At 45.4% G+C, this 42,899-nt stretch carries 39 protein-coding genes; 37 read left to right on the top strand and 2 right to left on the bottom strand.

The window, feature by feature from the left end; genetic code table 11:
* From KKI13_00855 to KKI13_00865, 3 genes are all read left to right on the top strand, one after another.
* The coding region (locus KKI13_00855; GenBank protein MBU4487604.1) for a hypothetical protein at positions 1-703 on the top strand (703 nt) is incomplete at its 5' end.
* A gap of 13 nt (positions 704-716) precedes the next feature.
* Positions 717-1,271, top strand: a complete 555-nt coding sequence (locus tag KKI13_00860; GenBank protein MBU4487605.1) for a hypothetical protein — start codon at positions 717-719, stop codon at positions 1,269-1,271.
* A gap of 214 nt (positions 1,272-1,485) precedes the next feature.
* Positions 1,486-2,775: a hypothetical protein gene (locus KKI13_00865; protein ID MBU4487606.1), complete on the top strand. Its 1,290-nt coding sequence runs from the start codon at positions 1,486-1,488 to the stop codon at positions 2,773-2,775.
* A gap of 74 nt (positions 2,776-2,849) precedes the next feature.
* On the opposite strand, the gene thpR is transcribed toward KKI13_00865, so the two are convergent.
* Positions 2,850-3,416 (bottom strand): RNA 2',3'-cyclic phosphodiesterase, encoded by a 567-nt coding sequence (gene thpR, locus KKI13_00870; GenBank protein MBU4487607.1) that lies wholly within the window; start codon positions 3,414-3,416, stop codon positions 2,850-2,852.
* A 23-nt stretch (positions 3,417-3,439) separates the two neighbouring features.
* On the bottom strand, positions 3,440-4,711 hold the full coding sequence (locus tag KKI13_00875; GenBank protein ID MBU4487608.1) for a competence/damage-inducible protein A: 1,272 nt from the start codon (positions 4,709-4,711) through the stop codon (positions 3,440-3,442).
* A gap of 319 nt (positions 4,712-5,030) precedes the next feature.
* On the opposite strand from KKI13_00875, the gene recA reads away from it, so the two are divergent.
* From recA to KKI13_01045, 34 genes are all read left to right on the top strand, one after another.
* Positions 5,031-6,062: a recombinase RecA gene (gene recA / locus KKI13_00880; GenBank protein ID MBU4487609.1), complete on the top strand. Its 1,032-nt coding sequence runs from the start codon at positions 5,031-5,033 to the stop codon at positions 6,060-6,062.
* Between the two features lie 15 nt (positions 6,063-6,077).
* Positions 6,078-7,634, top strand: coding sequence for a Do family serine endopeptidase (locus KKI13_00885; protein MBU4487610.1), 1,557 nt, complete (start codon positions 6,078-6,080; stop codon positions 7,632-7,634).
* Positions 7,635-7,651: 17 nt separating this feature from the next.
* On the top strand, positions 7,652-8,098 hold the full coding sequence (locus tag KKI13_00890; GenBank protein ID MBU4487611.1) for a hypothetical protein: 447 nt from the start codon (positions 7,652-7,654) through the stop codon (positions 8,096-8,098).
* Positions 8,095-8,577, top strand: coding sequence for a recombination regulator RecX (locus KKI13_00895; protein ID MBU4487612.1), 483 nt, complete (start codon positions 8,095-8,097; stop codon positions 8,575-8,577). The genes KKI13_00890 and KKI13_00895 overlap by 4 nt, the downstream gene beginning before the upstream one ends.
* On the top strand, positions 8,567-11,185 hold the full coding sequence (gene alaS, locus KKI13_00900) for an alanine--tRNA ligase (protein MBU4487613.1): 2,619 nt from the start codon (positions 8,567-8,569) through the stop codon (positions 11,183-11,185). Before KKI13_00895 ends, alaS begins: the two co-directional genes overlap by 11 nt.
* Positions 11,182-12,402 carry a histidinol dehydrogenase gene (hisD, locus tag KKI13_00905; protein MBU4487614.1) on the top strand — a complete coding sequence of 407 codons (1,221 nt, stop codon included), beginning with the start codon at positions 11,182-11,184 and terminating at the stop codon, positions 12,400-12,402. Before alaS ends, hisD begins: the two co-directional genes overlap by 4 nt.
* Positions 12,403-12,552: 150 nt before the next feature.
* On the top strand, positions 12,553-13,164 hold the full coding sequence (locus KKI13_00910; GenBank protein ID MBU4487615.1) for an imidazoleglycerol-phosphate dehydratase: 612 nt from the start codon (positions 12,553-12,555) through the stop codon (positions 13,162-13,164).
* Positions 13,164-13,769: an imidazole glycerol phosphate synthase subunit HisH gene (gene hisH / locus KKI13_00915; protein MBU4487616.1), complete on the top strand. Its 606-nt coding sequence runs from the start codon at positions 13,164-13,166 to the stop codon at positions 13,767-13,769. The genes KKI13_00910 and hisH overlap by 1 nt, the downstream gene beginning before the upstream one ends.
* Before the next feature lies 1 nt (position 13,770).
* On the top strand, positions 13,771-14,502 hold the full coding sequence (gene hisA, locus KKI13_00920; protein ID MBU4487617.1) for a 1-(5-phosphoribosyl)-5-[(5-phosphoribosylamino)methylideneamino]imidazole-4-carboxamide isomerase: 732 nt from the start codon (positions 13,771-13,773) through the stop codon (positions 14,500-14,502).
* Entirely contained in the window at positions 14,484-15,248 is a 765-nt protein-coding gene (gene hisF / locus KKI13_00925; protein MBU4487618.1) for an imidazole glycerol phosphate synthase subunit HisF, read from the top strand. Before hisA ends, hisF begins: the two co-directional genes overlap by 19 nt.
* Positions 15,249-15,257: 9 nt before the next feature.
* Entirely contained in the window at positions 15,258-15,635 is a 378-nt protein-coding gene (gene hisI / locus KKI13_00930; protein ID MBU4487619.1) for a phosphoribosyl-AMP cyclohydrolase, read from the top strand.
* A 1-nt stretch (position 15,636) separates the two neighbouring features.
* Positions 15,637-17,100 (top strand): anthranilate synthase component I, encoded by a 1,464-nt coding sequence (gene trpE / locus KKI13_00935; protein MBU4487620.1) that lies wholly within the window; start codon positions 15,637-15,639, stop codon positions 17,098-17,100.
* Position 17,101: 1 nt separating this feature from the next.
* On the top strand, positions 17,102-17,665 hold the full coding sequence (locus tag KKI13_00940) for an aminodeoxychorismate/anthranilate synthase component II (protein ID MBU4487621.1): 564 nt from the start codon (positions 17,102-17,104) through the stop codon (positions 17,663-17,665).
* On the top strand, positions 17,662-18,672 hold the full coding sequence (gene trpD / locus KKI13_00945) for an anthranilate phosphoribosyltransferase (GenBank protein ID MBU4487622.1): 1,011 nt from the start codon (positions 17,662-17,664) through the stop codon (positions 18,670-18,672). The genes KKI13_00940 and trpD overlap by 4 nt, the downstream gene beginning before the upstream one ends.
* Positions 18,669-19,451 carry an indole-3-glycerol phosphate synthase TrpC gene (gene trpC / locus KKI13_00950; protein MBU4487623.1) on the top strand — a complete coding sequence of 261 codons (783 nt, stop codon included), beginning with the start codon at positions 18,669-18,671 and terminating at the stop codon, positions 19,449-19,451. Before trpD ends, trpC begins: the two co-directional genes overlap by 4 nt.
* Position 19,452: 1 nt before the next feature.
* Positions 19,453-20,070 (top strand): phosphoribosylanthranilate isomerase, encoded by a 618-nt coding sequence (locus tag KKI13_00955; GenBank protein MBU4487624.1) that lies wholly within the window; start codon positions 19,453-19,455, stop codon positions 20,068-20,070.
* Positions 20,071-20,181: 111 nt separating this feature from the next.
* Entirely contained in the window at positions 20,182-21,483 is a 1,302-nt protein-coding gene (locus KKI13_00960; protein MBU4487625.1) for a sugar ABC transporter substrate-binding protein, read from the top strand.
* Positions 21,484-21,628: 145 nt separating this feature from the next.
* Positions 21,629-24,052, top strand: coding sequence for a hypothetical protein (locus KKI13_00965; GenBank protein ID MBU4487626.1), 2,424 nt, complete (start codon positions 21,629-21,631; stop codon positions 24,050-24,052).
* Between the two features lie 5 nt (positions 24,053-24,057).
* Entirely contained in the window at positions 24,058-25,146 is a 1,089-nt protein-coding gene (locus KKI13_00970) for a hypothetical protein (protein ID MBU4487627.1), read from the top strand.
* 135 nt (positions 25,147-25,281) lie between these two features.
* Complete coding sequence (locus KKI13_00975; GenBank protein MBU4487628.1) at positions 25,282-25,974, top strand: hypothetical protein; 693 nt, start codon at positions 25,282-25,284, stop codon at positions 25,972-25,974.
* A 131-nt stretch (positions 25,975-26,105) separates the two neighbouring features.
* Positions 26,106-26,948: a hypothetical protein gene (locus KKI13_00980; protein MBU4487629.1), complete on the top strand. Its 843-nt coding sequence runs from the start codon at positions 26,106-26,108 to the stop codon at positions 26,946-26,948.
* A gap of 9 nt (positions 26,949-26,957) precedes the next feature.
* The gene (locus tag KKI13_00985) at positions 26,958-29,267 is read left to right on the top strand and encodes a tetratricopeptide repeat protein (GenBank protein ID MBU4487630.1); all 2,310 of its coding nucleotides are present in this window, start codon (positions 26,958-26,960) and stop codon (positions 29,265-29,267) included.
* 22 nt (positions 29,268-29,289) lie between these two features.
* The gene (locus KKI13_00990; GenBank protein MBU4487631.1) at positions 29,290-31,092 is read left to right on the top strand and encodes a hypothetical protein; all 1,803 of its coding nucleotides are present in this window, start codon (positions 29,290-29,292) and stop codon (positions 31,090-31,092) included.
* Entirely contained in the window at positions 31,079-33,466 is a 2,388-nt protein-coding gene (locus KKI13_00995; protein ID MBU4487632.1) for a beta-galactosidase, read from the top strand. Before KKI13_00990 ends, KKI13_00995 begins: the two co-directional genes overlap by 14 nt.
* Before the next feature lie 8 nt (positions 33,467-33,474).
* On the top strand, positions 33,475-34,653 hold the full coding sequence (gene trpB, locus KKI13_01000; GenBank protein MBU4487633.1) for a tryptophan synthase subunit beta: 1,179 nt from the start codon (positions 33,475-33,477) through the stop codon (positions 34,651-34,653).
* Positions 34,650-35,450 carry a tryptophan synthase subunit alpha gene (gene trpA / locus KKI13_01005; GenBank protein MBU4487634.1) on the top strand — a complete coding sequence of 267 codons (801 nt, stop codon included), beginning with the start codon at positions 34,650-34,652 and terminating at the stop codon, positions 35,448-35,450. The genes trpB and trpA overlap by 4 nt, the downstream gene beginning before the upstream one ends.
* Before the next feature lie 4 nt (positions 35,451-35,454).
* Positions 35,455-35,889, top strand: coding sequence for a Holliday junction resolvase RuvX (gene ruvX, locus KKI13_01010; GenBank protein ID MBU4487635.1), 435 nt, complete (start codon positions 35,455-35,457; stop codon positions 35,887-35,889).
* On the top strand, positions 35,882-37,159 hold the full coding sequence (locus KKI13_01015) for an insulinase family protein (protein MBU4487636.1): 1,278 nt from the start codon (positions 35,882-35,884) through the stop codon (positions 37,157-37,159). Before ruvX ends, KKI13_01015 begins: the two co-directional genes overlap by 8 nt.
* Positions 37,160-37,162: 3 nt before the next feature.
* A complete protein-coding gene (locus tag KKI13_01020; protein ID MBU4487637.1) occupies positions 37,163-38,218 on the top strand; it encodes a site-2 protease family protein in 1,056 nt (351 codons plus the stop codon).
* Positions 38,219-38,256: 38 nt separating this feature from the next.
* On the top strand, positions 38,257-38,901 hold the full coding sequence (locus tag KKI13_01025; protein MBU4487638.1) for a ribulose-phosphate 3-epimerase: 645 nt from the start codon (positions 38,257-38,259) through the stop codon (positions 38,899-38,901).
* Between the two features lies 1 nt (position 38,902).
* Positions 38,903-40,324, top strand: coding sequence for a phosphoglucomutase/phosphomannomutase family protein (locus KKI13_01030; GenBank protein MBU4487639.1), 1,422 nt, complete (start codon positions 38,903-38,905; stop codon positions 40,322-40,324).
* A gap of 8 nt (positions 40,325-40,332) precedes the next feature.
* Entirely contained in the window at positions 40,333-42,135 is a 1,803-nt protein-coding gene (lepA, locus tag KKI13_01035; protein MBU4487640.1) for a translation elongation factor 4, read from the top strand.
* Entirely contained in the window at positions 42,132-42,710 is a 579-nt protein-coding gene (lepB, locus tag KKI13_01040; GenBank protein ID MBU4487641.1) for a signal peptidase I, read from the top strand. Before lepA ends, lepB begins: the two co-directional genes overlap by 4 nt.
* Positions 42,707-42,899: hypothetical protein (locus KKI13_01045; protein MBU4487642.1), on the top strand; the 193-nt coding region annotated here is incomplete at its 3' end. The genes lepB and KKI13_01045, both read left to right, overlap by 4 nt.

Genomic DNA, 42,899 nt, shown 5'->3' on the forward strand with positions numbered 1-42,899 from the left:
AAAATTCGATAATCCCTATGAGATAATACGAACATTTGATAGGTTTATCAGGCCGGATGAGGGATTCTTCCTTCTCTGTGAACAAAATGGGCTATATATTCCTTTTTTGAATTGGAATGAAAAACCGCCCGTTCCGCCGTTTCCCCCAAAGCCGCCGTTTGAGGAAAGAGTAAGCTACACTGGGAAACTTGATATGGTTTGCGGCATACCGGAAAATATGCCGCCATATGAGTTTGCTATTTTTCCGTATAACGAAAAAAAAGCTATATCGTTGATGACAACAACAGACGATGTTAAGGCGCAGTTGTCCGCGATTTACCAGGCTGAAGACCTGTGTACGGTAGAAGGGGTAATGAAGCACATACGTTGGGGCGGATACTGGCCAGGAGAGTCATCGCATGAAGAGGATGTTTTGATGGTTAACACGGTTAAAAAAGTATATTCCATGGATCCGGTGATGGCTGAGCTGAAGGCAAGAGAATACCTGGCCGGGCTATTAGGCGTAGATCAGGGCGAGATAACGATAGTCGGCTCTTACGATGCTACAATACAAAAGGACGGAGAAATAGAGCGCAGAATAGTAGGAGTTGCAATCAGAGTAGTAACATTAAAATATAATGAGCGCGAATATCTTGTCAAGACAACGTGTGCTATATATCCCGGCGCTGAATGGGGCAGCTTCCAGGTTCTGCTGTTCCTTTAAGGAGATGATTAACATGAAAAAGAACTGGATCAAGATTATTTTGATCGCCATATTTGTCGTGACTAACGTCGCTACCTTCATCTTCGCGCAGGGCAAGATCAAAATTGTAGAGAAGATTGTGACGATATACAAGGAAATCGGAACGAAGAACGCGGCATTGCCGGTAGATGCGGGTCAGAAAAAGACGGAAGTTGCATTTGCGGGCTCGGGTGCACTGAAAAAAACCACGCTTAATTTTAACGATGCCGATTATCTCATTGATAGCAAAGAATCAGAAGAAACCGGACGAACGCAAAATAAAGAAGGCGGAATGGTGAAAGATTCTGCCAGCCAGGATGAGCCGGATAAGAAAGTAACGGCAACATTAAGTCCTTCCGATACACAGGAGTTTTATGATTTCAGCAGTGATTATGAAGTTTATAGTGAACCCTCAGCGGAAGCGGTGAGGGTTGCCGGCGAAAGTATCCCTATACCGCAATTGCCGCTTTTTGATACGGATTTTGAGTCAAGCGTTGATGTAGGCGGATATGAGGATATTGCGTTGCCACAACTACCTGATCTTAGTTGAGTTATAACAAATGTGTGCGAATTAAGTTAGTATTAAAAAAAGTTTGATATTTGCCCTTGTTTTTATTGGAGTTTAATGGTATACTTGTACGTAGTAGGCTAACATATTATGGTAGTAGCAATTATGAGGTATTAAAGGCGGTTTTTTTTATTCATCTTTCTTCAGCGATTTAAAAAGTTTTACAACAGGTGAGATTATGTATTACGCTTGGAAAATGAAAAAGATATATTTAAGGGTAATCTTAGTCATCCTCATTTCGGGATTACTATGCCCTCAGGCCCTATTGGCCGAGGAGCAGCCTTATGAAGTCAGAGAGGGAGATGAAAAGCCGTTGGTCTCTTTCGACGAGTATGAAAACTTGAAATTACGGGAAGAAGAGCTTCTTACGGAGAAGCAAAATGTGGAAGTTGCAGAGGAAACTTTGATAAGCGAAAAAATCCAGAATATCATAACGGCTATTGAAACTGATAAGTATTTTATAACAAGAGAAGAATATTCAGATAAAATAATGAAAATTGTCGTACACTCCAAAGAAGATGATGAAAAAAACATAAATATTGAATTTAACGAAAATAAGGTGAACACACTCAGCGAGACAAGAATAGAATATAAAGGAATTGTGTTTTTAGTATATTTAAAGTTAGGCAATAAAGAAGCAGAACAACTTCCCGCTACGTTGGATGAAAATATCGATGACCTGTTCCATTTCCTCGATAAAGCTATAAATGCATCTAGCGCAACTACGTTATCCGAGTCAAGTGGCAGCACAACAATGTCGCAACAAGTTGAATCAGCCACTCACCCAAGCAAAACGTATGAATCTAAGCTAGACAGCAGTCCAAACGTACCGGGTGAATTTGGATCTCTTACTTTTCCCGACCTGTCGCCATTACTTAATAACTTATTTGCCGCTTTAGATCAATCTTTTAACGACGCTCCTGTTGCGGAAACGGAATCTACCGATAATAATAGCGATTCCATATTTAAAGCGCCGGAAATTAAGGATAGTAAAAGCGAAACAGCCGCGTTTGTAAGAAAAGAGATCGGCAAGCTGGCGGAAGCGCACAATTTGGCCAAAAGCGCATTTTATAAGAAGACAGCAAAATATTACAGTAAGCTTGCGTCAGCTCTCGAAAAGGCGCATTGGCTTTGGATGGCGCAAGGGTTAGATATACGTTTATACATTAACGCTGAAGGCGAATTCATAGATTCTGAGGAGGCAAGGAAAATAATCGAAGGGGCCGTAGATTATCTATACGGGAATGTTCCGACTGCGGAAAGGGAGCTGGCTTTAAGGGGCGAAATATTTGAACTTGAAAAAACGCTTAGAGCTGAATATATAGACCCGGCGCTGGAATCTTACAAGGACAAAATCCAGAAAGCATCCATGGAATGTTACGATTCCATTAATGAAGAAATAAAAGTTCTTATAAATCCCTCCATTAACTACGTAGATGGCGCAGTGGAAGTAATAATCATCCTCCCCGAAGAGTCTGCAAAATAATTCCCTGCATAATATTGGGGTCAGACCCTCGTTATGTTAACTACAAGTTATTGGGGTCTGACCCCAAATGCTTCCTATCTAAGCGCTACTTCATGCAAGATAGTATATATCGCACCTTCTCGCACAAGGATGCTTTGAAATAGAGTGATTTTCGAAGCGGCCATCGCAAGAGGCGGAACTTTTAAAGAAGCAAAAGCATTCTTTAGCGCATTCTTATCCTTCAAAAAATCTATCCTGCCCAGCGTGAGATGCGGATGAAAAGCCCGGCCTTCTTTTTCTATACCAAATTCTGAAACCTTATCATCAATAGCGTTAGCAAGCGCCGTACTTTCCCCGCTGCCTTTATTTATCCCTATCCATATTACCCTTGGCCGCTCAAGGGTCGGGAATGCGCCGAGAGAGGAGAGGCCTAGGATAAAAGGTTTCGCGCTTTGCGTGATCGCCGCTAAAACGGTTCTTACCGATTCCACCGCGTGGGTGTCTATATGGCCGAGAAATTTAAGGGTAAGGTGGATGTTGTCGGGCTTTACCCACTTTACTCCGAAGATTTTGGGTTTGAGTTCGTCCTCGATTTGTTGGAGGGCAGCCTTTATTTCCGGCGAAAGTTCTATTGCTATGAAACTTCGTATCGTCTCGCTCATGTTGACATAATTGGGGTCAGACCCTAACCATTGTAGTTAACATAACGAGGGTCTGACCCCAAAGCCTTTCTCAAGATATCCAGTGCCGCAATTGAAACCTGTAACTTGACGTCAAACCGGTTTCCAATAAAACGGCGTTCTAAGCAGACAACCTTGCGACGATTTGCAAGGGCTATATAAACAAGTCCGACAGGTTTTTTCTTCGTACCTCCGGTAGGCCCTGCTATACCGGTGACTGCAAGCGCGAAATCCGTGCCTGCCTTGGCACGTATACCTTTTGCCATGGCGACGGCGACAGGACGGCTTACGGCCCCGTATTTTCTTATTAAATCAACAGGCACGCCTAATTCAACCATCTTTGACGCGTTGCTATATGTTATCACGCCCATCTTAAAATAACGCGAACTTCCCGGGACATTGGTGATGCGGTTTGCGATGAGCCCGCCGGTGCATGATTCGGCAGTCGCTAAGGTAAGGTGTCTTTTGGTAAGGATTTTACCTATTACTGATTCCAGAGTATCGTTGTCAAAACCATATACTATATCGCCTAACACGCTGACTATGCGTACTTCGGCCTTTCTTATCTTTTTAAGCGCTGTGCTCTCATTCTTTGCCTTTGTAGTAATCTTTATATCGACCTCACCGAGCGAAGCGTATATGCCGACTGTGACATTGCCTTTCATCTCAAGAAAGCGCCTCACTTTTTTGTTTACCGCAGATTCCGGCGCGCCTGCAGTTCTTACGGTCCTTGTAAATATTACCGCGCGCCTTTTATATTTTTTCCTTAGATACGGGATCACCGAGTTTTCAAAAATAGGTATCAGTTCCCGAGGCGGGCCGGGAAGGGCGATTATGCTCTTTTTACCGTATTCGATTATTGAAGCTGGAGCTGTTCCGACGAGGTTCAGTATAGCGGTAGCGCCTTTAGGGATATGGGCCTGCCGTTTATTGTCCGGAGGCATCTTTATGCGCCTTTTTTTAAAATGGCTTTCTATGCTGCGGAGCACCTTTTCGTCAAATACGAGAGGCACCGAAAGCGCAGAAGCTATCGCGTTGATTGTTACGTCGTCAACAGTGGGGCCTAGGCCGCCGGTCGTTATGATTATATCAGATCGCCCAAACGCCGTATGCACCGCCTCGGAAAGGCGGCCGGGATTGTCGCCAACCACCGATTGATAAAATATATCTATACCTTCGGCTGCGAGCTTACGCGCCAGATAGGAGGCGTTAGTATTGACAATATGACCCAGCAACAGTTCGCTGCCCACACATATTATTTCGGCGGAAATTGCCATTTTTACTCTTTCGGTTCCATTGGTATGATTATATACTAACCCCGTGTATTGCACAAGAATTTTGTCATTCGGCACATTTTATAAGATTTTTTGAAAGAAAAGTGCCGTCCCATTCGTATATATAGGTGGGAGGTGTAAAAATGGCCTGTTCGAGTGTCAAGTCTGAGCGTAGTCGAAGGGTTGACAAAGCAGGCCGCAAAAGGTATAATGAAACTCTAACTATGCAGTCCCTCGCGTTGCTTCCCTAGATGACCTCGGGACTCCCGTTGGTCGCGGGACGAATTACAGGTAAGCGATAGAGGGAAAATTCGGAGGCAATATGACGAAGGCAATTAAGGAAGAAGAGACGAAAAAGACGGAAAAGAGCGAAAAGAGCGATAAGGCTAAGGCGCTCGATTTAGCTATAGAACAAATCGAAAAACACTTCGGAAAGGGTTCCATCATGAAACTTGGCGCGGATTATCACGTTAATATTCCCGCTATTCCGACGGGCTCCATCGGAATAGATGCCGCGTTAGGGGTAGGCGGCGTACCGAGAGGCAGAGTCATAGAAATATTCGGGCCGGAGGCGAGCGGTAAGACGACTTTGACGCTTTCCATAATCGCGCAGTCGCAGAAACAAGGCGGCCAGGCAGCTTTTATAGATGCCGAACACGCGTTTGATTCCACTTACGCAAAGAAGATAGGCGTCAATCTGGACGACCTTCTGATCTCTCAACCGGATACGGGAGAACAGGCGCTGGACATAACAGAGACGCTGGTGCGCAGTAATGCCGTTGACGTAGTAGTGATAGATTCTGTTGCGGCACTTACGCCGCGCGCCGAAATAGAAGGCGAAATGGGCCAATCGCATATGGGACTTCAAGCGCGCCTTATGAGCCAGGCACTTCGAAAGCTTACGGCTGCTATAAGCAAATCTAAGACATGCGTGATTTTCATAAACCAGATAAGAGAAAAGATAGGCGTCATGTTTGGTAACCCCGAGACGACGACCGGCGGCCGGGCCCTTAAGTTTTATGCATCAATAAGAATAGATTTAAGGAGGATAGCATCGCTCAAAAAGGGCGAAGAGGTGGTGGGAAACCGAGTCCGGGCCAGCATAGTGAAGAACAAAGTCGCCCCGCCTTTCAGAAAAGCAGAATTCGATATTATGTACGACGAGGGCATATCGCGCGCGGGTGGAGTGCTTGACGTGGCAGAGGCGATGGAGATCATCAAAAAGACCGGCACATGGCTATCCTATGGCGACGACAAGATAGGCCAGGGGAAAGAGAATGCGCGTATTTATTTAAAAGAAAATCCGAAAGTGCTTGAGAAGATAGAAAAGGAAATTAGAGAAAAAATCAAATAAGCGAGGTGGAATAATATGTTCAGCTGGATAAAAAGACATAAGATCGGTTCGCTGGCGCTGGTACTAGTCCTTGGTATTATAGTAGGCCTGGTTATTGCCGCTAAATTCAATTTACCTTCAAGGTCAGATGCAGCCTCGCCTGAAAAGGCAGCGCTTAAAGCCGTTACTGTAACGGGGGAGATCGACATACAGAACGCGTTCATAAATGTTGCGGAGACTGTGGGGCCGGCGGTGGTGAGCATTGTAACAGAAACGACGCAGAAAGTCCCGGCGCAGCGCTTTCAATTTGGTACGCCGAAACAATTTGCGGGCCCTCACGCCGAAGAGTTTAATAAGTTTTTCAAGGACTTTTTCGGCGATGTCCCGGAACGCGAATTTAAACAGCAGGGGCTTGGTTCCGGTGTAATAATAGATGAAGAAGGCTATATAATTACCAATGACCATGTGGTAAGCGGCGCGAGTAAAATAAGTGCGATTCTGCCTGACGGAAGGCGCTTTGATGCCGAGCTGAAAGGAACCGACCCCAGGAGCGACTTAGCCATTATAAAGATAAAAGCGAAGGACCTGCCCGTGGCATTATTCGGAGATTCCGATTCGCTTAAAACGGGCCAGTGGGTAGTTGCGATAGGAAATCCGTTTGGTATTGCGGTAAATAACCCAAAACCGACAGTTACAGTAGGTGTTATCAGCGCTTTGCACAGGTCTCTTCCGCTGGGCGGCGTTCAACAAAGCAGGAATTATATAGACCTTATTCAGACGGATGCTGCCATAAACCCCGGCAATAGCGGCGGACCGCTTTGCGACCTGAATGGCCGCGTAATAGGGCTGAATGTAGCCATATATTCCACAACAGGCGGATATCAGGGCATCGGTTTTGCTGTGCCGGTCAATGCGCTTAAAAATATTTTGGATGACCTTATTGAGGGAAGAAAGGTCTTATACGGCTGGCTCGGAGTCACCGTCCAGGAGATATCTCAGGAGATGGCCGAATATTTTAAGATCGGAGATAGAAAGGGCGTGATAGTTGCGGAGGCCATAAAAGACGGCCCTGCCGATAAGGGCGGCGTAAAATCGGGCGACATAATAATGAAATTCAACGGAAAAGTCATAGACAGCGTTCAGATGCTTTTGAAATTTGTCGGCGAGGCAAAAGTGGATCAAAGGGCCCAGCTCGTTATTATGCGGGACGGCAAAGAGCTGGCCGTAGATATAGTATTGGGAGAAAGGCCGGCAGAAGAAGTCCTCGCAAAAGGCAAGGGCGCCGAAGAAGAGGCCGGCGAAGCCCTCACTAGCACAGAATGGCGCGGCATGCAGGTAACTGACATCACTGACGAAATCGCCGCGCAGCTTAACGTTGCGAAGGGAGACGGCGTTGTGATAATAAAGATGGATGATGATAGTCCGGCATATGAGGCGGGCCTCAGAACCGGGCTTGTGATAAAAGAGATAAATAAGGCCGCTGTAAAAAATGTGGCCGATTATAATAAAGCCGTCCAAGGCGCGAAGGGCAATGTCCTTGTGAGGACTAATAAGGGCTTTGTTATATTAAAAGAACCCGAGAAAAAAGATTAAATAAGGGAGGCCTGAACATGACAAAGACAAAAGAAAGACGCAGGCAGTATCTGGTAAATAAGAAACTGCAGCTTGAATTTGTCAGATTACTTATCATGCAGGCGGCCGTACCTATAATAGTGCTCGGCGCGTCGCTGTACATAGTAAATAATATGTATCTTTTGCGTATGCAGGCCATAGTAGGCAGTTCAATCATATCGGATGCCGAGATACGGGGCATATTGAACTTTTCTATATTTGCGATGCTCGCGCTTTTGGTAATAACAGCCATTTTGCTATGGTATCTTGGTATAAGGTTTTCTCATCAAGTAGCGGGGCCCCTCCACAAACTTGAAAAGAGCATGGATAAGCTGGCGAGCGGGGAAAAGGTAGAGCTGATACATTTCCGAAAGACCGATATCATAAACGGCCTCGGCGATAAATTTAATGCCATTGCCAAAAGGTACAATCTGATCAAACAATGAAAACGGATGCCGGCGAGCTCAGAAGAGCAAGACAATCCGCATATGGACTGTTAAAATATAGAGAGAGAAGCCTAAAAGAGATCGCCGACAGGTTGAAAGAGAAAGGGTTTTCTCCCGATATTTGCGCTAATGTGATAGCCGAGCTTCAAAAGCTCGGCTATCTAGATGATGTGCGCTTTGCGAACGCGCTGGCGCAGGATATCCTGAAGTTTAATCCGGCAGGTGTAAGTTTTATACGTTCAAAGCTTTATTCGAAGGGTGTCCCGGCCGGGGTAGCCGATGCAGTAATCTCCGCCATTAAAGAAGATTATAACGAAAACGAAACCGCGCGCAGATTAGCGGTAATGAAAGCTAAAAGGCTAGAAGACATAGAGCCGCGTAAGGCGAAGCAGAGGATTTATGGCTTCCTCACGCGCCGTCGTTTCAACCATGATATAATATTAGATGCGCTAAGTGAGATCTTTAAAGATGACAGGTAATGAGATAAGAAATAAATACTTAAAGTTTTTTGAATCCAAAAAGCACAGGATAATCCAAAGCGATTCGCTTGTCCCCGCAAATGATTTCTCCGTCCTATTCACTTCCGCAGGCATGAGTCAATTCAAAGAACAGTTTATGGGGCTGAACATAACTTTCAAAAGGGCCGCGAGCTCGCAGAAGTGCCTTCGGACAGGAGACATTGAAAAGGTCGGCAAGACCGCAGGGCACCATACTTTTTTTGAGATGCTGGGCAATTTTTCTTTCGGAGATTATTTTAAGAAAGAAGCCATTGCCTGGGCGTGGGAATTTATGACTTCCGAGCTTAAGCTTCTGCCTGAGAAACTCTGGGTGTCGGTATATAAAGACGACGATGAGGCTTGCAATATATGGAAGAACGACATAAAGATCCCGGTAGAGAGGATTAAAAGATACGGCGCGGACGATAATTTCTGGCCGCAAAATGCTATTAGTGACGGCCCTGACGGGCCTTGCGGCCCTTCGAGCGAAATATTTTATGACAGAGGCGAGGATGTGGGGTGTAAGACCAGGCATTGCGAGCCGTCCTGCAGCTGCGGCAGGTTTGTAGAGGTGTGGAATCTTGTATTTACGCAATTTAATCGGGCCGGAAAGAATAAAGTTACTCCCCTCAAAAACAAGAATATAGATACAGGGATGGGGCTCGAGAGGATAGCAAGCGTTATGCAGGGTGTTCGGACCAATTTTGAAACGGACCTTTTTATCCCCATAACAGATGCTATATGCGGATTATCGGATAGCGGAAATAGGGAAAAAGTTAATGCGATTGCCGACCATATGAGGGCGGCAGTCTTTATGATATCGGACGGTGTACTGCCATCCAATGAGGAGAGAGGCTACGTTTGCCGGATGTTGATAAGAAGGGCGTTCACTTTTGGAAAAGAACTGGGCATAGAAACACCTTTTCTTTATAAATTGGCGCAGCCCGTAGCAAGGGTCATGAAAGAACCTTATCCTGAAATCGAAACCATGAGAGAAAATATCGCCGATGTCATTTTAAATGAAGAGAAGAAGTTTGAAAAGACGTTGGCGGAAGGCGAAAGGATTATTCAGGGAAAAAAGATCATCACGGCCGAGGACCTTTTCAATTTATATGATACTTGCGGCGTCCCTTTTGGGATAGCCAAGCGAAGCGCGGAAAAAAAAGGAATCCCCGTAGAAAAGGGCGCGCTGGAGGGGGCAAAAGAGTTTATGGAGCGACAGAGAGAGCTTGCCAGGTCTAAAAGCAAGATGAGCAAATCAATATTTGATGATTCCAAAAGCGAAGATACAATTAAGAAACTTTCGGAGTCATTGAAAAAGACCGTTTTTCTGGGATATTCCGGCCTTGAGACTGGCGCAAAGGTCCTGGCGATCGTTAAGGGGGGAAGTAAGATCAAATCCGCGAAAAGCGGCGATAAGGCGGAGATCATACTGGATGAAACGCCATTTTACGGCGAATCGGGCGGACAGATAGGCGATTCCGGAGAGATTGCCGGCCGTTCAGGTAAGGCGCGTGTTCTGGGTACTAAAAAAGTCGGGAACGTGACTGTTCACATCGCTGAAGTTACAAAAGGTGAAATAAAAGAAGGCAGCAGTATTAAGGCGCTTGTTGATAAGGACACACGGCTGGATATTGCGCGAAACCACACCGCGACGCACCTGCTTCATTATGCCCTCAGGGAAGTTTTGGGAAAACATGTCAAGCAGTCGGGATCGCTCGTGGCTAAAGAGAGGCTGCGGTTCGACTTTACCCATTTTAAAGCGGTGGATAGAAGAGAGCTTGACCGCATAGAAGAGATAGTCAATGAATTGATAAGAGAGAATATTAAAGTTAAATCAGAGAATCTTTCGCAAGGCGAGGCAAAGAAGAAGGGCGCCATAGCGCTCTTTGGAGAAAAATACGGAAAGAAAGTCAGGATGATTTCCGTTGGAGAATGCTCTAGAGAGCTTTGCGGCGGGACACACCTTGACTATACAGGCCAGATAGGACTTTTCAGGATAGTAAGCGAGGGTTCGGTAGCAAGCGGCATGCGGCGCATAGAAGCGATTACAGGAAGGCGCGCATACAAGAGCGTTCGGGACGATGAAGAACTCATATCGGATACAGCGTCCCTTTTAAAGACGACAAAAGCAAATCTTAAAAAGGCGGCGGAAGAGGCAATACTTAAAGCTAAGAGCCTTACAAAAGAAGGGGTCAAAGAAAATAAGGTAGCTGCTCTTGATATTGAAGGTTTAATCGCAAAATCAGAAGATATGGATGGCATAAAAGTCGTATCGGCCGATATTGCGAATGCCGACATAACGGTGCTTAGGGATATAGCCGATGACATAAAGAGAAAGGCCGGATCATCCCTAGTAGTACTCGGTTCGTCAGTCGAAGGAAAAGTATCGCTTGTCTGCTCTGTCAGTGACAAAGCGGTAGCCAGAGGCCTTGACGCGGGAAATATAATCAAAAAGGTCGCCTTTATAGTAGGCGGTTCGGGCGGAGGTAGGCCGACATTTGCCCATGCGGGCGGCAGGGACGTCAATAAGCTGAAAGAGGCGCTTAGAGAGGCCTTAAATATAGTTCGGAGGGAGATCAAAAAGTGAAAGTACTCAAGCTTACCGGAAAGCAATTTGAGAAATTAAGCCGGAGAAATCTCGCAAGAAATAAAAGGGTAATCAGCAGTGTCGAGAAGATACTGGAGGACGTGAGGCAGGCAGGCGACGAGGCGGTCCTTAAGTATACACGAAAATTCGATAAGGTCAAGCTTTCGGCAAAAGAGTTGAAGGTATCGGAACGCGAAACGAACGGCGCGTATCAGGATATAAGCCCCGATTTTGTGAATAATCTTAAACTTATAATCGACAACATAAGCAAATTCTACAAGAGGCAATTTAAGAAATCGTGGAAGATTTTGGATGAGGACGGCGTAATGCTCGGAGAGAAGCATGAGCCGCTTGATACGGTGGGCGTATATGTCCCGAGCGGAACAGTGCCTTTGATATCAAGCGTATATATGACGGTACTTCCGGCGCGGCTTGCGGGAGTGAAACGCATAATACTCGCAACCCCGCCCAATAAATATAAAAGCGTCGACCCCCATATTTTGGTCGTAGCAAATTTGCTTAAAGTGGATGAAGTCTATAAAGTCGGCGGCGCTCAGGCCATAGCGGCACTTGCGTTTGGGACGAAGACGATACCCAGGGTTGACAAGATAATAGGCCCGGGCAATCAATATGTAACGGAAGCAAAGAGGCAGGTATTCGGATATTGCGATATAGATATGATAGCGGGGCCGAGTGAGGTAGTAGTTTTGGCAAACCAGAACTCAAACCCGGAATATGTAAAAGCGGATCTTCTCGCGCAGGGTGAACACCACATGGGCCTGGCTATTTTAGTTACGAATTCAAAGAAGCTTGCGCGTATGATGCGTCGCGAAGTCGAAAAAGGATATATAATCCTCGTAAGGAATATGGAAGAGGCGGTTTCGGTAATAAACGATATTGCGCCTGAACATCTGGAGATACAAATAAAAAATGCCCAGAAGGTCATAAAAAAAATAAAGAATGCCGGCGCTATATTTATAGGGCCTTATTCGCCTACAGCCGTAGGAGATTATGTTGCGGGGCCTTCGCATGTTCTCCCGACCGGCGGGACTGCCCGTTTCTTTTCAGGGCTAGGCCTTTCGGATTTTGTAAAGAGCATCCATGTGATAAGTTATACGAAAAAAGGGCTTGAAAAAGCGCGTGCCAGCTTGGAAAAATTAGCGGAAATGGAAGGCCTGCCGAAGCACTTGGAATCGGTTAGGGCGCGTTTTAAGTAAGCCATAGAAGCCGTAACCAGAAGCGATAAGTCTGGTTGTAATGCCATACGGCGGGACATGTTCCGTGGTACTAATCTGGCAATTCTAACCAGGTTAGATTTGTCAGGTTGCGAGGAACGTGTCCCGCGTCAACGCAAGACGGAGAAAAATATGAAAAAGAGAGAAGCGCCTATAGACAGGAAGACCAAAGAAACAGCGATAACCGGTAAATTGATCATAGACGGCGGGGGAAAGACAGATATAAAAATCAAGGTAGGCTTTTTAAAACATATGCTTGATTTATTTGTCTTTTGGGGTCATTTTGATTTAAATCTAAATGTAGAAGGCGACTTAGAGGTTGATCAGCATCACACGAATGAAGATGTAGGAATATGTTTAGGTAAAGCGTTTAAAAAGGCGTTGGGCGATTGCACGGGTATTAACCGTATGGGTTCCGCCGAGGTTCCAATGGATGAAGCACAGGCTAAAGTTGTGATTGATATTAGCGGGCGGTACGCGTTTAGCAAAAAAATTTTCACAGAAGTTCAATCAGCATCAACCGCTTGGTTAAAAGAAGAAGGATATTCATTTAATGATGGTATGGATTTTATAGATAGTTTTGCAAAAAATCTTAATGCAAATATACATGTAGACATATCTTCTGGTGATGATTTGCACCATATATTAGAGGCCGTTTTCAAAGCATTTGGAAAAGCGCTGGATCAAGCAACACAAATTGATCCGCGGCGCAAAGAAGTTCCCTCAACAAAAGGGATAATTTAGTGATAGCAGTAATCGACTACGGAATGGGAAACCTGGGCAGCGTATCCAAGGCCCTTAAAAGTTTAGGCGCTGAAGTCAAAGTAACTGCGGCGTGTGCCGATCTGAAAAAAGCGGATAAAATAGTTTTGCCGGGCGTAGGCGCTTTTAAGGACACTATGGACGCCCTTGCAAGGCTTGGGCTTTCGGAGGCGCTTAAAGACGTGATTCTTTCAAAAAAACCGTATCTCGGTATATGCCTTGGGCTCGAGATTCTTTTTGAAGAAAGCACAGAAGGCGGAAAAAACGACGGGCTTGGTATTTTAAAGGGCGATGTGGCCAGGTTTGAAGACAGCATTCTTAAGGTGCCGCATATAGGATGGAATCAGATAAGGCAGAAGAAGGCCGCTTGCCCCTTATTGAAAGGGATATTGGACGATGCCTTTTTCTATTTTGTTCACTCCTATTATGTGCGGCCTAAAGATAAAGACGTGGTGGCTTCTGTGACTGATTACGGCGTCGAATTTGCGTCTTTTGTATGGCAGGACAATATATACGCGGTTCAATTCCATCCCGAAAAAAGCCAGGAAAACGGCATAAGATTTTTGGAGAACTTTATAAGGTTATAGCATGAAAGTAATTCCGGCAATAGACATTAAAAACGGCAATGTCGTACGCCTTGTAAGGGGCGACTACGAGCAGATAACAGTATATTCTGCCGATCCGTCGGACATGGCAAGACGATGGCATTCGCAGGGCGCGAGTTTATTACATGTGGTCGATCTTGACGGCGCCCTTTTGGGCGAGCCGAAGAATATGGATTTTGTATCCATGATAGTAAAATCCGTAAGTATACCGGTTGAGCTGGGGGGAGGTATCCGGAGCCTGGAGTCCATAAAGTGGGCATTTAATATAGGAGTCGCAAAGGTTATTTTAGGCACAAAAATAGTTGAAGATATGGAGTTTATATCGACTGCCATTAAGCGGTACGGCGAAAAAGTGGTAGTTTCTATAGATGCCAAAAGCGGCTTTGTGATGATGCAGGGATGGACCAAGACATCGACCATAAACGCCATAGATATGGCCAGGCGCATGGAGCACCTGGGCGCGTCTTCCGTGATTTATACCGATGTGACCGCAGACGGGACCCTGTCGGGGCCCAATCTTACGAGGATAGATAATTTTATGAATAACGTCAATATTCCTGTTATTGTAGCCGGCGGCATATCCTCGGTGGACGACCTTAGAAAATTGTGCGCGCTTAACAGAAAAAACCTAGTGGGCGCCATAGTAGGTAAGGCACTTTATGAAGGCGATGTAAACCTCAGGGAGGCGATATCCGCATGCTTGCGAAGAGAATAATACCCTGTCTGGACGTTAAAGAAGGAAGAGTCGTCAAGGGCGTAAATTTTGTAAAATTGCGCGATGCGGGCGATCCCGTTGAGCACGCAAAGCTCTATGATAAAGAAGGCGCGGATGAACTCGTATTTCTGGATATAACTGCTTCGCACGAGAAAAGAAAGACGATGGTGGATGTAGTAAGCCGCATAGCGGAATGCGTCTTTATGCCGTTCACCGTCGGAGGCGGGATAAGCGAGCTCGAAGATGTAAGAAAACTTTTAAATGCCGGATGCGACAAAGTATCCATAAATACCGCAGCCGTAAAAAAACCTGATTTTATAAAAGAATCATCCGCTAAATTCGGAAGCCAGTGTATAGTTTTGGCGATAGATGCAAAACTGAAGCAGGGGGCGAAGGATAAATGGGAAGTATATATAAACGGCGGCAGGGATAATACCGGTATAGACGCGCTGGATTGGGCGAAGAAGGGTACTCGCTTAGGCGCCGGCGAGATACTTTTGACAAGCATGGATTATGACGGTACCAAAAACGGTTATGACATAGATCTGACGCGCACCATATGCGAAGCGGTCAGCGTGCCGGTCATAGCGTCCGGCGGCTGCGGCAATTTGGAGCATATGTATGAGGTGCTGACAATGGGATTGGCGGCTGCGGCGCTTGCGGCTTCCATATTTCATTTTCGCGAATATTCAGTACGCCAGGCGAAGGAGTATTTGCGCGACAAGGGCGTACCTGTTCGGACTTGAAAGGATATTATGAAATTTATAAACGATTTAAAATTTAACGACAAAGGATTGATGCCCGCTATAATACAGGACTATAAATCGGGCAAGGTGCTGACGCTTTGCTATATGAACCGGCAGGCGCTAGAAAAGACGCTGGAAGAAGGGAAGGTCTACCTTTTTCGAAGGTCAAAGAACACGCTCATGATGAAGGGCGAAACGTCCGGCCACATCCAGATAGTGAAAGAAATCTTTATCGACTGCGAGGGCAATTCCATCCTCCTTAAGATAGAGCAGAAAGTCGCTGCCTGCCATGCAGGGTATTTTACATGCTACTACAGAAAAGCATCCTCTGACGGCGCGCTTTTGGTTACGGAAAAGAAGATATTCGATCCAGAGAAAGTCTATTAAGATGTATTACCCGTCAAAGAAAGATTTCATAAAACTCGCCAAGCGCGGCAATCTGATACCTGTCTATAAAGAGATAGAAGCCGACCTTGAAACCCCTGTTTCGTCTTTTCTAAAAATAGACGAAGGGGATTATTCCTATCTTCTCGAGTCAATAGAAGGCGAGGAGAACATAGCGCGGTTCTCGTTTCTCGGCGCCAACCCTTCGCTTGTATTCAAAAGCAAGGGCCGCCGCATAGAGATTACGGAAAATAAACGTACGAAGCGTTTTGTCACATCCCGAGATCCTCTTTCGGAAATAAAGAAAATAATGAAACAGTTTAAATTCGTAAAGGTAGACGGCCTTCCGCGTTTTTCCGGGGGATTGGTGGGCTATCTTGGATACGATATGATCCGGTTCTTCGAAGAGATCCCCGATGAGAATCCGGACGACCTTAAGGTCCCGGATTCCGTATTTATGCTTACGGATACGCTTCTCATCTTTGACCATCTTATGCATAAGATAAAGATAGTCTCAAATGCCCATATTTCCGACAATGCCCGGCTTGCATATGATACAGCGGTCCGGAAGATAGAGAAGATATCAAAGATGCTTTCCAAAAAGGCGCTAAAATCAGAAAAGAGAACAAAGGCCAAAAAGAACGCGAAAATAAAATCCAATTTTACAAAAAAGGGATTTGGGCGTATAGTAGAAAAAGCAAAAAAATACATAAAAAACGGCGATATCATACAGGTGGTACTTTCGCAGAGGCTTTCCACCGAGCTTGGCGGAAAAGATCCATTCAATATATACAGGAGCCTGCGCTCCATAAATCCGTCACCTTATATGTATTACCTTAAGTTTAAAAATATGCGGCTTATCGGCTCTTCTCCAGAGATAATGGTGCGGTGCGAAGATAAGAAGATAGAGTTAAGGCCCATAGCAGGCACAAGGCCCAGGGGGAAAAATGAAGCGGAAGACATTAAATTTCAAAAAGAACTTTTGGCCGACCCGAAGGAGAGGGCAGAGCATATAATGCTTGTGGATTTGGGCAGGAACGATATAGGCCGGGTAGCCGATTTTACGAGCGTAAACGTACTGGAGCTTATGAGGATAGAAAAGTATTCGCATGTCATGCACATAGTGAGCGACATCATAGGCAAGTTATCAAAATCAAAAGACGAGTTCGATCTTATAAGGGCATCTTTTCCGGCGGGGACTGTTACAGGCGCGCCCAAGATACGCGCGATGGAGATTATAGACGAGCTGGAGCCTGTAAGGCGCAGTACTTACGCGGGCTGTGTAGGCTATTTCAGTTTTTCCGGAAATATCGATACGTGTATTACGATACGGACGATCCTCGTCAAAGATAATAAGGCCTATGTGCAAGCGGGCGCCGGCATAGTAGCTGATTCAAAGCCCGATAAGGAATACCAGGAGACATTAAACAAAGCCAGGGCTCTTATCAAAGCCATTGAAGAGGCATGAAATGATACTCGTTATAGACAATTACGATTCTTTCACTTATAACCTCGTCCAGTATCTCGGCGAACTGGGCGCGGAACTTAAGGTCTTCCGCAATGACAAAATAACATTGCAAGAGATAGAAGGCCTTAAGCCGGAAAGAATAATCATCTCTCCGGGGCCGGGATATCCTTTGGATGCGGGCATTTCAGAAGAATTGATAGAGAATTTTGCCGGGCGTCTGCCAATTTTGGGTGTTTGTCTTGGGCATCAGGCAATAGGAGAGGTCTTTGGGGGCAGGATAGTAAAAGCGCTCAGGCTTATGCACGGTAAGACATCACTTGTTTACCATAATGGCGAGGGTATATTTAAAGGCATTAAAGACCCATTTGAGGCGACACGCTACCATTCACTTTTAGTAGATAGAAAATCGCTGCCGGATTGCCTGGCAATAACAGCCGAGACAAAAGAGAAAGAGATCATGGCCCTTAAGCATAAGAAATATGATGTCTACGGCGTCCAATTCCATCCGGAATCGATTCTCACAAAAGAGGGCATGAAGCTTCTCAATAATTTTCTAAAAATATGATAAAAGAAGCCACAGAAAAGATCTTAAAAAAACACGACCTATCGCCGTCAGAGATGGAAAACGTCTTTGAAGAGATAATGAATGGCGATGCGGCGAAGGAAGACGTTAAACGTTTTTTGGTATCCCTTGCCGCAAAACCCGAGAGCCCCGAAGAGATAGCGAGCGCGGCAGCGGTTATGCGGAGGAAAGCAGTCAAGGTCGCTGTCTCTCCGGAGAAGCTGATAGATACATGCGGCACAGGCGGCGCCCGGGTAAACGATGTAAATGTGTCGACTATTTCAGCTATCGTCTTGGCCGGCTGCGGCCTACGGGTAGCAAAGCACGGCAATCGTTCCTTTACAGGTAAATGCGGCAGCGCAGATCTTCTGGAAGCCCTCGGCGTTAATATAGATCAAAAACCGGAAAGAGTAGCCGAATTGATCGAGAAAATAGGCATAGGGTTTATGTTCGCGCCTAATTTTCATCCGGCCATGAAAAATGTCATGGAGGCGAGAAGGGAATTGAAGGCGAGAACTATCTTTAATATACTTGGCCCTTTGTCTAATCCCGCCGGAGTCAAGATGCAGATAATAGGCGTCTATAAACCGGAGCTTACAGAGATTATGGCGGAGGCATTGAATAGGCTGGGTTCGGAGAAAGCATATATTGTGCACGGCTTGGAGGGCCTTGACGAGATATCGATTAAGGGCGAGACAAAAATTTCCGAGCTGAAACATGGTAAAATAACGACATACCGCCTTATGCCGGGTGATTTTGGAATAGAAGAGGGCTCCCTTCGGGAAATAGCGGGAGGCCTGCCCGCGCATAATGCGGATATCGCATTAGCCGTTTTAAACGGCCAAAAGAATGCAGTTCGCAATACAGTTCTCCTAAATGCCGCCGCCGCTTTAAAAATGGCCGGCGAAGTTTCCGACTTTCAAAACGGAGTCAAGGCAGCTCGCGAATCCATCGATTCGGGGCGCGCGCTTCGGAAATTGAACGCACTAAAGGACATGAGCAGCAAATGATTTTGAATAGCATATTAGAAGAGAAGAAAAAAGCGATAGATTTAGCCAAGAAGAATGTCCCACAGAATAATCTGCTTGAGGAGATCGATAAGAAGGTAAGCCATTCCAAGCCCCATTTTTTTAGACATTCCATCGACAAACATAATCACATGCACCTTATAGCAGAAGTCAAAAAGGCCTCGCCATCGGCCGGAGTCATACGGGAAGACTTCGATCCTTTAAAAATAGCCCTCACCTATGAAGCGTCGGGCGCCGCCGCTATTTCCGTCGTGACAGACGAAAAATTTTTTAAAGGAAACATGTCTTATCTTGTGAAGATCAAAAAGAACGCGCGCATACCGGTACTCCGGAAAGATTTCATAATAGACGAATACCAGATATACGAGTCAATAGCAAGGGGCGCGGACGCGGCACTTCTCATAGCCGATCTCTTATCCGAAAAAGAATTGAAGAATTTCCTCGCAATAGGCAGGGAGCATAATTTAGATTTTCTGGTGGAGGTTCACTCCGAAGAGGACGTCCAAAAGGCCATAGCGGCAGATTGCGATATAATAGGCATAAACAATAGGGACCTCCATACTTTTAAAGTTGATATCCATACCACTACACGCCTCGTCAAACTAATACCCCGCGATAAGCTGATAGTTTCCGAGAGCGGGATAAGAACGCGGGAAAATATATTATATTTTAAATCGTTAGGCGTGAATGCTGTTCTGATAGGCGAGTTTCTTATGCGAAGTGATAATATCGGCGCTACTATTAAGGAATTAATGGCTTAGCATGCTCATAAAGATCTGCGGCATAACCAATCTGGAAGATGCCCAAAATGCGGCTTTATTCGGCGCAAATGCCATAGGTTTTGTGTTTGCCAAGAGTCCAAGGCAAGTTAGCCCCGAAAAAGCGAAAGAAATAATAGAGCGAGTAGAAAAGAATGTCATGAAAGTCGGTGTCTTTGTTGATGAAGGGCTTGAAAAATTGGAAGAGACCTCGCTCTTCTGCGGCCTGGATCTAGTTCAGCTGCATGGCAATGAAAACCCCGATTATTGCTCAAAGATTAAAAGAGGCAAAGTCATAAAAGCGTTTCGGGTTAAAGATAAGGCGGTCCTGCCTTCCATGAACGGCTATGATACCGTTTTTGCTTATCTTCTTGACACGTTTTCCAGTGAGGGATATGGCGGAACCGGCAAATATTTTGATTGGCGGGTCGCAGTGAAGGTGAAGGCCCTGGGTAAGCCTGTAATACTTTCAGGAGGTATAGGTTTGGGCAATGTCGCGGATGCCATAAGAGCTGTAAAGCCTTATGGCGTAGATATATCCAGCTCTATAGAGGTAAAGCCGGGCAAAAAAGACCCTGTTCTCATGAGGCGCCTGATCGAGTCTATAAAAGCCCTTGACTAATAAGCAAAGATATGCTATATTACATTTTCGTTGTATCTGTATCAATATGATACTGTTATACAAGTCATAAGAGGGTAAAAGGAACTAAATCTGAAAAAAAGAGGGGCAAAAATGAAAAATTTTTATGCCAACAAAAAGTCAGCAGCATTTTTTATATCAGCTCTTTTTATATCTCTTTTTATTACTTTTCTCGCCACCGGCTGTTGTCCCAGAGAGACAAGGCCCACTTTAAAAATAGCCATATGGGGAGGACCCAACGAAATAGATATCATAAATAAGCTTGTCAAGGAATGGCAGAAGGATCACCCTGAGGTTATTGCCAAAGTAGAACATACGCCGGCGGGCTCGTATACGAATAAACTTCTTATAAGGATTGCCGGAGGGACGGCACCCGATGTAATGTTTGCGGAGGGCAATATCTTTGTAAACTTCTTCACTATAGACGCCTTTATGGATTTGACGCCGTTTATAGAGAAGGATGACGGATTTGAACTGTCGGACTTTTTCCCCGAAGGGCTCGAGCGCTTTACGCGTAACGGAAAAGTGTATTGCATACCGAGAGATGTTGCTCCCTTTGCCTGCGTATATTACAATAAGCGTCTCTTTGATGAAGCGGGCCTCGCTTATCCTGATAATGATTGGGATTGGAAAGACATGCTTGAGAAAGCTCAAAAACTCACAAAAAAATCGCCGGCGGGGAAGGTAAGCCGCTACGGCTTTTACGGCTGGACGTGGCAGAATTTTATATATTCAAACGGCGGTAGCATAGTTGACAACGTAGAAAATCCCAAAAAGTTCACCATGACGGGCGATAAAGCGGTGGACGGATTGCAATTTTACGCCGACCTTATAAATAAGTATAAAGTCTCGCCGAGCCCGGTGACTTTAGGCGACCTCGGAATGGGCGCTCAGCAGCTCTTCATGTCTCAGAAACTTGCTATGTACCAGTCCGGTTATTGGGAAAGCAATGTCTTTAGGGATATAAAGGATTTTGAATGGGATGTAGCTATGTTTCCGAAAGGGCCGTCCGGCATAAGGAGATTTGGCACGGGCGGTTCGGGCTATTGTATATTAAAGACTACAAAACATCCGGAACTGGCGTGGGAAATAGTCAAGCTTTTGACTGGAGAAAAGTCCCAGATAGCTCTTGCCGGAATAGGGCTGACGCAACCGGCTATTGAGTCTATAGCGGAAGGCCCTTATTTTGCCGAATCGCCGGCGCTGCCCAAAAATAAAGCGATGTTGAACGAAGCGATACAATATGTAGTGTATGAGCCGTTTCATCCGAAGTGGCGTGAAATAAACGAACTTTACCTTGTGCCCGAACTTGACCTTGTGTTTAACGGTACAGAAACGGCCAAGGATGCTGCAATGAAAATAGCACCCGAAGCGAACAGGTTACTGAAAGAATAATCGACAGCCATTGCAGATGAACCGATAGCGTAAAGAATGCACCAAAAGCCACACGGCGGGACATGTTCCGCCGTACTAATATGGCAATTCTAACCTGGTTAAATTTGCCAGATTAGGAGGAACGTGTCCCGCGACAAGGAGAAGCATGAAGTACGGTAATTTCTCAAAAGACGGATTGGAATATATTATAACTGATCCCAATACTCCCCGACCGTGGATAAACTATCTGACGAACGAAAACTATTGCTCTGTAATATCCCAATGCGGCGCGGGCTACAGTTTTTACAAAGACTGCCGCACCGACAGGATAACCAGGTGGAACCCCGAAAGTTATCATTATAACAGGCCCGGTAAGTTTATCTATATCAAAGACAATAAGACAAAAAAGTATTGGGGCGCGACTTACCAACCGGTAATGGCCAAGCCTTCTAAATTTGAGGCAAGGCATGGCCTGGGTTATACAACGGTGAAGACGAAGTATTACGGCATTGAATCCGAAGTCACATATTTTGTGCCGATGGAGGATGCATGCGAAATATGGCTGGTTAAGATTAAAAACGGGACCTCTAAACCAAGGGACCTGACTATTGTGCCTTATATAGAATGGCTTATAGGCGATTACCATATGGAGCTCAGGTATCGGAATATAATGAACCTTTATGACAGGTTCTGGTTTGATAAAGAAAGTGAAATTATATTCGGCAAAAAGACGGCGATATGGGAATCTTTCAATATACAGCCATTTCGCTCTTTAGCGTTTTTCTCTTCAAGCCTCACTGCGCGCGGCGCCGCGACCCGGAAGGATACCTTTTTCGGGAGGTATAAGAATGAAACGGCCCCGGAGTCTATATCGGGCGATTTTGTTGATTCCGCGGCATGCTCAGGAGAAGACGGCATAGCGGCCCTTCGGCATATATTGAGATTGAATCCGGGCGCGTCAAAGGAGTTCGTAGTAATATTGGGGCAGACGGAAAACAGAAATAAGGCCACCGAGATAGTCTCCAAGTACCGTGATCTTGTGAACGCCAAAGCGGAGTTTGAGCGGGTAAAAAATAGTTGGCGGGATAAGATAATAAATAACATTATGATTAAGACCCCGGACAGAGATTTTGACCTCATGATCAATATATGGGTGAAGTATCAGATCTACATATGCAATATGTGGTCGCGATCACCGTCGTTTTATCATGAAGGCTCAGGCGGCCGCGGATACCGCGATTCGTGCCAGGACGCGGAAGGTATTATGGCATTTAATCAGGAACACGCCCTTTCAAAGATAAGGACTATAGCCGGACTCATAAGACGAGATGGTTCCTCGGCGCCTGGATGGTCTGAAACACGCGGGCCCGCAAATCATAGGCCCAATAAAGACCATCCTGTCTGGCTGGTCTATACGGTTTCCGCTTATATAAAGGAAACGGGCGATACGAATATTCTTTTTGAAAAACTGCCTTACATAAAAGACGGATGGATAGAAAAGGCGACAAAAAAGGATATCCATTGGCATAAGGGCGTGATAAAAGACGGCGAAGGGACGCTCTTTGAACACCTGGAGAAGAACCTTAATTTTACATTTACCGATGTCGGCAAAATGGGCCTTCCATTAATAGGGCACGCAGATTGGAATGATGCCATAGACGCCGCGGGAAAACGCCTGAAAGGCGAAAGTGTCTGGCTGGCTATGGCGCTTGTCCGCTCCTACAAATTTTTAGTCGAGCTGGCAGATATAGCCGGTTATGCGGCAAAGGCGAAGGAATTCAGAAAACGGGCAAAGGTCATGACTGAACGCATCAATAACTCGTCATGGGACGGCGATTGGTACCTGAGAGGATTTACCGACTTTGATACCGTATATGGTTCTCACAGAAACAGGGAAGGAAAGATATTTGCTAACACGCAAAGCTGGGCCGTTCTTAGCGGCGTAATAGAAGGCGAGAAGCGCGATAGAATGTTCAAGGCGGTTGACAAATACCTGGACAAGAAACACGGTATCGCCCTTTTTTATCCGGCATATTCTAATTATGACCCTAAACTCGGCAGAATAACGATGTTTTCAGAGGGTACCAAAGAAAATGCGGCTGTCTTTTGCCATGCGGCTACTTTCATGGTAGTGGCTGATTGCATGGCCGGCCGCGGTAATAAGGCGTACGAAAGCATGAAGAAGATCATGCCAAATAGCCAGAAGGATATGGACCTATACAAAACCGAGCCATATGTCTACGCAGAATACCTGATAGGGCCGGAACATCCTTACCGCTACGGTGAAGGGGCATTTACATGGACAACTGGAACCGCCGCCTGGAATTTCCTGGCAGCGACGGAATATCTCCTCGGCGTCCATCGCGAATTTACGGGCTTAAGGATAGATCCCGCTATACCATCATCCTGGAAGAAATGTTACATTAGAAGGCACTTTAGGAAAGATATATATGAGATAACGATTAAAAATCCGAAAGGTGTCCAAAAAGGGGTTAAGCACATAAAAGTAGACGGCATTGAACAGAAGCATAATCTAGTGAGAGTAAGAAACGATAACAAGGTTCATAAAGTAGAAGTTTTGATGGGTTGATCAAAATGAAAAATAGAGAAACATTTTCGCTGTTATTTATTTTAGGCTTTTTGCTCTTGGTTTTCAGCGCAAGCTTTGTTTATTGCCAGGACGCTGGCGATTCGGCATCTTTTCAAAAGCCCCTAAAGGTTACCTGTGACGAAAGAAATATTTACGTGGACGGCAAAATATTTTACGTAAAAGGTGTCTGTTACAGCCTGAACTACGGGCCGAAACAGTCCTTTCAGAATATTCCGCCAGATGTCTGGGAGAAGGATTTTAAGATGATGAAGGAAGCGGGGATAAATACTATACGTACTTATGAGCCGCTCCCTCCGCCGATATTGGATCTTGCGCATAGATACGGCCTAAAAGTTATAGAGAATATATGTTACCCCTCAGAGAAGACAGACTATTCCTCAAAAGCCGACTTGGAAAAATTAAAGCGGATAGCCCTGACATATGTAGAGAGAGATAAAAAGCATCCCGCAATTTTGATGTGGTCGATATGGAATGACATGCCTTTCAGATGGAGTAAAGAAGGGTCCATCCTTAATAAATATGATATGGCTACCATCCGCTCATTCCTCAAAGAATTGTACGACGCTATTAAGGATGCGGACAAAGATCATCCCGTAACAGGTTCAAATATATTGGGAAAGAGCGGCGAAGAGATAGGGTTTGATTTTCTGGATGTATTGAGTTATAACGCCTTTTTGGGGATCTCGGATTGGTTTTCCGGTAAGTTTGATCTGAAATTGGCGAAGAGCCAGATAGATAAAATAGAGAGCATAACGTCATTGAAGCACAAAAAGCCCGGTCTTATTATGGAGACGGGGTATAGCACCTATTGCAAAACAAATGATCAGGGCAGAGTAATAGACGCGCAGATTAAAGTCGCTGATTCCAAAGTAGCGGGAGTAATAATATTCCAGTGGTCGGATGGCTGGGAAAAAGCCGGTAACGCGCGGATTCAAGACGATCACATAGAAGAGCACTGGGGGATCGTGGATGCTTATCGGAACAAAAAGAGCGGTTACAGCGCCGTTTCGCGGATTTTTGGGATGATTCCCACTAACTCCAGGGGTTATAGGGGCAGCATTGTCAGATTTTAAATGAGCACATAACTTATGGAGCTCAAATACAGTTTATAGCGACATAAGTTATAAGTGCGAATTCATCCTGAGAACGCGATGAGCAAGAGCGTTCGAAGGATCTCAACAAAAAAGAATATAACAGAGGAGGGAAGCATGAAAAAGAGTGCGTTGGTAGTTCTGTTTTTGGCATTGTTGACCGTTGCCTGCTCCGGAGGAGTATCGGCCGAGGACGCTCAACAGGCGATGCCGCAAGATATAACACAGGAGGTTATAATAGCCGATTTTGAGGGCTGGCCCAATAATCTGGGCGGAGAAGTCGGTGTTTACGGGGCACTGGAGCCGAATTGGGATGATATCACTTCAGTTCCTTATTCTTGGGTCTATGAAGCCATAACGCCCGGTTATAACCCCGAAAACGTGCACAGCGGCAAGCAGGCTTTCAGGCTGGTAAACGGCCTTGGTTCAAATCCGGAGGTTGCGTGGGGAAGCTTTGCTATGGATCTTGGCCCTACAACCGACCTTACCGTTATACCTAAGAAAGTTGAGTCGTTCGATGCTTCCGGTTTTCAATACATCACGTTCTGGGTAAAAGGGGATAAGGGCGGAGAGAAGATGGAATTTTTGGTAAGGGATGCGCACGCCTTAAATTACATGCCGCAAGTAAAGTTAAAGCTTTCTGATGTCACAACAGAATGGCAGAAAGTGGTAATACCGCTTTCAGATATATCCGGCAAGATAGACCTTACGGCCCTTGACAATATAGGGCTTGCTTTCGGAAGGGATGTAGGAAATTTAAAAGGCGAAGTCATTTACATAGATGACGTTATGTTAACAAATACGCAGTAGCATAAATAGGTAGTCCCTCGACTTTCCGCCAGAGGCGGACCCGCCGATGAGTTGTGGCGGGCGCTCGGAACGATTTGCCAACGGGTGGAGTCTAGGGGATAAATTCGGCACGCACGAACTTGGAGGCTAAAATGCACTTCAAAAAATATCTCAGCATATTTTTTGTTATCTTTATTTTCGCAATTTCCGGGTGTGGTCAAAATACGACTCAAAAACAATCGCTTACGAAGGAAGAACCGGCCGAAAAAGGTATCACGCCGGTCAATGTCGTAAAGAATGAGGCCGGGTATTCCCCTGCCGCTCCGCCAATTCCTGCGGGACCCGGTGTAGGGGAACCTGTGGCCGCGAAACCTCCCGTATCTGAAGTTACCGGTGCCGAATCGGCGGAGGGAGATCTTATAATAGCCGATTTTGAGGGCTGGCCCAATAATCTGGGCGGAGAAGTCGGTGTTTACGGCTCGCTTGAACCCGACTGGGAAAAAGTAAACCAGGGGCCCGTATCGTGGGTATATGAAGCTACATCGCTAAATTATAATCCTGAAAATGTTCATTCCGGGGCAAACTCCTTCAGGCTGGTAAACGGTACAGGCCTGAAGCCGGAATACACCTGGGGAAGTTTTTCAATGGACCTGGGCCCTACGCGGGATATTACCTCAGTTCCTAAAAAAGTAGAATCTCTTGACGCGTCGGAATATACGTATCTGGTATTCTGGGTAAAAGGAGAGAAGGGCGGAGAAAAGATGGAGCTTTTGGTAAGAGATGCCCACGCCCTCAATTATTTGCCGCAGGTTAAATATAAACTTTCCGACGCCTCCCGGGAATGGAAGAAGATAGTGGTCCCTTTAAGCGACATCAGCGGAAAAGTAGATATTGCAAAACTGGACAATATAGGCGTAGCCTTCGGTAAGGATGTGGGAAATTTAACAAATGACACGATTTATATTGATGATTTTGCATTTACCAATAACCCGTAAGAGGATGATATGCGTAAGCCAAATAACGACGAAAGAAAAAAAAGAAAAAAATTGTTTATGAATTTTATTAAAGGATTCCTGGCCGCGCTTTTGGCCCTTGTATTTATAATCCTTTTATTTTTTCTTTTATTGCCAAAAAAACCCGACATCATAAAAGGCGTGACATACGACCTCAAGTACCCCCGCATCAGCCATTATTCGCAGATATCGGTCGATGTATTTGAAAAGGACTTCAAGATGATGAAGCGGGCCGGCGTAAACACTATAAGATTATACGGGGTGCCGCCTGAATTCGTCCTCGACCTGGCAGATAAATACAAGATAAAAGTCATTGAGACGATAGTCTTCCCGGGAGATTGGACAGATTTTAATTCTCCGTATCAACTTCAGGCGCTTAAAAGAGAAGCCGTGCGCAATATAGCCAGGGATATAAACAGGGAGTGTATCTACGCCTGGAGCATCTGGAATGATGCGCCCTGGACATATGGTTCCGGAAAGGGTGACGTTATAAGAGCTTACGGAAAAGAACGTGTAGAAAAATTTTTGAAAGAGTTATACGAATGCGTGAAGAAGCATGATCCTCTCAGGCCGGTTACTGCCGCCACGTTAACGCTTAATGATGAGGCAAAAAGATTGGGCACAGATTTTCTTGATATCCTGGGTTACAATATTTATCTCGGTGTAACTGATTGGAAGGACGGAAGTTATAGCTCCGAGGTATCAAAAGAGATGGTCGATGGCCTCGTAGCGCTTTCGCGTGAATACAAAAAGCCCGTGCTTATAACGGAAACCGGATACAGCACGTACTGGAAGGCCGATGAGCAGCGGCATGTAGTAGGCGATCAGATAGAGAAAGTAGATAAAAAATTGGCCGGTCTTATAATATTTCAATGGGCGGACGATTGGTCCAAAGCAGGCGATGTAAAAAAGCAGGCCGATGATGTAGAAGAGCATTGGGGCATAGTGGACGGCGAAAGGAAGCCGAAGGGCGGTTATTATGCCGTGGAAAAGTCGTTTAATAACAGCGCCTACGATACGGTAATGTACCGAATAGCGGATTATTTCAGGGGAGGCTATTTTGCGGCAAAAAAGCACGCTTTGAAGAAAAGATGGAAAGAAAATATAATAGTAGACAGGGAGATAGACGACCTGGAAAACCAGATGAATACGAGAGCGTCTACGGAAGAAATACCATTGATCCTTGACAAGCTTTCGGCAAGGTTCTTTGAAAAGAAAGGATTTGACCAATTCAGTTCTTTTCTAAGAGAATACAGCGCCTCTCATAAAGAATCGAAATACAAGGCCCTCTTGGGTTACTATATCGCTCTTTCAAATTGGAACAAACTGGAGTATCTGGCAAAAAACAATATGTGGGATACCTATTACGCCGAAAAGACAAGATCCATGAAGAATATAATAAAGCAGCTTGAATCCGCCCGGAAAGATGCGGAAGGCAAAGATGGGTATCTTGATATTTTATATCTAGAGTGGGTTATACAGGATGATCTTCTTGAGGGAAGGGAAAATATGGCACTTAAGCGCCTGGAAGATGAGATAAAACGATATGCCGCGCAATATAAGGATGTAACGCCTCTCATGGCTTATTCCAAGCTTTTGCTTGATAAGGGCCAGCGCCAGGTTTCCGAGAGATTATTGCGGGAATACGCCGGTAATGTCGGCACCTTTATGCCTAAAGAGGAAGCGGTATTATTGTTAAAAGATAGAGCTGAAAACGCTCTTAATGGTGGTGATGCAGGCAGGGCAAAGATATTGTATGACGCCTATATTACTATTCTTTCGAAAAATGCCACGGAAGAAGATGCCTGCTTCGCGATGCTGGATGTGGCGTCTCTTTACAGGCGCAAGGGCATGTTTGACGAATCCGTCGCCGTATGTAATAGGTTATTGTCGGAATTTCCTAATAGCGAGCTTGCCGACGACGCCAGTTATGCCATAGGTGCGGCTTACAAGGAGCAAAAATCCTACAGTAAGGCCGTAAAGGCATTTCGCGATTTTATAGCGACATACCCTGAAAGCGCGCTTACCAAGAGCGCCATAAAAGAAGTCATAAGTATTTTTACGGTATATGGAAAAGGGACGAGGGCCGAAAAGACAGTGACATTTATGAAAGAGATTGTAGCATTATATCCCGAAAGAGATTTTACGGTAATGGCGCGTTTTGAACTTGCTTCTTCGCTTGAGTCATTAGGAAAAAGGGACGAGGCTATCGCAGAATATGAATTTATCGTTAAGAATTTCGCCGGTTCCGAATACGCCGGCTATGCAAAGAAGAGTATGGAGTCCTTACAGAGAAGATAAAATAGCTTTAAGTCAAAGGAAAATGATGAAAATTCTGAAAATACTTTTGGCGATGGTTTTAATTACCTTCGGCATAATCATGCTGATACCCGTTTCGCAAGATTTTTTATCTAGCGTTGGGCACAAAGAGTGGTCCGATACGGAAAAGGCATATCAGTGGCTTCGGGCCGGCCAAAGGACTAACAGGGTATTCTTTCTTTTCCACACCGGGCTCATACCCAGTCTGGAAAAATGGGAAGATTGCTTTGTGTATGATGAGGCATTGGCTGCCATGGCCTTTACGCATAAGGGAGATTACGAAAGGGCAAGAGCACTATTCGATTTTTTTGACAGCGTGCGCAAGCGTCACATAGAAAAAAACGGCGGATTTTTGGGTTTTACAGATGTTTATAAGCGAAACGGCAAAGAGACCGAGACGCGCGCGGCAGGCCCCAACGCCTGGGTTCTTATGGCGCTCAACTATTATTACGCGAAAACAGGCGACGAAACCTACCTTCCGCTTGCAAAAGATATCGCAGAATGGCTAGTGTCCCTTCAGTCAATAGAAGGCGGCATAATAGGCGGCTATTACGGCAACGGCAAACCAATGACATGGATTTCAGTCGAACACAATTTTGATTGCTATTCCGCTTTCAGGGACCTGGGGATATTAACGAATGACGAAAGGTATCTTAAGTTAGCGAAAGAAGTGAAAAAATGGCTTATCGATGATACTTGGGATAAGAAAGCCGGCAGATTTTTCCTGGGGCGCCGCAACAAAAATTTTGCGACTGACCTTTCGAGCTGGGCAGTACTCAGTTTAGGCAAAGATTGGGCCCCGAGCCTTGCGTTTGCGGAAGAAAAGAGTAGAAATACCCAGCTTTATAAGATAAAGAATGTCGAAGTGGACGGTTTTGATTTTGGCTCCACCTATAAGACATCACCTTTCCCGGACAAGGATGCGGTGTGGTTTGAAGGTACCGCGCACATGGTACTTGCGTATGAGGTGGCGGGCATGAAAGAAAAGAGGGATTATTTCATGGCCGAGCTCGACAAATGCCTTACCGCGAGCCCCGTATTTCCGTATACGGCAGGCCTTCCTTATGCCAGCAATGAGGGAACACCTGTTTACGACAGCTGGCTCATGCAGGATAAACCGCTATGCATTTCAAGTACGGCATGGTATCTATTCGCAAAAAATAGCTTTAATCCCTTCTCGGCATCGAGCGATATGGATGCTTCAAACAGAAGGATCGGCGAGTTAAAGTACGAACCGTCTTATCAGTTTGGACCTATTGTCGATGATTTTGAATATACCGACATAAAGTTTCACACCGCTTATCCGGATGACCTTATGCAGCTAAACAAGTCCGAGATAGCGCTTGATTGGACCGATGAGCTTGCTTTTGACGGCAATCATTCTATGAAGATAGTGTTTACGCCGAATAAAGACGCTAAGACCGCAAGCGCTACTGTCAGGCGCCCTTTTCTATACCCGCAGGACTGGAGCTCGTATGACAAAATAAATGTGGAAGTCTATTCCAACGGCACCAGAGGCCGCGGCAATAATACAGCGAATATCAGCGCGAGAGACGGCGAAGGCGAGACCTATGATTCCGGGCCCATTTTCCTAAATAGGAGCGGGTGGGCAAAGTATACCTTCAATTTACCGAAGGACTTTTCCAGAAACCCTTTTGACGGCGTCACATACGGAAATAATATATTCGACCTTTCGAAGATAATAGAAATATCTTTTAATATAAAGTCCAAACATCCTGTAGAGAGCTGTACGATTTACGTAGACAGGATAGAGCTGGAAGGGGCACTGACATATGAAAAGGAATAAAATAGAGATAAAAGATACAAAATTTTTGCTTAACGGAGAACCGTTCTTCGTCTATTCGGGAGAGATACATTACTTTAGGATCCCGAAGGATAAATGGGTGGACAGGCTCAGGAAGGCGAAAGAAGCGGGGCTCAACACAATAAGTACTTATATCCCATGGAGCTGGCATGAAACAAAGGAAAATGAGTTCGATTTTACCGGAAAGACAAAACCCGAAAAGGATATAGCCTCCTTTATAAAAATGGTTAACAATGCCGGTCTATTCCTTACGGTCAGGATAGGCCCGGTATCTAATTCTGAGATAAAAGGCGAAGGCATACCCGTATGGCTTCTCGAGAATTATCAGGATGTGCGGGCAAAGAATCAGAAAGGCGGTAACGCGCTTCACGAAGCGATGGTCTCCTATATGAATCCGGTCTTTCAGAACCATTTATCCAAATGGTATGCCAGGATATGCCCTATGGTAGTTAAGAATATGGTACAAAAGGGCGGACCTATCATAATGGTGCAGCTTGATAACGAAATAGGTATGATGAACTGGGTTATGAACTCACCCGATTATAATGAGGCAACGACCCGCATGTACCAAAAATATCTCGAGGAATATTACAAGGGTAACATAGCGGCGGTTAATGAAAAGTACTATACAAACCATACGAGGTTTGACGAAATACCGCAGCCCAAGGGCGATGTTGACGAAGAGGGCGTGATAAGATGCTGGGACTGGGTCCATTTTTATACGCACTTTTACGCCAAGTATTACCAGTCGCTTGTGGAAAGGGCCAAAGATCAAAAGATCAATCTTCCCTTTGTAGCCAATATCCCGATGTTTTGGGATTACAACATCTGCGCTAGGGGAAATTTCGGGTTGATGACGATACTTCAATACAGAGATTTTATAAAATTTACGCCCAATGTAATATTCGGAGGAGCTTATCAGATGCGGAACCTCAATTTTGATAATTTCCACGACGCCATACTTATGACAGAGGGCATCAATATGATAAGCGATAATGTCGCGCCGAAGATATGCGTGGAGACGCAGGTGGGGGGAATGAACGATAAGCCCCGGATATACCCTCCAGATATAAATTTGCTTTTGAGATACGCTATGGGCCATGGCCTTAACGGTTTGAATTTCTACATGTTCTGCGGCGGCACCAATGATATAGATTTTGGTTTCAGGGGGACATATCACGAATGGCAGGCACCCATTGACAGCCATGGCAAGAAGACGCCGCGAATAAAGCCGCTGGAAGACGTAGGGGAAACCGTAAAGACGTTCGGTTCTCAGATAGCCGATACGAAAAAAGAGTATGATTTCGCCATAGGCCTTTACGCGCCGTATTATGAAACAAGCTATCTAAAGGGTTCTGTCTCGGATAACATGTTATTCATGAGGGATAAATTCTTCTTTGATGGCATCGCACGGCTCTTAACGGTCAACGGCTATAATTATAAGCTCGTGGACATTGAAAGAGCGAAAGAAAAGGATTTGAACGAAATCCCTGCCATGTGGGTCTTCGCGCTGGATTATATGGACCAGAAGACACAGTCAAAGCTGGCGGAATACGTGAAGCGAGGCGGCACTGTTATAATAAGCCCTACCGTTCCGACGAAGGACATGGGCCTTTTGAGGGATGAGACGTTCCTGCGCGAGATTGGGGTCAGTATAAGCGAAACAGTCAAGGATAACCTCGTATTTGTGGGCGGCAGGGATTATTACGTGGACAGCGAAATCAAGATATTTGATTCCAAGAAAAGAAGGATAGTGGCGAGGACGCGCGATAAAAAGCCGTGCGGCATACTAAAAAAAGTAAAGAAGGGCAAAGTCCTGTTGCTGGGTTTCGGCGTTACGCACCTCTTGGATTACTATATGGGCCTTGTGTCGCATTTTATGGAGATCCTTAACATTGAGCCGCGCATAAAATTGACACCGAAAGATGTTCATGCCGTGGTAAGGTCTAACAGGAAATATGCCTTCCTTTTTCTTTGCAACTTCAACGACGATCCTCGGGAGGTAACGGTAAACCTTAGGATCCCGGGCTTAAATAAAGCCGTTACAATTCCTCAGGACGCAAAGATACTTCTTCCTAATAGAAGCGCCTATATATTGCCGCTTAATGTCCCGGTTTCAAATAGGGCACGAATACGGTATTCAACGGCGGAAGTGCTTCGCGTCTTCAGCACAGACAAAGACTTAAAGCTGGCGTTTCACGGAGGAGCAGGTTCTTTATGCGAGATGCTTCTCGAAATAAGAAGGCCTCACAGCGTAAGCCTGGACGGGAAAGAGATACCCTTTAAACACAAAGACGGACTTTTGAAGTTATCCTTTGAACTAACCGGAAAGACGCAGAATTTAACGATCATATAGAGGTAAAGATGTTACCGGACAAGAAAGGGCATTTTAAAGATTTTGGCGGTAAATTTGTTCCTGAGACGCTTATGGCAGCTCTTTGTGAGCTGGAGTCCGCTTATTTGAAAGCCAAAAAGAGCCTGGCATTCAAAAAAGAACTCAATTACTATCTTACAAATTACGCCGGCAGGCCTACGCCTCTTTATTTTGCGGGTAATCTTACAAAAAAAATCGGCGGGGCCAAGATATATCTAAAGAGAGAAGACCTTCTGCATACCGGCGCTCATAAGATAAATAATACGTTAGGCCAGATAATACTTGCTAAAAAGATGGGTAAGCGCCGGATAATAGCCGAAACCGGAGCCGGCCAGCACGGCGTCGCGACTGCTACCGTGAGTGCTCTGTTTGGGCTCGAATGCTCTGTTTATATGGGAGAAGAAGATATAGAACGGCAGGCGCTCAATGTATTCAGGATGAAATTAATGGGAGCAGAAGTCATACCGGTCGGGAGCGGCTCAAAGACACTTAAAGATGCGATAAACGAAGCGCTTAGGGATTGGGTGACCAATATAAGGACTACGCATTATATAATCGGCTCCGTAGTAGGGCCGCATCCTTATCCGATGATAGTAAGAGATTTTCAGGTGGTAATAGGAAAAGAAGCGCGAAATCAGATACTTAAAGCCGAAGGGAAGCTGCCGCGCGTACTTATTGCCTGCGTAGGCGGCGGAAGCAATTCTATAGGCCTCTTCCATCCTTTTTATAAAGACAAGGTGGAATTTATAGGGGTAGAAGCGGGGGGGCTCGGCCTTTCATCCGGCAAGCACGCCGCATCTCTTTTATTAGGCAAAACCGGAGTATTGCATGGCAGTAAAAGCCTGATACTTCAGGATGAGAACGGCCAGATCCTTACAACGCACTCGGTAAGCGCGGGACTGGATTATTCGGGAGTCGGGCCGGAACACTCGTTTTATAAAATAACAGGCCGCGCCAGGTATGCGGCGGTTTCGGACAAAGAGGCGCTCCTGGGTTTCAAAATGCTTTCCGAGATAGAAGGTATAATCCCGGCACTGGAACCGGCTCACGCCGTATATTACGCCTCAAAAGTCGCGCGCAAACTGAGAAAAAGCGATATCATAATCATCTGCCTTTCAGGACGGGGTGATAAGGATATAGATATTGTAAGAAAATACCTGCATTTATGAACCGCATAGATAAAAAATTCAAAGAGCTTAAAAAGAAAAAAGGCAAGGCCTTTATAGCCTACATAACGGGCGGTTATCCCGGGATGGCTGCGACCGAAAAACTGGTATTGTGCCTTGAGAAATCCGGAGTGGACCTGGTAGAGATAGGTGTGCCATTTTCGGATCCGATGGCAGACGGCCCTATAATCCAATACTCCTCAGAAGTAGCGCTCGCGCATGGCGCGACGCTGAAAAAGCTTTTAAGAAGTGTAGAAAATATCAGGCAGAGAAGTGCCGTCCCAATAGTATTCATGAGTTATTATAATCCTATATATAGATATGGCGTAGAAAAATTTGTCAACGATGCCTCAAGGTGCGGCGTTGACGGCGTGATAATACCGGATCTTCCGCTTGAAGAGGCCGCCATATTGACAAACGCCGCAAGCGGTAAAAAGTTTTCGGTCATATTCCTAGCCGCGCCCACCAGCACCCGGGAAAGATTAAAAAAGATAGCGAAAAAATCTCGCGGCTTCATATATTATGTGTCTTTGACCGGAGTTACGGGCACAAGAAGGCGCCTTGCGCCGGACATAACTAAAAATATAAAGAGTATTAAGGCACTTACCGATAAACCGGTCTGCGTGGGGTTCGGGGTTTCTAATGCGAGCCAGGCAAAGCTTGCGGCCCGTGTCGCGGACGGGGTTATAATAGGAAGCGCTATCATAAAGATTATAGAAGGATTACCTGCGGGTCAAGCGTTCGAGGGCAGAGTCGGCAGATTTGCCGCAGGACTCGCAAAGGCCATACATGGAGCATAATGTTATGCGTATACTTTCTCTAGACGTCGGAGAAAAGAGGATAGGCATGGCGCTTAGTGACGCGCTCGGCATTATAGCCCAACAGCTGGATACCCTCACGCGCAAAAATGAAGAAAGCGATTTCAGGCTGATAAAAAATATATTAAAAGAAAAAGAGGTCGCGGAAATAGTAGTCGGGTTTCCTCTGAACATGGACGGCACGGCCGGCCCCAAAGCCGAAGAGATCAATAGGTTTGTAGAAAAGTTGAGAAGACAATGCGATATACCCGTAAAGCTATGGGATGAAAGGCTTACTACAAGACAGGCAGACAGGCTATTGCGGGAAGCGGATGTGAGCAGGAGAAAGCGTAAAAAACTGGATGATAAATTGGCCGCGCAACTTATTTTGCAGAGCTATATGGATTCCGTAACGGCCAATAAGGATAGAGATAATGTATAAATACGATTTAACGACATTAGATAACGGGCTGAAAGTCGCCTCCTATACGATGCCGCAGGCAAATTCCGTAGCATTGGGCGTATGGGTAGCCACGGGCGGCAGATACGAAAATATGAAGAATAGGGGCATAAGCCATTTTGTCGAGCATATATTGTTTAAGGGCACAAAGACAAGAACAGCAGCCGATATAAAAAATTCCATAGAAGGAATAGGCGGCGTATTAAACGGTTTTACTTCGGAGGAACTCACTTGTTACCTTGCGAAAGTACTGGGGAGGCACATTGATTTGGGAATTGATGTCTTAAGCGATATGGTGCTGAATGCGCGCTTTGACGTGCGCGATATCGAAAGGGAAAGATTTGTCATCCTCGAAGAGGTAAAGATGTATAGGGACCATCCCGACCAGTATGTTTACGAGCTTCTCGGCGGCCTATTATGGCCGGGCAAGACACTCGGGATGCCGCTTATAGGGACATTTGAAACTATAAAGTCGTTAAAGAGAGAAGATCTGATAAGGTATAAGGAAAAGTCGTATAATCCCTCAAACGTGACAGTAGTGGCATGCGGCAATGTAAAACATAGTGATTTTGTAAAAACATGCGACAGGATATTCAAAAAAAAGAGGCCGCGGACATTTGGCGCCTACAAGAAAATGAGGTTCTCGCAGAAAGATTTCAAGGCACACATCTTCAAAAAAGCGACAGAGCAATCGCATATCGCTATCGGTTTTCACTCTATATCGAGGAAGAGCCCTTTCAGATATGCGGTGGAGCTCTTGAACATAGCGCTTGGCGCAAATATGTCATCAAGGCTCTTCCACGAACTCAGGGAAAAGCGGGGCCTTGCGTATGCCATAAGTTCGCACGTAAGATATTATTCGGACGGCGGCGTCTTAACTATAGAAGCCGGCGTAGACAATAAGAAAATAACAAAAGCTATGGAACTTATACTGAAGGAACTTTCCAAGATCAGGAAAGAGCCGATAACGAAGAAGGAATTCAATAGAGCCGTAGAGTACTATCAGGGCCATCTGGCATTTTTAGTGGAAGATACTACCGATCATATGCTTTGGCTCGGAGAAAAAATAGTGACAAAAGACGACCTCATAGACATAAATCTTATATCCGACAATATAAGGAAGGTCAAACTGGACGATACGCTCGCGATCGCATCCGAAATATTTAAGAGGGCGAACCTTAATATAGCCATCGTAGGCCCGATGGAAGAAAAAGAGAAAAGAGCTATTAACGCACTAGCCGAAGGATTTTAATAGATGAGAGGGTCCATCAAATTATTTGAGGTCTTTGGCATATCCGTTAATATACACATAACGTTCTTATTGCTTCCGGTGCTTTTTTTCTTTATGTCGGGGATTAACGGCGTCATCCTCGTAATAATAGTCTTTGCATGCGTCACATTTCATGAATTGGCGCATAGCGTCGTAGCCAAAAGATTCGGTATAGAAGTGCGGAACATAACGCTCTTGCCTATAGGCGGCGTCGCTTCTATGTCCAAGATGCCGGAGAACCCTAAAGAGGAATTTCTTATTTCCGTCAGCGGGCCCTTATCCAACATTTTTTTGGCAGCCGTTCTATTTTTTATTTTCTATTACACACCGTGGATACCAAAGGAAGTTTTATTTAATCCGCTTCGCGGCGAAAGCCTCATATATACCGTGGCCTGGCTGCCATGGGCGAATGTTATGTTGGCTCTTTTTAATCTTTTGCCTGCATTCCCGATGGACGGCGGCAGAATCTTGAGGGCAATACTGGCGCTCCGGATGGACTATGTAAAGGCCACAAAAATAGCCGTAGGCATAGGCCATATATTCGCCATATTTTTTGGATTTTGGGGATTGATGAACGGGAATATCATTCTTATATTGATAGCCATGTTCATCTACATAGCGGCCTCATCAGAGGAGACGCAGGCCAGCCTGACAGCGACGCTGAAGAGTTTTAAGGTAAAGGACATACTGAACGACCATTTTATTACCATAGAAAAGAATACGCCGATATCAAAAATCCTCGAGCTTATATTCCACAGCCGCCAGGAAGATTTTCCTGTTATGGAAGAAGACCGTTTTTTGGGGTTTGTGACGAGAAGCGATGTAATAGCCGCGACTCATAAATTCGGGCCCGATAAAAAAGCTGGCGATATAATGCGCACCGATTTGCCCGCGGTGAAACCGGAAGAGAAGCTGCTTAAAGCCCAGAAAATAATGGAAGAGAACGAAGTCAGGGCCTTACCGGTAATGTCAGACGGGCACCTTAAAGGCATAATTACGCTGGAAGACATATTCAGGGCTTATTCAGTATTATCACGTTAACCCTGAGCGAAGTCGAATGGGTTAATACGGAGCGAGGCATGAAAAGAAAGATTCTTGTAGCGCCGTCAATATTGGCAGCTGATTTCAGTTCTCTAAAAACAGAGATTGAAAAGATAGAGCATGCCGGCGCAGATATGATCCACATAGATGTTATGGACGGCCATTTTGTCCCCAATATAACCATAGGCCCTCTTATAGTGCGCGATACGCGAAAGCTGACGAAACTGCCGCTCGATGTGCATCTTATGATACAAGAGCCCGAGAAGTATATAGATGAGTTTAGAAAAGCGGGAAGCGATATAATCACTATACACGCCGAGTCAAAGGGCGATATTAAAGCGCTTTTGGAGCGCATAAGGAGTTTCGGTTTAAAGGCGGGTGTCTCTCTTCGGCCAAAGAATAAGCTTGATTTAATAAAAGATTACCTCAATGATGCCGACATGGTTCTAATGATGACCGTAGAGCCGGGTTTTGGCGGGCAGAAGTTCATGAAAGAGGTGCTGCCGAAGATAAGGAAGCTAAGGACACTTTACAGTAAAGACATTGAAGTGGACGGCGGGATAAATAAAGAGACCGCAAAAGACGCTATAGATGCCGGGGCGAATGTATTGGTGGCCGGCACATTTGTGTTTGAAAGCAAAGACGTGAAACAGGCGATAAAAGATCTAAGAGGAGGAAAGTAAAGTGAGCGGTATTAAATTCGGCACAGACGGCTGGAGGGCTATAATAAGCGATGATTTTACCTTTGATAATGTAAAAATAGTGGCGCAGGCCGTGAGCGATTTTTTAAACGAAGAATATAAAAACGAAAAGGCGATAAAGACAGTGGTCGGTTACGACCCGCGCTTTATGTCTGAAAAATATGCCGAGATCGTGACGAGGGTATTTATAGCAAACGGTATAAATGTTGTGCTGACCGACAGGCCAAGCCCTACGCCTGCCGTTGCGTATGCTATAAGAAATAAAAAATTAAACGGTGGCATCATGATAACCGCGAGCCACAATCCGCCTTATTATAACGGCATAAAATATAAGGCCTTTTACGCCGGCTCAGGCGACCCCCAGATAATAGGAAAGATAGAGGCAAAACTCCAAAAGAATCCTGTGAAGATAGTATCTTTGGACGAGATGAAGGCGTCAAAGCTTTTCAAGTACGAAGACGTGTGCCCGGCCCATCTTAAATTTTTATCGGCATATCTCGACTGGAAGGTCTTGAAGAAGGGAAAGTTTAAGGTTCTCGTGGATGTCATGCACGGGGCTGCGGATCACTTTGCGGAAGAGCTTCTCGCGAAGACCAAAAACAAGGTCGTTACAATAAGAAGTGAGCGCGACGCCTATTTCGGCGGCGTAAATCCGGAACCGGTCCGCCAAAACCTTGCCGTAAGCATGGCCAAAGTCAAAAAAGAAAAATTTGATGTCGGCATCGTGACAGACGGCGATGTGGATAGGATTGCCATAATAGGGCCGGACGGGAAATTACTTACGGGGCATAAGGTCATAGCGCTTTTACTATTGCATCTTCTTGAAGACAGGAAAATGAAAGGCGAGGTAGTGCAGACGATATGCGGCACAGGGCTTATCGACAATATCTGCGAAAAGAATGGCCTCAAGATGCACGAAACTCCCGTCGGTTTTAAGTATATATGCGACCTTATGAGGACGCGCGATATACTTATAGGGGGCGAAGAGGCCGGGGGCATTGGCTATAAAAATTATATACCGGAAAGAGACGGCATTCTTTCGGGCCTTCTCATACTGGAAATGATGGCCTATAGGAATAAGTCGCTTCTCACCATATTGAAGATAATCGAAAAAGAATACGGCTCGTTTCACTACCGGCGCATAGATATAAAATACCCGGACGAGCTTAAGCCTAAGCTGATGTTGATGCTTAAAACGAACCCGCCGAAAGAGATAATGGGTAAACGCGTCATAGATAGTAAGACCTACGACGGCGTGAAACTTATTCTCGAAGACAAGAGCTGGCTTTTACTGCGGCTTTCAGGCACAGAGCCGATTTTAAGGATTTATGCCGAATCATCTACCGATCGAAAGGCACTAGAGATGCTCGAGATAGGTAAGAAAATAGCATTAGGCATAAAATAGATCCCAGTATGAGTAAAGATAATATAAGAAACTTTTGCATAATAGCCCATATAGACCACGGCAAGTCCACACTGGCGGATAGAATTTTGCAGATAACCCGGGCCATAACGGAGAGGGAATTTCACGCGCAGATGCTGGATGATATGGACCTGGAGCGCGAACGCGGTATCACTATAAAATCCAGCGCGGTCAGGCTTAATTACAAATCCAAAGACGGTAAAGAATACCTTCTTAACTTGATAGATACGCCGGGACATGTCGATTTTACCTACGAGGTCTCTAAGTCCATTGCCGCCTGCGAAGGCGCGATTTTAGTAGTGGACGCCGCTCAGGGCGTCGAGGCGCAGACGGTCGCAAATCTATATATGGCGCTGGAACATAAGCTTGTCATTATACCGGTAGTTAATAAAATAGACCTCGCCAGCGCCGAACCGGAGTCGACCGCCCGCCAAATCCTCGGCATATTGAAAAATATAAAGGAAGAAGACATATTATTTGCCAGCGCCAAAGAAAATATAGGGATATATGAGATAATAGAAAGCATTATAACTAGAATTCCTCCTCCGCGCGACAGTGGATCGAGTCCCCTCGCAGGACTGATATTTGATTCAAGTTACGACATCTATAAAGGGGCGATAATATACATAAGGATAATGAGCGGCAGTGTCCAAAAAGGCGACAATATACTTATGATGCGTACCGGCAAACGTTATGAAGTGCAGGAAGTCGGAGTATTTACTCCCAAGGAAAAGAGTATAGGCCGCCTCAATTGCGGCGAAGTAGGTTATATGTCCTGCAATATAAGAGATGCTGCCGAAATACAGATAGGGGACACTGTTACTTTAACGGCAAACCCCGCTAAGGAGGCCCTTCCCGGATACAGAGAATTGCGGCCGATGGTATTCAGCGGTATATATCCCGTAAACAGCAAAGATTTCGTCAACCTTAAAGACGCGATAACGAAGTTGCGGCTTAGTGACGCTTCATTTCAGTATGAGCCGGAAAGCTCAGCCTCGCTCGGTTTCGGATTCAGATGCGGTTTTCTGGGCCTTCTGCATATGGAAATAATACAGGAGCGCCTGGAAAGGGAATACAACTTAAACCTTGTAGTAAGCACGCCGAGCGTGATTTATAAAGTACGAAAAACGGACGGCGGAGTCGTCCTTGTGGACAACCCTTCCAAAATGCCGCCGGTAAATATAATACAGGAGATAGACGAGCCCTATGTAATGGCCTCTCTGATCACTCCCAATGATGTCATAGGCACTATAATGCAGCTTGCCGAGTCGAGAAGGGGCAAGTATGTAAGCACGGAGTACATCGGAGACGATAGGGCGAAGCTTATATATCAGATGCCTCTCTCGGAGATCATAGTGGATTTTTATGATAAGATCAAATCGATTACGCGCGGCTACGGTTCGCTCGATTACGAGTTTCTGGATTACAGGGAAGGCGATGTCATTAAGCTGGACATACTATTGAACGGCGAACCGTTAGATGCCATGTCGTCAATAGTGTATCGCGATAAGGCGCAGGCAAAGGGCAGGGCGATCGTGGAGAAATTGAAGGAACTGATACCAAGGCAGTTATTCGAGGTGGCGATACAAGCGGCTATAGGCGGCAACATCATATCGCGCTCTACCGTAAAGCCGTTAAAAAAACATGTCACGGCCAAGTGCTACGGCGGCGACATTACGCGCAAAAGGAAGCTCTGGGAAAAACAGAAAGAGGGTAAGAAGAAGATGAAACAGTTCGGAAAAGTCGAGATACCGCAGGAGGCATTTATTGCCGCCTTAAAGGTGCAGTCATGAAGCCCCACACCAAGATGATCATAAGAGAGTGGGTAGAGTCTATTTTAATAGCGGTAATTCTCGCGTTATTTATACGGACTTTCTTCATACAGGCATTTAAAATACCTTCGGGCTCAATGCGCCCTACGCTTCTGGAGGGCGATAAGATAATGGTAAATAAGCTTTTATATGGCCCTAAGATACCTTTTATTAATTACAAGCTGCCCGGGCTAAGAGAGCCCATGAGGGGCGATATAGTGGTATTTGAATACCCCGAGGACAGAAAGAAAGATTTTATAAAACGTCTTATAGCGGTCGGCGGCGAGACAATAGAGATATCAAACGGCAATATCGTTATAAATGGCAAACCCATTGAGGGGCCTCCGGAGATCCTTAAGGCCTATTATTACGACAGGGGTCATTACGGAGTGGAGGGCAACGCGGTAGTTGTGCCGGAGGACTCTTATTTTGTCTTAGGCGATAATAGCGCCAGCTCAAGAGATTCGCGCTATTGGGGATTTGTTTCCAGGGATGATATTATAGGACGGGCCATGTTCATATGGTGGCCGCCATGGCGAATCCAGAAATTAAAATGATTACACAGATTATAATTAGATTACACAGATTAAAGAGGCTTTTCGGCGTACTGTTAATTTATAGTATTGCCTTAACATCTGTTTCCGCCGAAGAGGTGCCGGATGCTTCGAAAGTAATCATTAAAGTAGATTCGGACGGCCTTCGGGCGGAGATCATAGTTACGGGAAGAGCGGCACTGCCGGAAGGGC

The sequence above is a fragment of the Candidatus Omnitrophota bacterium genome, from assembly GCA_018894435.1.
Lineage (GTDB): Bacteria > Omnitrophota > Gorgyraeia > JAHIPI01 > JAHIPI01 > JAHIPI01.

Coding starts and splice junctions, on each gene's coding strand:
- KKI13_00860 (MBU4487605.1), top strand. CDS start 717: ATGAAAAAGAACTGGATCAAGATTATTTTGATCGCCATATTTGTCGTG.
- KKI13_00865 (MBU4487606.1), top strand. CDS start 1,486: ATGAAAAAGATATATTTAAGGGTAATCTTAGTCATCCTCATTTCGGGA.
- thpR (MBU4487607.1), bottom strand. CDS start 3,416: ATGAGCGAGACGATACGAAGTTTCATAGCAATAGAACTTTCGCCGGAA.
- KKI13_00875 (MBU4487608.1), bottom strand. CDS start 4,711: ATGGCAATTTCCGCCGAAATAATATGTGTGGGCAGCGAACTGTTGCTG.
- recA (MBU4487609.1), top strand. CDS start 5,031: ATGACGAAGGCAATTAAGGAAGAAGAGACGAAAAAGACGGAAAAGAGC.
- KKI13_00885 (MBU4487610.1), top strand. CDS start 6,078: ATGTTCAGCTGGATAAAAAGACATAAGATCGGTTCGCTGGCGCTGGTA.
- KKI13_00890 (MBU4487611.1), top strand. CDS start 7,652: ATGACAAAGACAAAAGAAAGACGCAGGCAGTATCTGGTAAATAAGAAA.
- KKI13_00895 (MBU4487612.1), top strand. CDS start 8,095: ATGAAAACGGATGCCGGCGAGCTCAGAAGAGCAAGACAATCCGCATAT.
- alaS (MBU4487613.1), top strand. CDS start 8,567: ATGACAGGTAATGAGATAAGAAATAAATACTTAAAGTTTTTTGAATCC.
- KKI13_00910 (MBU4487615.1), top strand. CDS start 12,553: ATGAAAAAGAGAGAAGCGCCTATAGACAGGAAGACCAAAGAAACAGCG.
- hisA (MBU4487617.1), top strand. CDS start 13,771: ATGAAAGTAATTCCGGCAATAGACATTAAAAACGGCAATGTCGTACGC.
- hisF (MBU4487618.1), top strand. CDS start 14,484: ATGCTTGCGAAGAGAATAATACCCTGTCTGGACGTTAAAGAAGGAAGA.
- hisI (MBU4487619.1), top strand. CDS start 15,258: ATGAAATTTATAAACGATTTAAAATTTAACGACAAAGGATTGATGCCC.
- trpE (MBU4487620.1), top strand. CDS start 15,637: ATGTATTACCCGTCAAAGAAAGATTTCATAAAACTCGCCAAGCGCGGC.
- KKI13_00940 (MBU4487621.1), top strand. CDS start 17,102: ATGATACTCGTTATAGACAATTACGATTCTTTCACTTATAACCTCGTC.
- trpD (MBU4487622.1), top strand. CDS start 17,662: ATGATAAAAGAAGCCACAGAAAAGATCTTAAAAAAACACGACCTATCG.
- trpC (MBU4487623.1), top strand. CDS start 18,669: ATGATTTTGAATAGCATATTAGAAGAGAAGAAAAAAGCGATAGATTTA.
- KKI13_00955 (MBU4487624.1), top strand. CDS start 19,453: ATGCTCATAAAGATCTGCGGCATAACCAATCTGGAAGATGCCCAAAAT.
- KKI13_00960 (MBU4487625.1), top strand. CDS start 20,182: ATGAAAAATTTTTATGCCAACAAAAAGTCAGCAGCATTTTTTATATCA.
- KKI13_00965 (MBU4487626.1), top strand. CDS start 21,629: ATGAAGTACGGTAATTTCTCAAAAGACGGATTGGAATATATTATAACT.
- KKI13_00970 (MBU4487627.1), top strand. CDS start 24,058: ATGAAAAATAGAGAAACATTTTCGCTGTTATTTATTTTAGGCTTTTTG.
- KKI13_00975 (MBU4487628.1), top strand. CDS start 25,282: ATGAAAAAGAGTGCGTTGGTAGTTCTGTTTTTGGCATTGTTGACCGTT.
- KKI13_00980 (MBU4487629.1), top strand. CDS start 26,106: ATGCACTTCAAAAAATATCTCAGCATATTTTTTGTTATCTTTATTTTC.
- KKI13_00985 (MBU4487630.1), top strand. CDS start 26,958: ATGCGTAAGCCAAATAACGACGAAAGAAAAAAAAGAAAAAAATTGTTT.
- KKI13_00990 (MBU4487631.1), top strand. CDS start 29,290: ATGATGAAAATTCTGAAAATACTTTTGGCGATGGTTTTAATTACCTTC.
- KKI13_00995 (MBU4487632.1), top strand. CDS start 31,079: ATGAAAAGGAATAAAATAGAGATAAAAGATACAAAATTTTTGCTTAAC.
- trpB (MBU4487633.1), top strand. CDS start 33,475: ATGTTACCGGACAAGAAAGGGCATTTTAAAGATTTTGGCGGTAAATTT.
- trpA (MBU4487634.1), top strand. CDS start 34,650: ATGAACCGCATAGATAAAAAATTCAAAGAGCTTAAAAAGAAAAAAGGC.
- ruvX (MBU4487635.1), top strand. CDS start 35,455: ATGCGTATACTTTCTCTAGACGTCGGAGAAAAGAGGATAGGCATGGCG.
- KKI13_01015 (MBU4487636.1), top strand. CDS start 35,882: ATGTATAAATACGATTTAACGACATTAGATAACGGGCTGAAAGTCGCC.
- KKI13_01020 (MBU4487637.1), top strand. CDS start 37,163: ATGAGAGGGTCCATCAAATTATTTGAGGTCTTTGGCATATCCGTTAAT.
- KKI13_01025 (MBU4487638.1), top strand. CDS start 38,257: ATGAAAAGAAAGATTCTTGTAGCGCCGTCAATATTGGCAGCTGATTTC.
- lepA (MBU4487640.1), top strand. CDS start 40,333: ATGAGTAAAGATAATATAAGAAACTTTTGCATAATAGCCCATATAGAC.
- lepB (MBU4487641.1), top strand. CDS start 42,132: ATGAAGCCCCACACCAAGATGATCATAAGAGAGTGGGTAGAGTCTATT.